The organism is Schaalia hyovaginalis (genome assembly GCF_014208035.1).
Taxonomy (GTDB): Bacteria; Actinomycetota; Actinomycetes; order Actinomycetales; family Actinomycetaceae; genus Pauljensenia; species Pauljensenia hyovaginalis.
The window spans coordinates 2,574,574-2,626,023 of sequence record NZ_JACHMK010000001.1 but is presented as its reverse complement, the minus strand read 5'-3'; the positions used below and the strand labels follow the sequence as shown (position 1 = coordinate 2,626,023).

Genomic DNA, 51,450 nt, shown 5'->3' with positions numbered 1-51,450 from the left:
CAACCAAACCTGAGAAGACCGAGATCACTGCTATCAAAAGCAAGACCCCGAGGAGTACCGCCCCCGGAATCGTCGCATAAAAGCCCGTCCGCTCAATAAGCGCCGTAATGAGCCCGGTGGTGAAGGCGAGCCCTGTCAGGGGGAAGAGCCCGGCAATCACCCCCCGACCAAAAGCACCCCCGACCGCAATGGCGGCGCGCCCGACCACCGTGTCCGTAAACATCGCCATCGCCCACATGAACCAGGCGAGCGCAGCAAGAGCGAACCCCGACCAGAAGACGTCAGCTGGCATCATCTCGTCCCAACAATCGATTCCACACACGGTCATCAGCGAAGCTGCCTAGCCATTCGCCGAATTCTCGACCTGCTTCCCCTCCTGCTTCTCCGCCTGCAACGAACCCGGCGCCGATCCCGGTCGGGCCACCCGCAACCCCCGCGATACCACCACCAATCGCTCCGGCCGATTCACCGGCCGACTCGAACCCACCTTCGAGGAGGCCGTGTGTCACAGTGCGAGCAACCCGCTCACCCATAGTCAGACCCGGGTCGATCGAATCATCACGCGCCTGCTCATACCCGTTCTCCACAACAGACCCCACCGTGAGAATCCCCCCGACAACACCAGCACCCCTAAGAACACTCCGACCCGGACACGAGTCAAACTCAAATACGCCTCATCCACAACACGCCCCGCACTCCCGAAGAGACTCAGTCCACACCCCAAGAAACTCAACACTCACCCCAACCCCCTCACCCTCACCCCCCGATCCTACGTTCAGGCAAAGTCACGACCCCACCCCCACCCACACACCAGAAGCAGACACAGCCCAATCCTCGCCGCCATGGCCTTCTCCTCGGTGTTCGTCGTCCTCAACTCGCTGAGGCTCCGCTCCGCGCGCTGAGGGCGGCACCTCGACATCGCTCAATGCCTCAAGTATTCACCATGCGAATAGACGAAGTCTGTACAGGCTCGTTACTTCATCGCGTCTTCGTTTATATGACACCCACAAGTCGCCCGCGTATCCGGGAGTGTCCGGTTATCGGTGTAAGTGGCGCTTTCTACTGGTGGGTGCTGTCCGCGGGTATGCGGTCGGCGAAGGTGGTGGCGAACGCGTTCGATGCGGGCTTCCAGCGCATGCCCCAGCGGGTCTGCCCGGTGCCCTTTGGGTCTCGATCTCACGGTCGGATAGAGCGTCTTCAACGCGGCCTGCTCGTTCGGGAAATGCCCCCTGGCCCTCACCGCCGTGGGGAACCTGGCGTTCAACGACTCGATCGCGTTCGTCGAACACAACACCTTGCGGATCTCCAGATCCGTAGTCCAGGAACGAAACGAACTCGCTCCAGGCACCTCGCCAGAGCCGGATCATCGCCGGGCCGGACCTGCCCCACATGTCGGCGAACTCCCCGAACGCCCGCTCAGGCGCTTCCGCCGTGGGTGCTTTGTAGACGGGTTTCAGATCGGCGACGATCTCGAGCCAGATCCCCAAAATGTCCTTTGGCACACCGATCGCGGCGTAGAAGGGCTCCAATGGACGGCTCATCTGCGCGTTCATCTCGTCAACAACGCGGTCGGTGATCCGGTTGATCGTGTCCTTCAAGACCGACGTGCCGTAGACCCCGGCGAAGTGGGCGCCGATCTCACCGGTCGTCAGGCCTTTGCGGACAACGACAGAACCATAGCGTCCATGTCCGGCAAGCGGCGTTGGCGCTTCTTCACCAGCTGAGGCTCGAAGCTCCCGTTGCGGGAGTTACCGCTACCCCGGCCGAACGGGTCGTGCTTGTCATAGCCCAGGTGCTCGTTGAGTTCCTCGTCGTGAGCTGCTTTGAGACCTGCACGGTCAACGCTTTTAACAGGCCGTCAGGGCCGCACGGGACAATCCCCGCATCACGGGCTTGGCACACCATCTGCGCGATCACCTCACGCTGGGCCTTGTCCGGCTTAGCCGGCTCATCCGGGGAAAGTGCCGGGACCACAGCCACCAATCTGGCCGACTCCACGGCCAACGAGCTGCTGCTGGTGGTTATCTCGGTCGTCATGACTCCTCCTGCCCTGCCAGGCGATGAAGCCGCTTACACCGTTAATCGGATACTCCCGAATGGAAAGAAACCTAGATCGATTCTGAACGTAGGATCGGGGGATGAGTGTGAGGGTGAGGGGGTTGGGGTGAGTGTTGAGTTTCTTGGGGTGTGGACTGAGTCTCTTCGGGAGTGCGGTCGTGTTGTGGATGAGGCGTATTTGAGTTTGGCTCGTGTGCAGGTGGAGGGTGCGCCTGATTTGGGGCCGTCGACGGTTGCGGCTCGGGCGGTGCTCGATGCGGTGGAGTCCGGTGTGTGTGCGTCTGCGGAGGCGGTGCGCACGGTGTCGATGTCGATGATGGCTGCTGCGGATTCGTTCGAGGAGCTTGAAGAGCAGATTCGTGCGGGCATGGTTTCTGAGCAGGCGGTGTTCGATGCGTAGGGGTGTGTGGTGAGTGGTCTGGTGGATTGTCGGGTGCGGGTGGCCTCGGGTTCGCCGGTGGCTTTGGCGACTTCTTTGGGGTCGCAGCTTGCCAAGTTGATGGATGCTCGGGAGTGTTTGACTTCGGCGCGTTCGGCGCTGGTCGGGCAGATGAGCGGTCGGACGGTGACCGCGATTCGTGAGTGTGTGGATGCGCAGCTGCTGCTTGTCGGTTCTCATGTTCAGCGGGTGATGTTGCTGATCGCCGGGTTGGAGGCTTTGGGTGAGGACTTGGGGCTGGTGGAGACGGGCTTGTATGCGGTGTTGATGGAGGCTGAGGCGTGGGGTTTGCGGGTTGTGGGTGGGGTGGTGCATGCCCCGGGCTGGTCGGATCCTGATCGTGAGGTGAAGGTAGGGGTGTTCGCCAGGCTTTCGGGGATAGTCGGTGAGCTTCGTGCCGTCGAGGAGGTGGCGCATGCGCAGTTCGCTGAGGTGTGTAAGGATGCGCAGATGTTGCCTTCTGAGGCTGTGGAGGCTGCTAAGGAGTGGCAGCGGGAGATTGTTGCGGCGCGTAGTGCGGGGGTGACGGCTGCTTGGTCGACAGCGTTGCTTCCTGGCGTGACGTTCGTGTCGCCGGATTCGGCTGCCCGGAAGGCGCAGCTTGAGAAGATGATTAGCAACGGTGAGCCGGCGCAGAAGGTGGCGCGTGCCGTTGAGGGGTGGAGTGCGGGGCGTGTTGCGAATGAGTCGACGCTTGTGGGGCGTTGGGCGGCGCGGGTGCGGAGTTTGGTTCAGGAGGTGGATTTTTCGAACCGGGTGGCTATTGCGGGTGAGGCTTCTGCGACGGGCAAGGCGTTGCGGGCGGGCCGGACCGTCCTTAGGGGTGCTGGTGTTGTCGGGGGGGATTCTCACGGTGGGGTCTGTTGTGGAGAACGGGTATGAGCAGGCGCGTGATGATTCGATCGACCCGGGTCTGACTATGGGTGAGCGGGTTGCTCGCACTGTGACACACGGCCTCCTCGAAGGTGGGTTCGAGTCGGCCGGTGAATCGGCCGGAGCGATTGGTGGTGGTATCGCGGGGGTTGCGGGTGGCCCGACCGGGATCGGCGCCGGGTTCGTTGCAGGCGGAGAAGCAGGAGGGGAGTTGGGCAAGACAGCGGGTGAGCGTGCCGCGGGCTGGTTTGATTCCTTCATCATTCATCCTGTTCTCGGTTCCAAAGGGGCGGATTCGTGACGACGAAGATGCTGCTCGAATTGGTGGCCTTTACTGGGTTCATCTGGTTTTTGTGGGCGATGGCGATGTTTACGGACACGGTGGTCGGGCGCGCCGCCATTGCGGTCGGGGGTGCTTTTGGTCGGGGGGTGATTGCCGGGCTCTTCCCCCTGACAGGGCTCGCCTTCACTTCCTCGATCTTGGTTGAGCTCATCGGGCCGACGGGCTTTTATGCGACGATTCCGGGGGCGGTACTCCTCGGGGTCTTGCTTTTGATAGCAGTGATCTCGGTCTTCTCAGGTTTGGTTGTTTGGATTTTTGATGTGGACTTGCCGGAGTGGGCGTATCCGGAGTATCACGCGAGGCGGCGCAGGCAGCGTCGTGTAGAAGACGATGAGGTGAAGCGTTCTGATATGTATCATGTCGCTTCTCACCCGGATCCTGAAGCCTCGGTAAGGGTTAGTGCGGAGCTGGTGAGCCCGAACGCGCTGCGTGTTCGTCGTCCCTGGTCGTGGTACAACTCGGCTTTGCGTTCGGTTCTGATTACGGTGAACGGTGTTCGGGTGGGGCGGATCTGGAATGGTCAGACCCGGCTCTTCCCACTGCCCAAAGGCGATGTCGCCGTGTACGCCGTGCTGGATTGGGCGACATCGGACCTGGTCTACTCGGTCCTGCCCGAAGGTCATTGCCTGGATGTGACGCTCACTTTCGCCAGCCCGGACAAGATGTTCACCAACCCCAACACGTACCTGCGTCTCCACCCCACCAACCCCGATGATGGAGGAGTTGCACAGGCTGGGCCAGGGGAACCGTGAATTGCGGTGCATCAATAAGCCCCTCAGGCTACCTCGGCTTTTCTCGCAGCGGAACTTGCCGCCCTACAACGAGGCGATCCGTTGTTGCGTCGACGGGCACCTCGATCATTTCAGGGGTGAAGTAATCTGTCGCATCCGGGGGGCGATATGGCTGGCGTTGTCACTTCGCGCGCCTATTGACCCGACCAGGGACGCTCGGCCTGTACCACGGGTCTGCAAGACGCGGTCCTTACTGGCAAGATCAGACGGAATTCATGCGGACAACGACAGCGTGTACGGGGTACGCAAGATACACCAAAAGATGCGCCGCGAACATCATCTCCGTGCGGACCTTGGGCGGGTTGTGCTGCGCCGCGTTCATCACTGACTGTTCACTCGCCGGATCGGCGACGGGGCAGTCTCTTCGTCCCCTAACGCCCAGGGACTACCGTTACTCACCCTAGAACACGTAACCGATCTGCACAGGTGCCAGCCGCGTCCCTCGCGGCCTAAAAACCAGAAGGAAAACTGTCAACCAAACCCTCAGCAGTCCCGTTGCACCCTAACCACAGAACCAAACCCAAGATGCTTCATTCCCAGTCGGGTAGGGGCGGGAGAAGGTCTGCGGGGTTGGTGGGGTGGAGACGCAGGTACGTGTTGGGGTTGGTGAACATCTTGTCCGGGCTGGCGAAAGTGAGCGTCACATCCAGGCAATGACCTTCGGGCAGGACCGAGTAGACCAGGTCCGATGTCGCCCAATCCAGCACGGCGTACACGGCGACATCGCCTTTGGGCAGTGGGAAGAGCCGGGTCTGACCATTCCAGATCCGCCCCACCCGAACACCGTTCACCGTAATCAGAACCGAACGCAAAGCCGAGTTGTACCACGACCAGGGACGACGAACACGCAGCGCGTTCGGGCTCACCAGCTCCGCACTAACCCTTACCGAGGCTTCAGGATCCGGGTGAGAAGCGACATGATACATATCAGAACGCTTCACCTCATCGTCTTCTACACGACGCTGCCTGCGCCGCCTCGCGTGATACTCCGGATACGCCCACTCCGGCAAGTCCACATCAAAAATCCAAACAACCAAACCTGAGAAGACCGAGATCACTGCTATCAAAAGCAAGACCCCGAGGAGTACCGCCCCCGGAATCGTCGCATAAAAGCCCGTCGGCCCGATGAGCTCAACCAAGATCGAGGAAGTGAAGGCGAGCCCTGTCAGGGGGAAGAGCCCGGCAATCACCCCCCGACCAAAAGCACCCCCGACCGCAATGGCGGCGCGCCCGACCACCGTGTCCGTAAACATCGCCATCGCCCACAAAAACCAGATGAACCCAGTAAAGGCCACCAATTCGAGCAGCATCTTCGTCGTCACGAATCCGCCCCTTTGGAACCGAGAACAGGATGAATGATGAAGGAATCAAACCAGCCCGCGGCACGCTCACCCGCTGTCTTGCCCAACTCCCCTCCTGCTTCTCCGCCTGCAACGAACCCGGCGCCGATCCCGGTCGGGCCACCCGCAACCCCCGCGATACCACCACCAATCGCTCCGGCCGATTCACCGGCCGACTCGAACCCACCTTCGAGGAGGCCGTGTGTCACAGTGCGAGCAACCCGCTCACCCATAGTCAGACCCGGGTCGATCGAATCATCACGCGCCTGCTCATACCCGTTCTCCACAACAGACCCCACCGTGAGAATCCCCCCCGACAACACCAGCACCCCTAAGGACGGTCCGGCCCGCCCGCAACGCCTTGCCCGTCGCAGAAGCCTCACCCGCAATAGCCACCCGGTTCGAAAAATCCACCTCCTGAACCAAACTCCGCACCCGCGCCGCCCAACGCCCCACAAGCGTCGACTCATTCGCAACACGCCCCGCACTCCACCCCTCAACGGCACGCGCCACCTTCTGCGCCGGCTCACCGTTGCTAATCATCTTCTCAAGCTGCGCCTTCCGGGCAGCCGAATCCGGCGACACGAACGTCACGCCAGGAAGCAACGCTGTCGACCAAGCAGCCGTCACCCCCGCACTACGCGCCGCAACAATCTCCCGCTGCCACTCCTTAGCAGCCTCCACAGCCTCAGAAGGCAACATCTGCGCATCCTTACACACCTCAGCGAACTGCGCATGCGCCACCTCCTCGACGGCACGAAGCTCACCGACTATCCCCGAAAGCCTGGCGAACACCCCTACCTTCACCTCACGATCAGGATCCGACCAGCCCGGGGCATGCACCACCCCACCCACAACCCGCAAACCCCACGCCTCAGCCTCCATCAACACCGCATACAAGCCCGTCTCCACCAGCCCCAAGTCCTCACCCAAAGCCTCCAACCCGGCGATCAGCAACATCACCCGCTGAACATGAGAACCGACAAGCAGCAGCTGCGCATCCACACACTCACGAATCGCGGTCACCGTCCGACCGCTCATCTGCCCGACCAGCGCCGAACGCGCCGAAGTCAAACACTCCCGAGCATCCATCAACTTGGCAAGCTGCGACCCCAAAGAAGTCGCCAAAGCCACCGGCGAACCCGAGGCCACCCGCACCCGACAATCCACCAGACCACTCACCACACACCCCTACGCATCGAACACCGCCTGCTCAGAAACCATGCCCGCACGAATCTGCTCTTCAAGCTCCTCGAACGAATCCGCAGCAGCCATCATCGACATCGACACCGTGCGCACCGCCTCCGCAGACGCACACACACCGGACTCCACCGCATCGAGCACCGCCCGAGCCGCAACCGTCGACGGCCCCAAATCAGGCGCACCCTCCACCTGCACACGAGCCAAACTCAAATACGCCTCATCCACAACACGACCGCACTCCCGAAGAGACTCAGTCCACACCCCAAGAAACTCAACACTCACCCCAACCCCCTCACCCTCACACTCATCCCCCGATCCTACGTTCAGAATCGATCTAGGTTTCTTTCCATTCGGGAGTATCCGATTAACGGTGTAAGCGGCTTCATCGCCTGGCAGGGCAGGAGGAGTCATGACGACCGAGATAACCACCAGCAGCAGCTCGTTGGCCGTGGAGTCGGCCAGATTGGTGGCTGTGGTCCCGGCACTTTCCCCGGATGAGCCGGCTAAGCCGGACAAGGCCCAGCGTGAGGTGATCGCGCAGATGGTGTGCCAAGCCCGTGATGCGGGGATTGTCCCGTGCGGCCCTGACGGCCTGTTAAAAGCGTTGACCGTGCAGGTCTCAAAGCAGCTCACGACGAGGAACTCAACGAGCACCTGGGCTATGACAAGCACGACCCGTTCGGCCGGGGTAGCGGTAACTCCCGCAACGGGAGCTTCGAGCCTCAGCTGGTGAAGAAGCGCCAACGCCGCTTGCCGGACATGGACGCTATGGTTCTGTCGTTGTCCGCAAAGGCCTGACGACCGGTGAGATCGGCGCCCACTTCGCCGGGGTCTACGGCACGTCGGTCTTGAAGGACACGATCAACCGGATCACCGACCGCGTTGTTGACGAGATGAACGCGCAGATGAGCCGTCCATTGGAGCCCTTCTACGCCGCGATCGGTGTGCCAAAGGACATTTTGGGGATCTGGCTCGAGATCGTCGCCGATCTGAAACCCGTCTACAAAGCACCCACGGCGGAAGCGCCTGAGCGGGCGTTCGGGGAGTTCGCCGACATGTGGGGCAGGTCCGGCCCGGCGATGATCCGGCTCTGGCGAGGTGCCTGGAGCGAGTTCGTTTCGTTCCTGGACTACGGATCTGGAGATCCGCAAGGTGTTGTGTTCGACGAACGCGATCGAGTCGTTGAACGCCAGGTTCCCCACGGCGGTGAGGGCCAGGGGGCATTTCCCGAACGAGCAGGCCGCGTTGAAGACGCTCTATCCGACCGTGAGATCGAGACCCAAAGGGCACCGGGCAGACCCGCTGGGGCATGCGCTGGAAGCCCGCATCGAACGCGTTCGCCACCACCTTCGCCGACCGCATACCCGCGGACAGCACCCACCAGTAGAAAGCGCCACTTACACCGATAACCGGACACTCCCGGATACGCGGGCGACTTGTGGGTGTCATATAAACGAAGACGCGATGAAGTAACGAGCCTGTACAGACTTCGTCTATTCGCATGGTGAATACTTGAGGCATTGAGCGATGTCGAGGTGCCGCCCTCAGCGCGCGGAGCGGAGCCTCAGCGAGTTGAGGACGACGAACACCGAGGAGAAGGCCATGGCGGCGGCCGCGAGCATCGGGTTGAGCAGTCCTGCGATCGCCAGCGGGATCATCGCGACGTTGTAGGCGAATGCCCAGAACAGATTGCCCTTGATGATCGCGAGCGTCCGCCTCGAGATGCGGATGGCGGTCGCGGCGCTGACGAGGTCGGAGTTCACCAGGGTGATGTCGGCGACCTCGATGGCGGCGTCGGTTCCCGAGCCCATCGCGATGCCCAGGCCGCGGACCCCCGCCTGTGCGAGGGCGGCCGCGTCGTTGACGCCGTCGCCGACCATCGCGACGACCCGTCCTTCGTCTTGAAGGGAGGCGACGACGGAGCGCTTGTCCTCGGGCAGGACCTCGGCGATGACGCGCGTGATGCCCACTTCGTCTGCGACTCGTCGCGCAGCGGCCGCGTTGTCCCCGGTGAGGAGGATCGGCTCGATTCGGAGCCGTGCGAGGGAGGCGATCGCCTCGGCGCTCGTCGCCTTGACCGTGTCGCGCACGGTGAGCGCGCCGAGGACGCGCGCGCTGCCCAGTCGCGCCGGCAGGTTGCGCCCGCCCTCGTCGCCTGAGGCCCCCGAGGGCGGGGCCGCGGTTTCCACGGCTCCGGGGAGGGTGCGGCTGAGCACGCGCCCGGTGTATCCGGCGGCGTTAACGACCTCTTCGAGTTCGGAGTCGGTGTGCTCGGCGCTGAGGGTGATGGTCGCGGACTCTGTGGCGAGGTTGACCGAGGCGGTGACGCCCTCGAGCTTGGAGAGCTTGCGCTCGACGCGTCGGACGCAGGAGGCGCAGGTCATGCCCTGGACGTCCATCGTGAGGGTGGCGAGCGGCGCGGGGCCGCCCGGGGTCGTCAAGGCCTCTCGGAGCCCGCTCGCCGGGCGGGTGGGGGCGGGTTCGTCCGACCAGTCGGGCACGAGGGCGGCGACGACCGCGGTGGAGCCCTCGCTTTCCGCCCGGCCGATCTCGGTGCGCAGTTCAGCGGGGATCTCGACGCCCTTGGACTCCAACCAGGAGGGTCTGCCGACGAGGGCGAGTCCGGCGCCCGCCGAAGGGTGATCGACGAGGGCGGAGACGCCCAGTCCCGCATGGTTCGTGAAGGCGGAGGCGGGGAGGGGTGCGATGCCCCGATCGGCCGCGCCCTGGACGATGGCGCGCGCCACGGGGTGCTCGGAAGCGGATTCGACTCCGGCGGCGAGCGCGAGGAGGAGCGCCTCGGGGGAGCGGGCCCCGGGATGCTCCGGCGCGGGGCCTCCGGGGGCGGCGGGGTGATGCTCTCGAGGGCCTTCGGGCAGTGCCCCGGTCGGGGTCGGGGTCGGGGTCGGGGTCGGGGCGATGGCGTGGAGGGACATGCGGCCGGTGGTGACCGTCCCCGTCTTGTCCAGCAGCATCGTGTCGATCGAGCGGGTCTGCTCGAGGATCTCGGCGGACTTGATGACGATGCCGAGCCGGGCGGCGCGGCCCGAGCCGACGAGCAGGGCCGTCGGGGTTGCGAGGCCGAGGGCGCAGGGGCAGGCGACGACGAGGACGGCCACGCCCGCCGTGAAGGCCGCTTGGAGCGAGGAGCCGGCGATGAGCCAGCCCGCGAAGGTGAGGATCGCGATCGCGATGACCGTCGGCACGAACACCGAGGAGATCCGATCGGCGAGGCGCTGGACGGGGGCCTTGCCGGCCTGGGCCTCGGTGACCATTCGGGAGATCCGGGCGAGCGCGGTGTCGGCGCCGACCCGGGTCGCGCGCACCTCGAGGGCGCCCCACGTGTTGACGGTGGCGCCGGTCGCCTCGTCGCCGGGGCCGACGTCGACCGGCAGGGACTCGCCGGTGAGGAGGGAGGCGTCGAGGGCCGAGTGGCCGGACTCGATGACGCCGTCGGTCGCGACCTTGTCCCCGGGGCGCACGAGGAAGAGGTCGCCGACGGCGAGGGAGGAGGCGGGGACGGGCGTCTCGGCGCGCTGCCCGGTCGCCTCGTCGATGCGCAGGAGGGTCGCCTCCTTCGCGCCGAGCTCGAGGAGGGAGCGCAGCGCATCGCCCGCCCGGTAGCGGGTGCGCGCCTCCATCCAGCGGCCGAGGAGGAGGAAGAGGACGATCGTGGTCGCGCCCTCGAAGTAGATCTCCGCGTGATGGCCGGCGGCTCGGGGGAGCAGGGTCATGGACATCCGCATGCCGAGTTCTCCCGCTCCTCCGAAGAGGAGCGCCCACCAGCTCCACAGGCTCGAGGCGGTGACGCCGAGGGAGACGAGGGTGTCCATCGTCGTCGAGCCGTGGCGGCCCGCGGCGAAGGCGGCCCGGTGGAAGGGCCAGGCGCCCCAGGTGACGACGGGGATCGAGGCCGCCGCGACCGCCCACTGCCAGCCGGTGAATTGAAGCGCCGGGAACATCGAGAGGACGAGGGCGGTCAGCCCGAAGGGGAGGGAGATGAGGAAGCGGCGCTTGAGAAGGGTCGCGTGGGCGCGAGCGCCCTCGCCGACCTGCGCCGGTGCGGGGGCGTCGTCGGGGGCGGCGTCCGGAACGGGGGAGGGGGGCACGTTGAGGCTTTCTGCGTCCGCGGTCCGGGGCGTTCGCGAAGAGGTCGGGTGGGCCCGGGTGCGGGGGTTCGGTCGAGTCATCGGCGCCGCTGGGCGGGGCCGAGGGGACGGCCAGGATGCGTCCCCGGTTCGGTGCCGGGGACGGGGCGGGCTCTCGCCCGCGGAGGGTCAGAAGTCGCGCGTGATGCCGACGAGCTCGAATCCCGCTTCGGCGACGGCTTCGCGCAGGGCGTCGTCGTCGACTCCGGTGTCGGTGAAGACGGTGACCTTGGAGGTGCCGCCCGATTCGAGGATGACGTCGACGTGCTTGACGCCGTCGACGGCTTCGAGCTCTTCGGTGACGGAGGCGACGCAGTGGCCGCAGGTCATGCCGTTGACGGCGAGTTCAACGGTCCGGTCGATTTCCATGGTCATGGCGGTTCTCCTTCGTGGGGTGGCGGTGGTGGGGTCGGGGGAGGAGGGGGTCAGGACTTGATGAGGCGGGCGATCGCCTTGGTCGCCTCTTCGATCTTCTCGCGGCCCGCCTCGTCGGATTCCTTGGCGGCTTTGACGACGCAGTGGTTCATGTGGTCTTCGAGGAGGCCGATGGCGACGGAGTCGAGGGCGGATTGGACGGCGGACATCTGGGTGAGGATGTCGATGCAGTAGTCGCCTTCGGAGACCATCCGCTGCAGGCCCCGGACCTGGCCTTCGATCCGGCGCAGGCGGGCGAGATACCGGTCCGTGGTGTTCTCGTATCCGCGGGTCATCTCGTGCGCCTTTCGTCGGTCGATGCTCCGACAATACCCCTAGGGGGTATGGTGGTCAAGAGTTCCGCCTTGCCCGGGCGTCGACGCGGACTACGCTTGGTGAACAAGTGCAGGGCGGCTCCTCGCGCTCATCGCGAGTCATTCCTCCCGCCCGACCGGAACTCGACGACAGGGGGTGACGATGCCACGGCGCCACCCGCGCATGTACGCGCCCCGGAGAGTCCCCCAGTCCTACCCGCCCGTGTACCTGCGCGCCAAACTCCTCCCCCTCCTGCCCGTCCTGGCCTCATCCGTCGCCCTCGGCTTCGCATCGACCATCACGGCCCTGCCGCAGGAATGGCGCGAGGGCGCGAAGGACCGGGCCGCGAAACTCGGCGACGAGGCCTCGGAGCGCTCGCAGAGGATCTTCTTCGACCAGCCGGGCCTCGACACCCTCACGGTCCGCGGCCTCGCCCGGGCGGCCGGAGCGGCCTCGACCGCGATCCGCGGACTCATGAAGGCCAGGATCGCCCTCGCCGCCGGCCGCTCGAACAAGGGCGCCCTCAGAGCGCGCGAAATGCTCCCCCTCATCCCCGCGCGCCCCTACGACGCGCTCATGACCTCGATCCTCACCGCAGCGACGGCCGTCGGCGCGATGCGCGGAGGCGCCGTCCACGCCCACCTCCTCCGCGACTCCGCGCAGGAACCGCCCGAACGCCCGGGCAGGAAGGGGCGGCCCAAGGCGCAGCTCCGGCGCACGGATCCGCCCAGAACCCTCAGCGACATGTGCGCCGACATCGACGACATGTACTGGGCGATGACCGCGGGCACCACGCTCAAGATCACCCGAGTCGGAGAAGGGGGAGCCAGGCGCTGGCTCGTGTCGCTCCCCGGGACCGCGCACACCGACTTCGCAACCGATGAGAACCCCGCGGACATGGAGTCGAACACCCGCGAGATGATCGGCCTGGAATCGGCGATGCGCCTCGGCGTCGTCACAGCAGTGCACGACGCGATGATCCGTGACGGCGTCGCCGAAGACGAGCTCTGCACCCAGCCGGTCCTCATCTGCGGGCACTCCCAGGGCGGGATCGTCGCAGTCGCCCTCGCGGCCATGGATCCGGAACAGGCGGGGCTCGACGTCCAGGCGATCCTCGCCACCGGGACTCCGGGACGGCGCAGGAGGATCCGCCCGGAGGTCGCCATGGTGTCGGTCGCCCACGACCAGGACGTCATCCCCTCGATGGACGGCGCCCCCGACCGCTTCCCCGATCACCGCGTCGGAGTCCGGCGAACCCTCGTGCGCCCGAAGAAATCGCCCCTCTACTACGCCCACTCCTCGGCGACCTACACCGAAACGGTCCGCCACTTGGAGAGGAAGGTCCGCGTCATGCCCTGGGGAAGGCTGGCGTCCGCCGTCGCCGCCCTCGACGACTACCTCCCCCAGGCCGGCGAATCCACGCGCGTCATGTTCTACGAGATCTGGCAAGAAGTCCTCGAACCGCGGCGAAGGGACGCCGTCGACATCTTCGTCGCCCTCGACCGCGCGCAGGACTTCACCCCGGTCGAATACGCATCCGCGTGGGCGCCCGCGCCCTTCATCGACGTGGCGACTCCCCTTCGGAAGGGGATCGCCGGGATCAGAGCCGCACTGAGAGGGCGCGAAGACGCGCCCGGAATCCGAGGCGGCTCGCCCGCCCCGCGCACTGAGGAGGGACGATGAACAAGATTCCCGGGCAGGGGCCCGAGACGATGCCCTGGGGGGAGGTCGGCCGCTGGATGCGGCAGTCGACCCCGGTGAACAAGGGGATCGCCGGAAGGGCCGCGCGCCGCATGCCCCAGATCGCCAACCCCCTGCTCATCGGTGCGATCGGAGTCGGTGCGATCGGCGCCGGGATCGCCATGCGCGCGATGAGGCCGCAGCGCCGCCAAGGGCGCTCCGAGCGCTTCCGCGACCTGCTCCTCGAATCCCTCGAGGCTTCGGGCCTGTCCGACATCGAGGGCTGCGCCGTCGAGGTCGGAGAGGGATTCGGCAAACCCTCCCTGGTCTCCTTCGACGTCGTCGCGGCACCGCCCTCGTCCTTCGATGACGCGGTGAGGATCCTGGAGACGGCCACGCGCGCCGCCTGGGACAACCCCGAGCTCGCCCCGATCGTGATCCGCGGTCGGGTCCTGCGGGCGGATGCGAGCGCGGGGAGCGACGAGGGCGGCGCGGGGAAGAACGCTCCGGACCTCCCCTCGCGACGACTCTTCGCCGACATGACCGCCCTCGGCTTCGCCGATGAGATCGCGCGCCCCGACGAGCTGTACGCGAGCTTCGGCGCTCCGGCATCCGACCCGACCTGGCGGCCGTGACGGCGCAGCGCGGCTGAGCCGAGCAGATCCGCCGCTCATCCGCCGCCCGAAACTGCGCTCGAAGGTCGAAACGGCGCCTCGGCCCCGAAAGGAGAGGGCTCAGGCGGGCGCGCTCCGGGTGAAAGGAGTCGTCCCCGTGACCGCGACGAGCCCGGCCCGCTCGAGGATCCGCTTCGACATGGGCGTCGAATCCGAATGGAGGTACTTCTTCCCCATCCGCAGGGCGGCCCTCGCCCTCGCCGCCGTCAACGCGCGGTAAATGCCGCGTCCGCGGAACTCCGGATCGGTGACGCCGCCCCACAGGCCCGCGCACTCCGTGCCGAGCACCGGCTCGACGCGGCCGCAGGACACGATCCGATCCCCGACCCGCGCGACCCACACCTGAGGGTCGGGGATCCCCGCCGAGCGCGCGTGCGCGATGTCGTCGAGGACCTGCTGCGCCCGATCCGCATCGGGGGCGTTGCCGAAGAGGCGGTCGGCCGTCTCAAGGGCGTCGCGGATCTGAGCCGGGCCCTCCAGCATCGCAAGCTCCACGCCTTCGGCGTCGGGCGCTTTGGCGAGGGCCTCGGCTGATCCGATCATCACGGTCTCAGGCTCCTCGGCGGAGAACCCCGCCTCCGTGAGCGCATCCACCAAACCGGGGGTCTCGTCATGCGAGCGGGTCTTCCACTCGATCGACTTCACCCCCGCGTTCTCGAAGGCGGCGAGAACCGAGGGCAGCAGGCGCAGGAGCGAGACCGCCTGCTTCGCGTCAGGGCGGCCGTAGGTGACGAAGCCCCTCCTTCCGGGGAAGACCGCGCAGTGGAGCGGACCGATCCTCCACACGACCTGAGCGCCGATCGTTTCGGCGCGCGTCCGCAATTGGTCGTCGTAGACCTTGAGCAGGGCACTGGCGAACATGCGCAGAGTCTACGTCCATCGACCCCATTTGACATGGGGAAATCAACGTTATTCGATCGGTGCGAAGCGAAGAATCGGGATGGATCCGAGCGACGAGGGGAATGTGCAGTGAGTCACTTGAAGGATGGGGAGTCGGGCGCCTGGTGGCGCAATGCCGTCGCCTACCAGGTCTACGTCCGCTCCTTCAAGGACTCGGACGGCGACGGCCTCGGCGACCTCGCGGGAGTGACGCAGGCCCTGCCCGACCTCGCCGATCTCGGCGTCGATGCCGTATGGCTCAACCCCGTCTACCCCTCCCCTCAGCACGACCACGGCTACGACATCGCCGACTACCGGGACATCAACCCCGAGTACGGCACCCTCGAGGGTTTCGACGCCCTCGTCGAAACCGCCCACGGGCTGGGCATCAAGGTCCTCATGGACATCGTCCCGAACCATTCCTCCAATGAGCACGAGTGGTTCCGGGCGGCGCTCGCCGCCCCCGCGGGCTCCCCCGAGCGCGCCCGCTACATCTTCGCCGAGGGCGAGGGGGCGGGCGGTGAGGAGCCTCCGAACGACTGGCCCTCGATCTTCGGCGGCTCCGCCTGGGACCGCGTCGATGACGGGACGGACGATCCCCAATGGTTCCTCCACCTCTTCGACTCGACCCAGCCCGATTACAACTGGCGCAATGAGGAGGTCCGCGAGGAATTCCTTTCCGTCCTGAAGTTCTGGTTCGACCGGGGAGTCGACGGATTCCGCATCGACGTTGCACACGGCCTGGTCAAGGCCTCTGAGATCCCCCGAGGCGCGGGCGCCGACGAGTCGGTCCTGTGGACCCAGCCCGAGCTCTTCGAGGTCTACGCCTCCTGGAGGCGGCTCGCCGAGAGCTACGACCCGCCGAAGTACTTCGTCGGCGAGGCCTGGGTGAAGGACCCCGAGCTCCTCGCCCGCTTCACCGCCCCGGGTGAGCTCCAGCAGTCCTTCGCCTTCGACCTGCTGGTCCAGCCCTGGTTCGCCCACCGCCTGCGCACCTCGATCGAGCGCTCCTTCGAGGTCGCCGGCGCCGAGGAGGGCCCGGCCTGGGCCCTGGCGAATCACGACGTCTTCCGGCTCGTCACACGGCTCGGTCAAGTGCCGATCGACAAGGATCCCGACCCCTTCGACATGCTCGCCGATGCGCGTCGCACGACCGAGGTCGACCTCGCCCTCGGGACCCGTCGGGCGCGTGCCGCCGCCGCGCTCATGTTCGCACTGCCGGGCACCGTCTACGTCTACCAGGGCGAGGAGCTCGGCCTCGATGAAGTGCTCGACCTGCCCGACGAGGCGCGCCAGGACCCGATGTGGCTGCGCACGAATGGCGCGGAACTTGGCCGTGACGGCTGCCGCGTGCCGCTGCCGTGGAGCGGTGGGGGGCGAGACGATGGGGTTCGGCCCCGAGGGCGGGGCTCGCGCATGGCTCCCCCAGCCCGAGCGCTTCCGAGCGCTGGCCCGCGAGGTCGAGGCGAGGGATCCGGACTCGATGCTCTCCCTCTACCGTGAGCTCGCGCGCCTGCGCAAGCGGCTCCTCGACGATGCGCACCGGGTCGAGTGGATCGAGACGGGGGATCGGAACCTGCTCGCCTTCCGCGCGGGTGCGCTCGTCTGTGCGACGAACACGGGTGACGAGGACGCCCTCGTCGCGCTGCCCGCAGGAGCGCGTCCCCTCCTGTCCACCGCCTCCTCCCCCTCCGTCGAGGTCATCACTTCTTCGCGTCGAGGGGATCTTGTTGACAATGCGGTTCCGGCGAATTCGACCTCGTGGTGGGAACTCGTGCCGCGGTCCTGAGCAGACGCCGACACTCTGCCCGAGCATCCGAGAAGGCGGAAGGAGGAGCGCATCTCCTCGATGCACAAAGGTGATGACCTCGACGCGAAGAAGTGATGACCTCGGCGAAGAAAGGTGATGACTTCGGTGAATCGGGGGCGAGACTCTACCCTGGTCCGGTGAGCTCGCGCCCGATCCTCCTTCCCGCGCTGGCCCTCACTGTCATCACCGCGGTGTGGGGCTCGACCTTCTTCATGGTGAAGGACATCGTCGTATTCACGACTCCGCTCGACTTCCTCGGCGTGCGCTTCGCGATCGCGGCGCTCGCGGTTATCGTGCTGCGAGGGCGCAGGCTCCTCACCTGTTCACCCACGACATGGCGCAGGGGCCTGAGCGCGGGGGCGGTCTACGCCGCCGCGCAGATCGCCCAGACCTACGGTCTGAAAACGGCCGACGCCTCCGTCTCCGGCTTCATCACGGGGATGTACGTCGTCCTCACCCCCGTGATCCTCTTCCTCGTGTTCCGCGTCTCGACCCCGGCGCGGGTCTGGGTCGCGACCATCCTCGCGACCGCCGGACTGGCCGTCCTCAGCCTGCAGGGCCTCGCCCTCGGAACCGGAGAAGCCCTGTCGTTCCTGGGAGCCGTCCTCTACGCGATCCACATCATCGTGCTCGGCCGATGGGCCGGACAGGAGAAGGGGCTCGACCTCGCGGCCATCCAGATGATCGCGATCGGAGCGATCTGCGGCGCCGCGGCACTCCCCGGAGGGATCGGCTTGCCGAGGGGCGTCATCCCCTGGGCCGAAGTGTTCTACATGGCCCTTATATCCGGCCTTCTCGCCCTCATCGTCCAGACCTGGGCGCAGGCGCGCATCCCCGCAGCCCGGGCCGCGGTCATCATGACGACCGAACCCGTCTTCGCGGCCCTCTTCGCGATCCTCTTCGGCGGTGAATCCCTGAGCGGCCGCCTCCTCCTGGGCGGAGGACTGGTCCTCGCCGCGATGCTCCTCGCCGAACTCGGACCGACGGCCTCCCCGCGCCCCGCGCGGGACGGGCGACGAGGGCGCGACGCCGCCGGCGAACGGTAACGAACGGTAACAATCGAAGCGGAGGCGGATCCGGGCCTCGATTCGAAAAGCCCCTTCGGAATAAAATGCTCTCCCCGTCATCGCAGTCGAACAACACATGAGGAGACACCGTGGTCCCTGAATACTGCGTCGAGAATCTCGCCCGAACGGGCGGTCCCGTCGCCCTCGTCATCGGCATCGCCCTTGCCGCAGCTGTCGTCGGCTCCCTGCTCGTCACCCGCAGGAGGCACGGCGGCATCGTCGCGCTCGCCGTACTGGCGCTCGTCCCCATGCTCGCCCTCGTCCCCGGCAGGGCCGAGGCCTCCGCCTCGAAGACCTGCCCCGATGGCTACCACTACGTGGCGGCGAAGGACCGCGCCCCTGGAGCCGGACAAACGGTCGTCCCCGCGCCCGGGCCCTTAGAGGATCCGGAGAACCCCGCCCCCGAACCGCCCCCGGCGCCCGAGCACCGCTCCGACTACGACGAATCGTGGATGACGCCGCGCACGCGCTTCGTCCTCGCAGCGGACGGGAGCAGCGGAATCGGCGCCAGCGGTGAGGACCTGCCCAACTGGGACATCGCGCGCAACACGATCCGCGCCTACATGAACGCCGGTCGTGACGGCATCGCGAACAAGACCGAATCGCCCTACATCACCGACGTCACCTCCATCGCCGCCGCCAAGGCGGAGGAGATCGCGGCCGACTGCTCCGCCGCCAAGGCCGCGGGCAAGAAGCCCGCAGCGGTCTTCGACGCGGACGACACGACCCTGTGGACCTACGACATGGAGGACGGCGCGATGCACTTCGCATTCACGCCCGCCAAGCAGCAGGAGTGGTTCGATCACAACCAGATGCCCGCCACCCCGGGCATGGTCGCCCTCGTGAAGAAGGTCCACGCAGCCGGATGCGAGATCATCGGCCTCACCGGGCGCAACGACGCGCAGAAGGACTACACGATCCAGAACCTCACCGATGCCGGCTACGTCGACGACGGGGGAGCGCCCCTCTTCGCCGCCGACAGGTACTTCACGAAGTTCCTCAAGACGGCGCCGATGCCCGACTACCTGAAGGCCCAGGGGCGCTGCGACGCCGCCGCGAACAAGTGCACGACCGTCCAGTTCAAGGCCGGAACGCGTCAGCACATCATCGAAGACCTCGGCTACACGATCGTCGGGAACTTCGGCGATCAGTGGTCCGATCTGCAGGGGGGCTACGCCGACAAGTGGATCAAGCTGCCGAACGCCACCTACTACCTTCCCAGCCCGAACTTCCCCGAGACGGAAGCGGCGGATGCCGCGGCCGGAATGGCCCCGGCGCAGAGCGCCTACGACCTCGTGCCCGACGGTTCGAGCGGGAAGGCCGAGGGCGTCAAGGACTACATGGTCCCGAACATGGACGTCGTGAAGGCGACCATCCGCGCCTACTACAACGCGAGCCCGGACGCCGCGCTGGGGCAGTACGTCGCGAACAAGACCGAATCCTCCTACATCAGCGACGTCACCGCGGTGACCGCCGCCGCGAAGGAAGAGGTCGTCGCGAACTGCAAGGCCGCGGTCGCCCGCGGTGACAAGCCCGCGATCACCCTCGATGCGGACGACACGACCCTGTGGACCTATGACATGGAGGAGTGGCTCGAGTTCAACTTTTCGCCCGAGAAGCAGATCGAGTACCTGAAGACGAACTACCACGCGCTGCCCGCGACCCCCGGCATGGTGGACCTCGTCACCGCCGCGAAGGCCGCCGGATGCGAGCCGATCGGCCTGACCGGGCGCAGCGACGACCTCAAGGAGGTCACTCAGCGCAACTTGACCGAAGTCGGATACCCCTCGATCCCCTCGGAGCTGTACTTCACGAAGAAGTCATCGATGGCCTCCGAACTGCCCTCGTGGGTGTCGTGCGCGAAGGACAAGTGCACGACGGTCGAGTTCAAGTCCTCGGTGCGCAAGCACATCGAGAACGACCTCGGCTACCGGATCGTCGGGAACTTCGGGGACCAGTACTCCGACCTCATCGGCGGTTACGCCGATGTCGCCTACAAGCTGCCGAATCCGACGTACTACCTGCCGTAACCCGTCGTAACAGGCGCCGTTGACGTGAAGAGCTCCCCGCGACCATCCGGTCGCGGGGAGCAGTCGTCTTGATGCTCGCGTGAGGTTGATGCTCGCGTGAGGTTGATGCTCGCGTGAGGTTGATGCTCGCGTGAGGTTGATGCCTGCGTGAGGGGGATCAGTCCGCGTTCGTCCCGGCCCGCTGCGCCCAGCGGGCGATCTCGGGCGAGAGGCCGATGTAGCTCGCGGGCTCCAGGTCGAGGAGGCGCTCCTCGACCTCGGCGGGAAGGCCGAGCCCCGCGATGAACCCGTGCATCTCCTCGGCCCCGACTTCGTGGCCGCGGGTGAGCTCCTTGAGGCGCTCGTAGGGGTTGGCCATGCCGGTCGCGCCCGCGATCGCCGCCGCCCGCATCGCCTGCTGGACCGCCTCGCCGAGCACCGCCCAGTTCGCGTTCAGGTCCTCGGCCATGCGGGCCGCGTTGATGTCCACGCCGTCGAGGCCGCGCACGAGGTTGTCGTAGGCGAGGATCGAGTGGCCGAGCGCCACACCGATGTTGCGCTGCGTCGTCGAGTCGGTGAGGTCGCGCTGCATCCGGGAGGTCACGAGGGTGGCGGCCAGGGAGTCGAGGAGGGCGGCGGAGACTTCGAGGTTCGCCTCGGCGTTCTCGAAGCGGATCGGGTTCACCTTGTGCGGCATCGTCGAGGAGCCCGTCGATCCTTGGGCGGCGAGGTTCTGGTGGAAGTAGCCCATCGAGATGTAGGTCCAGCAGTCGGTCGCGAGGTTGTGGGCGATGCGCCCGGCGCGCGCGACATCCGAATAGAGTTCGGCCTGCCAGTCGTGGGATTCGATCTGGGTCGTGATGGGGTTCCACGTGAGTCCGAGGCCCTCGACGAAGGCCTTCGCGATGCGCGGCCAATCGGCGCCGGGGACGGAGACGACGTGGGCGGCCCAGGTGCCGGTCGCCCCGTTGATCTTCCCGAGGTACTCGGTTGCTTCGACGCGGGCGATCTGACGGGCGAAACGGCGGGCGAAAACGGCCATCTCCTTGCCGATCGTCACCGGGGTCGCGGGCTGGCCGTGCGTGTGCGCGAGCATGGGGACGTCCGCGCCGGCCTCGGCGAGACGGAGGAGGCGGTCTTCGAGGGCGCGGGCGGCGGGCAGCCACCCCTGCTCGATCGCCGCTTTGATCGTGAGCGCGTAGGCGAGGTTGTTGATGTCCTCGGAGGTGCAGAAGATGTGGACGACCTCGCGCAGCCCCGGCAGGGAGGATTCCTCGCCGAGGGCGGGGGCGGCGTTGGCGAGGTGTTCGCCGATGAGGTACTCGACGGCCTTGACGTCGTGGCGGGTCACGGCCTCGAACTCGGCGAGACGGGCGATGTGGGCCTCGGAGAAGTCGCGGGGGAGGGCGCGCAGGTATTCGCGCTCGGCGTCGGTGAGCATGGGGGCGCCCGGCAGGACGCGGTGGTCGAGGAGGTGGATGAGCCATTCGATCTCCACGTGGACGCGGGCCCTGTTGAGGCCCGCCTCGGAGAGGTGATTGGCGAGCGGTGCGACGGCCGAGCGGTAGCGGCCGTCGAGGGGGGACAGGGGTTCGCCGTGCGCGGCGAGGTCGGCGTAGCCGTGATTCGGGGAGAAGAGGGAGGACCAATCAGCGCTCATGGCCCCATCATTCCAGAATCCGCCCCCATTTCGGTCCGCCTTCCGCCCGATGCGCTCGGAGTGCTCGGGGAGGCTCGCCGAGGGCGGGGCGCGGAGCGCTTCAGGTGAAACGACGAACGATCCGCATGCAGTCGCCGACGTAGGCCCCGCCGAAGAGGAATGCGTGCACGAAGAGGATGTGCAGGCGGTGGAGGTCCACCCGCTCGGCCCGGCCCGCTTCGAGCGGTGAGGCCTCGTCGTAGGCGGCGAGGATGCGCTCCAGGTGGGGGCAGCCGAAGAGCCCGAGAGCGGCGAGGTCCTCTTCGGCGTGACCGCCTTGAGCCGCCGGATCGATGAGGACGGCACCGCCCTCGGTCCACATGACGTTCCCCGACCAGAGGTCGCCGTGCGTGCGCGCGGCTCGCCCGCTCCTGCTGACGAGTGCCGGTTGGGAATGATCGAGCTCTCCCGATGCGAGGCGTTCGCAGAGTCTGTCGATCGCGATGCGGTCCGCGCTGGTGAAGGGCGCGCCCTTCACGTAGGGGAGGAGGCGGTGCTCGGCGTAGAAGGCGCCCCAGGAGCCGGTGGCCTCCTCATCGAGGAGGGGGAGCGGCGCTTCGCCCATCCATCCGGCGCCCGTGTAGCCGGGCGGCGGCGCCCCGAGGTGCGAGGCCCCCGCGGCGTGCGTGCGCGCCAGGGCGCGCCCGAAGTCCTCGGCGGCGGTCCGGGTCGGGGGTGCGGACACCAGGTGCTCTTCACGCAGGCGGGTCGGTGAGCTTTCGAGCACGCGCACGACTTTCGCGCCCTGCGGGCCCGCTTCGGCCAGCCAGGCGAGCCCCGAGGCTTCGAAGGCGATGCGCCCGGGCCGTTGATCCGTCTTCGTCCACTGCCGCATCGTCCCTCTCCCTCTTTTCAGTGATGGCGCCCGGCCCATCGGGCCTCCCCGGCCTGCCCCGACTTCTCCGGATTTCTCCGGCGTCCCCGGAGCTCCGCGTCCACAGGAGCGCGGGCAGCGGCGGAATCCACATTCTCTCATCGCCCGTGCGCCTCCTGAAGGGGCGCGCCCCTACGGTCGCTGATATGAAGGATCACTCGGACGAACGGGGGGACGATGAGCCTCGCGATCCTCAATGCGCAAGAAGCGCTGCGCCTCATGAGCCTCGTCGACGATGAACTCGCCTCCGTGGCGGCGTCGCTCGCCGCGATCCGCCTCGACTCATGGGAGGGAAGCGCGGGCGAGGGGGCGAGAACCGCTGTTTCGGCGGTATGCGCCCAAGTGAGCACGGCACAAGCTTCCGTGCGCCTCGCCTGCGCGGCCCTCGCGGGGGAAGTCAGCTTCCTCGAGACCGTGGAGGCACAAACGTGCTGGCGGGCCGCGGCGGCGACCATGGATCCCTTCCTCACCGCGCTCGGGTCGGGGAGCGGGACGGGCGTCGCGGGAGGCGGGGGGCTTGAAAGTGGATGGTGATCTTGAACGGGTCCTCGTCACGACGGGCCGCGTGCGGGTCGACACGGAGGAACTGCGCCGCGCTGCGATGCGCCTCCGGGAGATCGTGGCGGAGCTGGAGCATCTGGCCGCGGGCTGTTCACGAGCGGAGGAGCTCGCCTCGAGCAGCGTCTCCCTGGTTCCGCAGGCGTCGAGGGCGGCGGTGGACGCATGCGGATGCGCGCGCACCGACGTGCTGCGCTTGCTGCGCATGGCGGAGGGCGGTGCTGAACGCCTCGCATTCGCCTCGGCGATCCTGGACATCGCAGAAGGCGAGGCTCTCCGGCTCTTCGCGAGCGATGGATCACTCAATGTCCCGGATTTGAGCGGCGGGGCGTGGGGCGCACGCCTCGATCCCCTCGTGGCGCTCCTCCCCGGTGCGCGTCTCCTTGAAGACCGGGTGCTGATCGCCGATCTTGGGCTCGCCGTCTGGGCCTTCGCCACCGGCAAGGGCGATGGGATGGTCGGGCCGCGATTCGAGTGGGACGCCCTGCTCCTCGGGGGGAGGATCGCGGGGCCGGGGTGGTTCGGGCGCGGTGGAGGGGGGACCCGGCGGGCCGCTCGAGTGGCCGGCGCGTGGGCCCTCGTCGCGGGGGCGCTCGTCCATGGGCGGAGCCGTGGCATCGAAGTCATCGGACCGATCTCAGGGCCGAGTGCGAGTCGTGGCGCCGGCGGATCCCCGGAAGGCGGATTCGGGGGAGGGGCGGAGTCGCCGGTGTTGGGCGCCGGCGGCGGGTTCTCAACGGGGGCGCCGGAGGCGTCCGATGCTCGTGTGAAGGCGAGGGGATACTGGACGGGAGTTGGAGCCGTTCCCCTCGTGGCGCGCTTCGTCGTCTCTCGCATGCTTCCCCGCGAGGTCGTTCTCGTGGGCGCGAACGTGTCGGATGGGGCGTCGCCTGCTCCTGCGGCGCCGACCGGGCACGCCACTCCTCGCACTCCCTCGGAGCTGCTCGGCGAGCTTTCGGACCTCCCTTCGGGCGGTGAGCGGGGCGGCTTGAAGATCCTCAAGCATGAGACGCCCCTCCCCGATGGCCGGATGCGGACCTCGTGGAGCGTCGTCATCCGCGGTACGCAGAGGTGGGGTGCGGGCGGATCGAATCCGCAGGACATGCTCACCAATCTCCAAGAGGTGGCCGACGTCGAGTCCGATCAGTCCCGCGCTGTCCTGCGGGCGATGGAGATGGCCGGTATCGGCCGGGGTGAGCCCGTCGAATTCGTGGGGCATTCCCAAGGCGGGATCGTGGCGGCGCGCCTCGCCTCCGACCCTGCGGTGGGTGCGCGCTATTCGGTCGTTTCGGCGTTGACGGCGGGATCGCCGATCGCCGCTTCCTCGCCTCCGGCGGGCGTGGGTGTTCTGGCTTTGGAGAACACCCGGGACATCGTTCCCGCCCTCGACGGCGCGGGCAATGCCGAGGGCGTGGTGACGGTCCATTTCGACGGGCGAGGGCGTTCCGGCGGGAGTCCGGGTGTGCCCGCGGCCCATGACCTTGCGACCTACAGGTCGCTCATGGCCGATATCGAAGAGGGGTCGGGGGCGAGTGGGGAGGACCCGTCGTTCGCCCCCGTGCGCTCGTGGGAGGCGGCGAGGGCGGAAGGGCTCGGCTTGAATGATCGGACGAGGACGACCGAATTCCGCTATGAGACGCGACGGATCCTGGACTGAAGCCGTTCAGTCGTTCTTCCCGGCGCCGACGAGCGAGGCGATGATCGAGGACACGATCGCCGTGATGAGCGCGCCCGCCAGGCAGGAGAGGAAGCCGCCGGTCGACAGGGCGAAGCCCAGCCTGGTCGACAGCCACCCCGTCAGCATGAACATGAGGGCGTTGGTGACCAGGGCGAAGAGCCCGAAGCTCAGGAGGTAGAGTGGGAAGGCGAGAGTCTTGACGACCGGTTTCACGATCGAGTTCACGAGCGTGAAGACGAGGGCGATCACGGCGAGGGTGAGCAGGTTGGCGCCGGTCGTCGAGCCGGTGGCGAAGGCGATATCGGGCACGATCAGGGTGGCCGCCCAGATGCCGGCCATGGTCGCGATGAGGCGGAGCAGGAATTCCATGCCCCCAGTCTTCCCCAGCATCGCGGAGCGCGCACGCGATGGCGCCCGGATGATGCGGGGGCGGAGGGGGCCGCAGTGCGAATACCTCGTCCTTCTTCGCCGAGAGTGCGGTAGGACTGAGTCATGAGCGAGCTCAAAGTTCCGATCCGACCCGCGGTCCGGGCCCTGCCCCGATACGCGCCCGGCAAGAGCGCCGAAGGCGCGGTCAAGCTCTCCTCGAACGAGATGCCGCTACCGCCCTCGGCGACGGTGACGGAGGCGATGCGGCGCGCCCTGGAGGCGGTGAATCGCTACCCGGATCTCACCGCGGTCGCGCTCCGCGGGGCCATCGCCGTGCGGCACGGCGTCGATCCCGATCAGGTGTGCATCGGGACCGGTTCCTCGGCGCTCCTCGTGGCGGCTCTCGGCGCGGTGTGCGAGCCGGGCGATCGCGTCGTCTACCCGTGGCGTTCCTTCGAGTCCTATCCGATCGCGATCCCGGCGAGCCACGGGGTCGGAGTTCCGGTGCCCCTCGACTCCGAGGGGCGCCACGATGTCCCCGGGCTCATCGAGGCAGCCGCCCAGGGCGCCCGGGTGCTGATCCTCTGCTCGCCGAACAATCCGACCGGGCCGGCATTGGGCTTCGATGCGATCGAGCGCGTCGTCGGCGCCGTCGACCCCTCGACTCTCGTGCTCGTCGACGAGGCGTACATCGACTTCGCGACGGATCCAGCGGTGGCCACGGCGATCCCCCTGATCGCCGAGCATGCGAACGTCCTCGTCATGAGGACCTTCTCGAAGGCCCACGGGCTTGCGGGGGCGCGCATCGGTTATGCGATCGGGCACCCGGGGCTCATCGGGGCGATCCAGGCCGTCTCGGTCCCCTTCGGAGTCTCGACCGCGGCTCAGGCGGGGGCTTTGGCCTCCTTGGAGGATGAGGCGGGGGTGCGCGCCGCCGTGGCCGAGGTCGTCGCCGAGCGCGAGAGGGTCGTCTCCGCGCTTCGGGCCTTCGGGTGGGAGGTGAGCGATACGCAGGCGAACTTCTTCTTCCTGCCGGGCGCGGGCGGGCCCTTCGTCGCGGCTTGTGCGGATGAGGGGCTTCTCGTCCGCCCCTTCCCCGAGGGCGTGCGGGTGAGCATCGGAGACCGGGAGGCGAATGACCGGCTGCTCGGGGTCGCCCGGGATTTCATCGCCTGAAGGCGAGATGAGGCCTTGCGGGGTGCCGAGGAACCATCCTCGGCACCCCGCAAGGCGCTCGCGTTCCGATGACGGGGCAGTCGGCGATGCTTCTCCCTCGTCATCAGTGCATTTACTGGGCGGCGATGAACACCTTGTCGGCGAGGAGATCGGGAGACACGGCGAATACTCCCTGTTCAGGTGAATCGGCGGGGATTTCAATTGCGAAGTTTCCCGTCGCCGAAGCGCCGTTGTAGAGCGTGGAGAGGGTGTCGAACTGATCGGGAGGGATGATGAGTTTCGACGAAGTGGTTGAATCGTAGGTCTTGCCGTCTTTCGAGACGTAGTCGATCGAGAGCCACGGATGGGCGCCCTGGGCATCGTCTCCCCGGTAGGTTGCGGTGACGTTGATCAGCGCATAGATCATGCCGGGATCAGGGGCGTCGTTGAGAGCGTTCGCCCCTACCACGGTCTCCGTTCCGTCGAGAGTGATGGAGTTGATGACGACGGTCCACTTGCTCGTCTCCAGTGAGGAGCCGATGGGAAGGGGATTCTCGCGGGTCTTGCCCGCATCCTCGCTGCTGGGAGCCTCGATGCCGTCCGAGGGTTCGGATTCTTGTGTCCCCGCGCTCTGGGGGGAGGAGGTCGTTGTCTCCTCGTGGAAGGCGTCGTTGAGCGCGTTGCCGAGTACGGTGATGAAGGCGATGATGCCAATGACGGTTCCGATGACCGAGATGATGACGGCGCCGACCGCGAGGCCGAGGCTCTTTCCCTTCATGAACAGGGCGACGATACCGAGGATGAAGGAGATGGGTAGGAGGATCCAGCCGACGATCATCGCTCCGGGAATGCAGGCGAAGACCGTTCCGACCAGGGAGATGATGAGGGCGATGAGGCCGAGCGTGTTACGCGGCTTCTTCGCCGCTGCCTGCGGGTTCAGCGGGGGGGGGCGCAGGAGCGGAGGGTGTATCCATGACAAACCTCTCAAGTATTGAATGGGATGAGCGTCGGGTACGTGCGGAGCGGGCCAGTGTTCCGGCATCTCCGACGCTACTCGGATCATAGCGGACGCGATGGGCCCGTAGGGAGGGATGTCGTGAGGGGCTCTCAGAATAGTATTCATTGAGTGAGACGAAATGTCCGAGGTGTGGACCCGGGGTGTAGCACAGTGGCATGAGTACGAAGAGCGTCCGCGAATCAGCGGCCACCGAACACGGCCCGTCCTCGACCGATGAAGATCGTTCCGCGCGAATCGCGGTCACGATCTTCCCCCTCATGATCATCGCCTCCTTCATCGCGGCGATGGCCGCACCCGCGGTGTTCCACCCCCTCGCCGCGGGAACGAACTACGCCCTCGGCATCATCATGTTCGGCATGGGCCTCACCCTGAAGGTCTCCGACTTCGAACTCGTCGTGAAACGACCCCTTCCGGTGCTCATCGGCGTCGTCGCGCAATTCGTCATCATGCCCCTGCTCGCCGTGCTCCTCACGTGGATCTTCCAGCTGCCCGCAGCGATCGCGGTCGGCGTGATCCTCGTCGGCTGCGCGCCCGGAGGCACCTCCTCGAACGTCATCTCCTACCTCGCGAAGGGAGACGTCGCGCTCTCCGTCACGATGACCTCGATCTCGACGCTGCTCGCCCCGCTCATGACTCCGCTCCTCACCGGGTGGCTCGCCGGCGCCTACATGCCCGTCGATGCGAAGGCCATGGCGATCTCGATCGTGAAGATGGTCCTCGTACCCGTCATCGGCGGCCTCCTCATCCGCCGATTCGCCGGCAAGGTCGTCGAACCGCTGCTCCCCGCCCTGCCGTGGGTCTCGGTTCTGGGCATCTGCTACGTCGTTCTCGTGGTCGTTTCGGTCTCACAAGCCAAGATCCTTCAGGCGGGCCTCCTCATCCTCCTCGTCGTCGTGTGCCACAACGTCCTCGGATACCTGCTCGGCTTCTTCGCCTCCAGGCTCACCGGCGGATCGGAGAGCGCGAACCGCACGATCTCCATCGAAGTCGGCATGCAGAACTCCGGTCTCGCAGCGACGCTGGCCGCCACCCATTTCGCAGCGACTCCCGAGAGCGCGCTGCCCGGGGCCGTCTTCTCCGTCTGGCACAACCTTTCAGGGGCTCTGCTCGCCATGTACTACCGGCGCAGGAGCCTGTGAATCATCGGCGGCGAGGGCGGTGCCCTCGGTTTGATGGGGTGCGCGGGCGGTGTCCGTGGTCTGTGTGAAGGCGCAGTGCCCCGGCTTCGGGAATCCGTGGGCGGTGTCCCGGCGCTGACGGGTCCGGGCCTGTGCGCAAGCGGAACGATCACCCGGGAATCAAGGGTTAAGGGTCAAAAAGTGTGTCCGGAATCGCGGATTTTCACGGATTGACCTGTAGGTTTCCGGAAAGTATATGCTCCGGAAGCATATATCTAGCCCCCGACGGGAAATCCTCGGTGTGGCAGCCGTGATGTGCTATGCGCGGCGTGGTGTGGTGTCGCAATGTCGAAGAACCAACCACGCTGCCACTGCGGCGGTGAAATGAAACGCAACGGCACCACCAGCAAAGGCACCACCAGATGGCGCTGCAAACAATGCGGCGCCTCCAGCGTCAAACGTCGAAACGACATCACCAACGCGGCAGTGTTCACCCAGTTCATCGAGCATTGCACCACCGCAATATCACTCGACGACCTAGCCAAACGAAACGGTGTTAGCCGCGCCACCATGAAGCGGCGCTTCAAGTGGTGCTGGCTCGTTGATGTGCCTGACCCCACCGCCGGCCACCACAAGCGGATCTACGACCAGGTATTTCTCGATGGCACCTACACCGCCGGTGGCTGCCTGATCGTCGCGGCGACCATCGACCACGTGATCGCCTGGCACTGGTGCAAACACGAAACCACCCGCGACTACCAACTGCTGCTTGAACGCATCGAAGCCCCACTCATCGCCGTCATCGACGGCGGCCAAGGCGCATACAGCGCAATCAAAAAGTGCTGGCCGACTACGAAAATTCAACGCTGCCTCGTCCACGCCCAACGCGTGGTCCGCCGCTACACCACCACCAACCCACGCACCGATGCCGGGCGCACCATCTACCGACTTGCGCTGAAACTGACCCGGATCACCACACTGGATGAAGCCGCCGCGTGGGGTGTGCAACTGCACGAGTTTTCAACGATCTACCGGGAATGGATGAACGAGAAAACCATGATCAAAGACCCCAAAACAGGTGCATGGACCCGCGTGTGGACCCACCACAACGTGCGCAAGGCCTACAACAGCCTCAACCATCTTTGGCGGTCCGAGATGCTGTTTGTCTACCTCAACCCGCCAGCAGGAGTCCTTGCGCCCGAGCGGATCAAATCCACCACCAACAGCTTAGAAGGCGGCATCAACGCCCAGCTCAAACTGCTCGCCAGAACCCACCGCGGCAGATCAGGCGAACGACAACGCCGCATGCTGGATTGGTGGCTCTACTTAAAAACGGAACTGCCTGACGATCCAGTACGAATCGCCAGGCAGTCCGACTGGGGCCAGGGCCAACTCGCCAAAGTATCCACCCTGACCCAAACCGAGAACCAAGCCGACCACGAAACAGGACGCCCAGCCCTCTACGACAACGCTATCGACACCGACTACACCCACTCAATCGGCATTCAAAAAGGCCAAATCTAACCCCCGCGACACGCCGAGCCAGACACACATTTTGACCCTTAACCCCACATTGACCCTTAACCCACGCTATCGACACCGACTACACCCACTCAATCGGCATTCAAAAAGGCCAAATCTAACCCCCGCGACACGCCGAGCCAGACACACATTTTGACCCTTAACCCGACATCAACACCCCGAACATGAAAGAAGTCCCAGGACATTGCCGGAACAATGTCCTGGGACATCACACGAGTCGGGGTGGCGGGATTTGAACCCACGACCTCTTCGTCCCGAACGAAGCGCGCTACCAAGCTGCGCCACACCCCGTGCGACCCCTGAAGTATAGCCGCTGATCGTCCGGGCTCCCAAATCGGTCGCGGCGCTCGGGATGGCGGATCCGTCACAATCGCGCGGGCGCCGAAGGCTCCCGAAGCCGGATCAACGAACGCTCAGGAGCGTCGCCTCGGGACGGGTTGCGATCCGGATCGGAGCGTAGGGCGATGTTCCCAACCCCGCCGAGACGTTGAGCAGCGCGCGGCCCCTCCGCGTCGCCCACGGGTGCAAGCCCTTCGCATAGCGGCGATTGAGGTCCGAATTCGTGATGATCGCCCCGAAACCGGGAAGGCCGATCTGCCCGCCGTGAGTGTGGCCCGCGAAGATGAGATCGGCATCCGCATTCGTCAGAGCGTCGAGGACGCGCCGGTAGGGGGCGTGAGTGACGCCGATGCGCACAGTGGAGGGCTCGCCCCACTGCGGCACCGGTTCCGTGATGCGATCACGTTGAATATGCGCGTCATCGGTGCCGAGGAACGCAACCCGGCGGACCTCGCCGGCCGAGGTCGTGACATCGAGATGAGCGGATCTGTTCGAGAGGTCGAGCCACCCGGCATCCCGGAAGCCCCTCACCATCTGAGTCCAGGGGAGATCGGGAACGGTGCGCTGAGGAGGTTTGGACGCGCCGAGAAGATAACGCCCCCAGGATTTGCGCCGCGCCGAATAGTAGTCGTTCGAACCCAGGACGAACACGCCGGGGAGGCAGAGGAGGGGCTCGTAGGCGCGTTCGACGAGCTCGAGGCCCTCGCTGAGGCCGAAGTTGTCCCCGGTCGAGACCACGAGATCGATGTGCTCCTCCGCAGCGAGGCGGTGGAGGAAATCGACGATGAACTCCTGGCCCGGGTACAGATGCAGATCCGAGATGTGCAGGATATTGAGGGGGGCCGCGCCCTCGTGACCCGGAAGCGTCACTTCATGACGGCGAAGGACCGGCATGCGGCGCTCGATCGACCCCCATGCGAGACCGGCGAGTCCGGCGCCGACGAGTGCGCCGCCAACGATGCCCAGAGCCCTCCCGGTCGCAACGAGCCGCCGCGGGACCAGTGAAGGCCGATCCGCGAGGAGTTCAATGCCGTGGGTGCGAGGCGAATCGTTCATCGTCGGGCCTCAGTTCGTCGAGTCGTTCTCAGATGCGCTGTTCTGCTCGGAACTCCCCTGGTCCTGATCCTTATTCTTGTCCCGGTTCTGCGAGGAGCTCGTCGCCGCTCGCGGGGAGCCGATGTCGCCGACCGGCAGGGGCTCGACCGGAGTGCCCGCGAGCGCGGCGGACATGTAGGGCGCCCAGATCTTGGTGCCGCCGAAGGTGAGGCCGTAGATGACGTCGTAGAACTGGCCGTTGATGACGGTGTTCTGCACCGGCGTCGTGGAGGATTCGGCGTGCCCCACCCAGGTCGAGGTCGACAGGGACGGCGTGAAGCCGGTGAACCAGGTGTTCGCATTGTCATCGGTGGTACCGGACTTGGCGCCGTAGGGCTGGCCGTTCGCGAGGTGCACACCCTGGTAGTACTGGCTGGTCGACAGGCCGAGAGTCGTCGCGACCTTGTTCGCGACGCTCGAGTCGAGCGCGGGCGTGCAGTTCGGACCGTACTCGCGCAGGGTGTTCTCATCGCGATCGGTGACCGAGGTGAGGGCCATGGGCTCGCACTTGAGGCCCCCGTTGGCGAAGGCGGCGAAGGCGAGCGCCATGTCGAGCGGCGAGGCGGACGAGGTCCCGAGGACGTTCGCGGGAAGCGGGGTGACGGGTTCTCCGTTGGTGTCGGTCACGCCGAGGTCGGCGGCCGTTTGGAAGATCTGGCAGAAGTCGACTTTGGAGGCCATGGAGATGAAGGCCTGGTTGCCCGAGAGGCCGACCGCCCGCAGCGCGGTCATCGGCCCGTCCTTGCCGGGAAGGTCATTGACCGTCCAGGGTTCGGTGGTGATGCGCTGACCCGCGCACTTGAAGGCGTTGGGCCCGTAGGAGCGGTTGTTCGAGCCGACGGTCTCGTAGGCGCTGTGGCCCTCCTTGAACCACTGCGTGAGCGTGAAGACCTTGAAGGTCGAGCCCGCCTGGAACCGACCGTTCGCCGCGAAGGAGCTCATCGTCTGCCCTTCTTCGACGCCGTACACCGTGTTCTGCGCGAGGGCGACGATCGCGCCGGTCTGGGGGACGACGGAGGCGAGGGCGTCGTTGACGCCCGAGGGGTCGCCGACGGGGATCGCCGCAGTGAGGGTGTCGAAGGCCGCCTGCTGCTTGGCCGGATCGAGCGTGGTGCGGATCGTCAGGCCGCCGGTCTTGAGGAGGTGGAGGCGTTCGGCCTCGTTCTCCCCGTAGGTCTCGTCGGCGAGGTATTGCGCCAGCGCGAAATCGCAGAAGTAGCCGGCCGAGCTCTTCACGCCGGTGCAGCCTTCGGAGTTGGCGGCCGGGTGGAGCATGTCGGCGACCGGGGTCGCGACGCCGGCGTCGTGCTCCTCCTGCGTGATGAGCTCCTGCTGGAGCATGACGCCGAGGACGACGTCGCGGCGCTCCTGCGCGGCCTCGGGGTAGGTCAGCGGGTCGTACTCGACGGGCGACTGCACGAGTCCGGCGAGGAGGGCGGCTTCGAGGACGGACAGCTCGGAGGCGGACTTGGAGAAGTAGCGCTGCGAAGCGGCCTCGACTCCGTAGGTGACGGGGCCGAAGGGGGCGATGTTCAAGTAGCCCGTGAGGATCTGGTCCTTGTCCATCTTCCGCTCGAGGGCGAGGGCGTACTTGATTTCGCGGAGCTTACGAGCGGTCGTCTGCTCGGTCGCGGCCGTCACCTGCTCCGCGTCGCCCTCGAGGTAGCCCTTCTCCTGGAGGGCGTTGCGGACGTACTGCTGGGTGATCGTGGAGGCGCCCTGCATGCCGGTGTCGGCGAGGTTGCTCACGAGGGCGCGGGCGATGCCGGTGGCGTCGACGCCGTTGTGCTCGTAGAAGCGCTTGTCCTCGATCGCGACGATCGCCTTCTTCATCGGTTCCGCGATGGCCTCGGACGGGACGACGATGCGCTGCTTGTCGTAGAAGCGCGCGATGACGGCGCCCGAGGCGTCGAGCATCTGGGATTCCTCGGCCGGTTCGACGACCTCGATCTGCGAGGGGAGGTCGTTGAAGACCGAGGGGGCCGCCTTCGTCACGATCGCCGCGGAGCCCGTGAGGGGCACGAGCATTCCCGCTCCGAGAACGCCGAGAAGCGCCGAAGCGGAGACGAATGCGATGAGGAGCCCTACGAGCTGCGCGGGGCTGACGAAGCGCGAGTGCGAGTGCGACATGGGACCAGAATACGTGGAACCGCTCATTCGTCGCCGTTGACCGGATGAGATCCGGGAGTTCTGATCCGTCCGGGGCGGATTGTACTTCCTCGCGACCTGTGTGTATGGTCACATCAAGAGCTCATAGGCGAGCGATTTGGAGTGCATCCCATGGCGACAGTCGACGATGATCAGAGCTGGGTGGCGAAGGCCCTGTGCGCCTCGTATGAACCCGATGCCCTATTCGTTCAAGGCGCGACGCAACGGCAGGTCCGTCTTCGCTGCCTGCAGTGCGAAGTGAGGCTCGAGTGCCTCGCGGATGCCCTGGAGTCGGAAGCGAACTTCGGCGTGTGGGGCGGTCTGACCGAGAGGGAGCGGCGCGCGATGCTGCGTCATTTCGATGGGGTGAGCGACTGGCGGGAGTGGCTCCTCCATTCCGATGACCCGCTCGCCGAGGAGATCCGCGCCCCGAGGGTGCCGAGGGTCCTCGCGCATGTGCGCGGGTGAAAGAGATCGACGCGCCCTAGGATGAGTGCCATGACCAAATGGGAGTATTCAACCGTTCCTCTGCTCACGCATGCGACCAAGGCGATCCTCGACCAGTGGGGGAGCGACGGCTGGGAGCTCGTCCAAGTGGTTCCCGGCCCGACCGGTCCCGATTCGCTCGTCGCCTACCTGAAGAGGCCGATCGAGGACTGAGGGGATCGCGGCGTCGGGGACGAGGGCGCATCCGCATCTCGGATCGTCCGGGGGATCCGGCGCCCCGGAACCGACTTCAGGCGGATCCTGAAACGGCTCGGGGGCCGGGAACCACTGGTTCCCGGCCCCCGAGCCGTGCGAGGGTCAGCGCGCCCGGCGTGCGAGGCGGTCGACGTCGAGAAGGGTCACGGCCCTGCCCTCGAGTCGGATCCAGCCGCGGGACACGAAGTCGGCGAGCGACTTGTTCACCGTTTCGCGCGAGGCGCCGACGAGCTGAGCGAGTTCCTCCTGCGTGAGGTCGTGCGGGACGTGCACGCCCTTGTCGGAGGCCGTTCCGAATCGATCGGCGAGGTCCAGCAGGGCCTTGGCGACGCGTCCGGGCACGTCCGAGAAGACGAGGTCGGACAGGGATTCGTTCGTGCGGCGCAGGCGCTGGGCGAGGGCCTTGAGCATGTGCTTGGCGAGCGCCGGGTTCGTATCGAGGATCTCCATGAGGTCCTCGTGCTCGAGGTGGAGCAGCGACGCGGGCGACACGGCGGTCGCGGTCGTCGAACGGGGCCCCGGATCGAACAGGGTGAGCTCGCCGATGATCTCACCGGGACCGAGGACGGCGAGGAGCGATTCGCGACCGTCGTTCGAGGTGTGGCCGAGCTTCACCTTGCCTTCGGTGACGATGTAGAGGCGATCGCCGAGGTCGCCCTCGTCGAAGAGGGTTTCTCCGCGGCGGAGCGTCGTGTGCCCCATCTTCTGCTGGAGGGAGACCTGCTGCGCCTCGTCGAGGCCCCCGAAGAGCGGGACCTGGCTGATGAAGTTTCCGTCGCCGATCATGTGGGCGTGAACTCCGTTCTGCTCATGGCCCCGGTCGATCCGTCAGGCCTGCGTCGGCACCCGAGCTTGCAGCGCGGTTGCGCCGCTCGTGGTGAATCACTGCACATTATGCCCCCTCGGGCGCCTTCTCGGGGACCGGGTCGCGCCGATTCGATCGATTTCGGCGCGATCCCGTGCGCTCAGCGCAGGCCCGCGGCCTTCTCCGCCTTGCGACGGGCGCGGGCGCTGAAGTGGGCCGAGGCCGGATTGACCTTCGCGACCTCTGCGCGCAGTGCTTCTTCCGCGCGGCCCTGGCGACGGACGGAGTGAGTGAGGATGCCGATCCCCATGAGGACGATCCCGATGAGGAGGAGGCGACCCGAATAGGCGCTGGCCTGGAAGTGGTGCGCGAGGTTGGCGCCGAAGGCGTTCCAGGAATCAAGGGCGCGCAGGACCGGCAGAGCGGTCGAGGCCGCGAGCGAGGGGACGGCGATCCAGGGGATCCCCGCGAGGGTCACGAGGATTCCGCTGACCCATGCGCCGAGCGAGGACTTGCGGCTCGCGAGGAGGAGCAGGAAGAGGATGATGAGCCCGCCGAGGAGCTCGCCCAGGCCGAGGGCGGAGAATCGCCCGCTCTCGAGGATGGAGCCGTCCGCGAGCGTGAAGCGCGCACCCGCATCCGCGATGAGGTACCAGGCGACCGGGATGAGGAGGACGTGGGCGAGCAGGGAGGCCCAGTGCGTGCCGGCGCGGGAGGGCATCCCGGCGACGAGGGTCGCGCCCTCGAAGATCGAATCATCGAGAGAGCGCGGCGTGCCGTCGACGACCGTGGCGCCCGCGAACAGGGCCGTGTCCGCCGATTCGCTGTCGGCCCTGGGGACCCACGTCGCCTCCGGCTCGGGCTCGGGCTCGGGGGCCGGCGGCGTGATGAGGGATCGTCGCTGCACGGTCGTCGAATCGAGTGCCGGTGCGGGGTCCGCGGCGGGCGGGTCGAGCGGCGCCTCCTCGACCGCCTTTTCCGCGTCGCCCCGGTGGGCGAGGACGTCCTGGGGGGTCGGCGTCGGGTCCTGCGGGACCACCACGGGGATCTCGCCGGTCATCGGGGGGATCGTCGTGGCCTGGGGGCCGCGAGTCACGGGCTCGATCTGCCCGGTGTCGACGGGCGAGGGCTCGCCGACGATGTCGTCGGCATCAGTCGTCTCCCCGGGAAGATCGACTTCTTCACCCGTGAGGACGCGGCCGCGGTCGCGAACAGCCGCCCACATGGATTCGGAGACCTCGGTGTTCGACGCACCCGGGGCGGGGGCCGCGTCGTCCGGGGCGGGGGCCGCGTCGTCGAGGGGGCCGCTCATGGACGGTTCGAGGACGACGGAGTCGTCTTCGCGGTTGACTGTGGGATCCTGATCGGACATGGCGCTCCTCCTATCGCGGGCACACTCGTGGGCCCACGATAACGGCGCCGGACGGGGTTTCCGCGCTCATCCGACGGGAAGGCGCGAATCAGCCGCGTTCGCTGCGTCACCGTCGTCCCGAGCCTCGCGCATCCTCGCCCAGTAGACGCCGAGCGTCGAAGCCCCGAGGAGCAGGCCGAGGGCGGCGACGACGGGTGCGGCCAGGGACACGGAGGTGAGCGCGGAGGGGCCGGGCGTGACGACGGCGCCCGTGATGGACGTCCACAGGGGCCACAGCATGTAGGAGGGCATCGCCATGAGGAACCAGGCCGCGGCCTGCGGGCCCGTCAGCGAGAAGGGGCTCATCAGGGCGACGGATCCGAGGAGGAGGGCGGCGATGGCCCCCATGATGAAAGCGTCGGGCTGGCTCGCGCTCAATGCGGAGAGCCCCTGCGCGGGGACGTTCGACGTGTCCTCGGGGGCCGCTGCGGTGATGAGGATGATCGCGCCGAGCGCCGCGGGGAGGCAGGCGATCGCGCCCCAGGCATGACGATGGTGGACCAGCGCGTGCGCGCCCTTGCGCGGGTCGCGGGGACGCGGGTGGCGCGCGCGGTGGAGGGCGATCGCCGCGCATGAGGTGATCACGGTGACGGCGAAGGGGTAGAGGCTCCATCCGATGGCGGCTCGCATGTCGCCCGCGTCGATGAAGGTCGCTTGCAGGAGCGGGATGCGCAGGTGCCCGTTGTACTGCGCGACTCCGATGAAGACGGACGCTGCAGCGGTGACGAACATCCCGGCGGAGGACTCCTCGCAGTTCGCCGAGACGAGGGCGATGAGGATGGCCGCAAGCCCCAGGGAGATCATGCCTTCGACGGATGACAGCGGCAGGCCGATCGCCGTCTGCGCCTGGATGTCCGCCATCGAGGACCCGAGGAGCGCGAGTCCGGCGGGCGCGAAGACCAGGGCGAAGAGCGCGCTCTTCGCCCTGGGGGTGTCGAGGAGGGCCGTCGGCATGAATCCAGTATGCCGTCTGCTCGGCCGCGGTGGGCGCCGCCCTTCTCGCCGTAGGCTGTCGGGGTGACGATCGACGCGCTCATCGACCCGGATCCCCGCCTCCTCGCCGACGCGATGCGCATTCCCGATGCGCTTCGGGCCTGCGAAGAGGCGCATGCGGCCCTAGCCCGTCTGCGTTTCCACGAGGGACTGCGCAGGGGCTGGGAGGAGGCGCGTGCGGAGGCCGCAGTCCGCGAGGCCGCGGCCGTCGCCCTCATGGAGGGCGCGAGGACGACGGTCGATGAGGTCCGCCTCGCCGGCCCGATGGGCGGGTGGACTCCCGGTGCGGACCCGGCGATGGACTGGGCGATCGGCGCGTGGCGCGCCCAGGTCGGCCTCGCGGCTCGCTTCCCCGCCTTGAACTCGAGGACTCCCGCCCTCGTGCGCCCCCGGGCCCTTCCCGCGCTTCTCGCCGCCCTGCACAGGGATTCGTGCTCCGGTCTGGTCGAATCGGGCCGGGCGGGCGTGGCTGACGTGGCGATGCCGAAGTCGGCGGACGCGCTGAGGACGGCGCTGGCGTACGCGGATGCGCTCGCGCCCGCGATCGCACGCGCCGCAGCGGTGTCGGCGCACTTCCGCTTCCGGGGGGTCTTCGCCCCGGGCTCCGCCGCGGTCGGTCAGGGGCTCGCCAGGTGGATCCTCGTCGATCAGGGCGTGGATCCGAGCGGCGTCGCAGTCGTCTCCGCCCTCGACGCCACCGATCGGGCGGGAGCCTCGGAGGCGCTTGCGGGCTGGGCGCTGGCGGACAGGAAGGGCGTCGCGCGCTGGATCGTCCGTTTCGCGCGGTCCGTGGAGTACGGGGCGAGAATCGGCGCGGACATCGCCCTGCGCGTCCAGGCCGGCCGTCTCGGCTGAATCTGAATCGCCGAGGGCGGGGCTCCTAGCGCTTACGGGTGACGGCGAAGGCGACGCCCGCCGCGATGAGCCCGACCGAGAAGGCGGCGATGCCGAGGGTGCGGGGCGAGGGAACGGGCAGCGAGCGCGACACCCTCGCGGTGTCGGAGAAGCGCATGATCTCCCATTCGTTGTCGAGCGCGGCGCGTTTGAGGCCGCGGTCGGGGTTGACGGCGACCGGATGGCCGACCGAGGACAGGAGCGGGATGTCGGACACGGAGTCGGAGTAGGCCCAGGAGGCGGAGAGATCCCATCCGCGCTCAGCGGCGAGGGCCGCGCAGGCCGAGGCCTTCCCCTCGGCCTGGTTGTAGTGGAGGATCCGCCCCGTGTAGTCGCCGTGCTCGTCGGTCTGGCCGATGCTGGCGAGGACTTCATCGGCTCCGAGGCGCCTCGCGATCGGGCGGACCATCTCGATGACGGAGGCGGAGGCGACGACGATGGGGCGTCCGGCGGCCCTGTGGCGCTCGATCTCGGCGAGGGCCCCGAGGTAGCACACGGGGTCGATGACCGTGTCGAGCGAGTCCTCGACGACGGATTCGAGGATCGGGGCGTTGATGCCCTTGGCGAGGTTCCCGATGGACTCGGCCATCGCGTTCATGCGCTCTTCGTCGGCCCCTTTGATCAGGTAGGGCAGGTGAACGAGGACTGAGAGGATCGCGGCTCTGCGGGTGACGAGGTCGGCGTCGATGAAGGGGCGGTGGAGGGCGATCGTGGAGGAGGTTGCGAGGATCGTCTTGTCGAGGTCGAAGAACGCGGCGCCCGTCGGCTGTTCGCTTCTGCTCATCATGCTGCCTCCCCAGTCGTCGCCGATGCGTGTCCACAGGCGGATCAGTGCCCAATAGTTTTCCACAGTCGCGCAGCTCGCGCCGGGTGCTTCACCGGGCAGGGGTGTCCACTTGAGGACATGGGAGTTCGGAAGAAGGGGCGTGCGGAGTGCGGCGGCGCCCGCGTCGCCTGCGACGGGCTGGAGGGCGAGGACGCGGAGCGCGTGGAGGGCCTCATCGAAGTGCTGGGCGCAAGGGCCTGGGACGGGTGCGGCGTTCCCGATCTCGTCATCGCCGGTCCTGCGCCCTCGGGGATCGAGGGGGCGATGCGCGTCGAAGTGGGAGCCGGGTCCGGGCTCCGCCTCCCCGGGGATGAGGAGCTCCTCGCCCAGGTCATTCTCGCGAGCCCCGCGAAGGCCGATGGGACCGTCCCGGCCGGCGTCATCGGGGTGGCTCACTGGGACGGGGGCCGCTGCTCGGCCGAAGTCGCCCAACTGCTCGCCCGGACGATGCGGGGAGTGCTCGTCGACATGTCCGGGAGCGGGCCTCTTCCCGCGCTCCTGCGCGACCCCGATGCCCCCGGGATCCGTTGGGCGGACCTGTCGGCCACGGAGAACGCCTTCCCCGCCGACCTGCCCGATCACCTGGTCGACGCCGGGGACTACCGGATCTTGACGGCGGATGGGCGCGGCGGCGCCCGCTTGGGCGACCCGCGTCAGCGTCCCCTTCTCGATGCGGTCGTGCGCTCGGGCAGAGCCGCGGTCGTCGACTGCGGCCTCTGGGGCGAGGGCGCGGATGGGCGCCTGGGGGCGGTGGAGGGCCTCGTCCTCGTCGGCCCCGCCGACTTCGAGGGGGCTGCGCGCGCCGCCTTCGCGCTCGCGCTCTCACCCCCGTCCGCGCCCTTCGTCCTCGTCGCCCGAGGGCGCGGGCGCTCCCGACTCCGCTCGATCACGCGGGCTCCGGTCCTCGGCTGGACGCGCGCATCGCGCGGCGGGGGAAGGGCGATCCTCCGTGCGCTGAGGCGGCCGGGCGGAGAGCTCGCGGGGAGGGGGAGGCGCAGTGGATGACGACGGCCTCGGCCGGGTGATCCGGGCCGTTTCGGAGGGGCGGGGGCGGGCCTCGGCGGTGCGCGAGGGCGCCCGCGAGGGGGCGGGCGTCGGCGAACTGCGCGCCCTCCTGGACGGGGTCCGCTCCTGGGAAGCGGGAACGGGGCCGCGCATCGCTCGTCTTCTGGAGGATTCGAGGGTCACGGACGTCCTCATCAATTCGACGGATGCGTGGATCGATCGCGGCTTCGGCCTGGAGAGGGCCGCGGTGGATCTCGGTGACGAGAAGGACGTCCGCGCGCTCGCGATCCGGATGGCGGCGGCCTGCGGGAAGCGCCTCGACGATGCGAGTCCCATCGTGGACGGCTCGCTGCCCGGCGGGGTGCGCCTTCACGCCGTCCTGCCCGGGCCCTCGGCGTCGGGCACTCTCATCTCGCTGCGGACGACGAGGGCGGCCGGGCTCTCGATCGCGGAGCTGGAGGCGTCCGCTTCGCTCGCCCCTCCTTTCGGCGCCTTCCTGCGCGCATGCGTCGAACGGCGCGCGAACGTCCTGGTGTCGGGTGCGACCGGTTCGGGCAAGACGACGCTCCTGTCGGCGCTTCTCGGCCTCGTCCCCGCGGAGGAGAGGATCATCTGCATCGAGGAGGTGCCCGAGTTGAATCCTCGGCACCCTCACGTCGTGTCCTTGACCGAGCGTCGCCCGAACATCCAAGGAGCCGGTGGGATCCCCCTGTCCGAGCTCGTCAGGGCGGCGATGCGCATGCGCCCCGATCGTCTCGTCCTGGGGGAGTGCCGCGGGCCGGAGGTCCGCGATGTGCTGCTGGCGCTCAACACGGGTCACGACGGGGGCTGGGCGACGATCCATGCGAACGGCTCGAGGGAGGTGCCCGCGCGGCTCGTGGCCCTCGGGGCGCTCGCGGGGATGAGCGAGGCGGCGGTGACCGCCCAGGCTGTCGCGGCCTTCGACGCCGTGGTCCACATGAGTCGAGTGAAGCTGGAAGCCGGGGCTCTGCGCCGCGTGTGCGAGATCGCCGTCCTTTCGCGCGAGGGCGGTGAATTGCGCGCGGAGATCGCCGTGGACTCCCGGGCTCCGGGGATCGTGGAGTTCGGGCCCGCGTGGGAGCGCTTCGCCGAGGTGATCGGCGCCGATCGCGCTCAGCGGGGGCTTGAGGGGGTGCGGGCGCCGAAGTGAGCGGGGTGATGGTCGCGGTGGCCGTCATCTGCCTGGCGGCGCTTTTCGCGGGTGAGCATCTCGTGCGGCGACGGATCCTTCGCCGCTGGGGTTCGGCTGGCGGGCGGATGCGGGTGAGCCCTGCGGAGCGCCGAAGGGGCCGGAAGGCCCGGGATCCCGATGGGATGAGCGCGGCCGATCTGTCCATCCTCGTCACCGAGGTCTCCGCCCGCCTGAAGGCCGGGGCACCGGTGGAGGAGGCATGGCGTTCCGCCTGGTCGCGGGTGTGCGCGGCGGAGTTCGCGGGGCTCGCCGAGGACGGCGCCCCGATCGGCCTGGCCGGGCTCGCGCAGGCGTCCGGGCGGCGCGGCGCTCGCGGGGGGAGGGGCGTGGGCGCCGCTGTGCGCGCACGCTCCCCGCGGGCGCGGGCCGTGCGCCGGGCGGCCGAGGACCTCGGGACCGCATGCCGCTTGAGCGCGATGATCGGGGCGCCCTTGGCGTCGATCCTCGATGCCGTGGCCGAAGGCCTGGAGGAGGCCGAGGCTCAGGAGGAGGCGAGGAGGATCGCCACGCAGGGGGCGAGGACCTCCGCGAGGGTCTTGCGGGCATTGCCCCTGCTGGGGGTCGCGCTGGCGCAGGTGATGGGCGCTCACCCCCTGGAGCGATTCGCCGACGGGGGCCTCGGCACGCTGATGGCGGTGGCGGGAGCCTCTTTCCTCATCGCCTCTCGGATCGTGTCCGAGAGCCTCATCGCGAGGGCGGCCTCCCCGCCGGGGGCGCTTGACGAGGCGATGGGGTGCGATCTTGCCCGGGCGGCCCTGGAATCGGGGGCCTCCATCCCCGATGTCCTCATCGCATTGGGCGGGGCGACGGGGGATGAGGGCTTGGCGGCGGCGGGACGGGCGCTGCGCCTCGGCGCGTCCTGGACGATCGCCTGGGATTCGAGGGGATGGGAACTGCTCGCCTCCGGCCTCGAGTCCGCGTGGGAGGAGGGGACCGCGCCCGATGCCCTGCTCAGGCGCCTCGCGGCGCAGCGCCGCGCGCGAAGGGCAGCCGACGCGCGCGCTCGTGCGGAGGCGCTCGGAGTGCAGCTCGCGATCCCGCTCGGAGCGCTCCTCCTACCCGCCTTCCTCGTTCTGGGAGCGGGTCCCGTCCTCGTTCATCTCGTCGAGTCGGGCTTCGCGGGAGTCGTGTGAGTCCGCGATGGGGGCCGACAGGCGAACGAGGAGGGTGGGCAGGACGCGTTCGAGGAGGGCGGTCAGCCCGTCCTCGCCTTTCGTGAGTGCGGCGCGCATGGAGCGCTCGCCCGCGGCGATGATGAGGGCGGTGACGTCCTCGGGTGCGGGGATCGTCTCCCGGCCGATCGCTTTGAGGCCGGAGATGAGGAGGCCGCACAGGGAGGCGGTGAAGGCTTCGTATCCCGTGCGTAGGGCGCTGGTCTTCTCCGGGGCGCGGGCCGTGTAGGTCGCGAGCTCGCTCTGAAGCATGTAGAAGTCGCGACTGATGGGCATGGCCGTGAGGAGGCTCTCGGCGAGGGGTGCGATCGCGTTTTCGACCTCGGTGTCCGATAGGGGATGGTCGTCGCCGCGTGCGGTGAGGACCTCGTCGACGGTTGTGTGGACGTAGGTGAGGATCTGGGTCCACTGCTCCTGGGCGAGGCGTTCGACGAAGTGGTCCATGTCGGCGAAGTTGGAGTAGAAGGCGCCTCGGGTGAAGCCCGCGTCCGTGCAGATGTCGCCGACGCTGGTGGCCCCCAGGCCCTTGTCGATGATGAGGCGCTTGCCCGATTCGAGGAGCAGCGACTGGGTCGCCGCCCGACGCTCGGACGGGGCGGTGGCGATGATGCGCTTGAGGGCGGCCCTTCGTCCGGACAGCCGCGTCGTGGTGATGCGAGTGCGCTTGTCGTCGCTTGTCATGCCCCTACCGTATCCCGCTCGTCGCCTGTCTGTTCCCCCACAGGATACAGGTCTGTATTGCATGAAATGAATACAGGTATGTATCTTGAGTTCGCATATTTCGAGAGGCAACACCATGAAGAAACTCACCGGATCGCGAATGGCCAATCTGGTCGTCATCGTCGCGGTCCTCATCGTCCCCCTGCTTTACGCGGGGCTCCTCACACTCGCCTACCAGAACCCAACCAATCTCCTCGAGCGGATCAACGCCGCAGTCGTCAACGAGGACACGGCGTACACGGCGACCCTCGTCTCCGGAAAGGCCGAGACCTTCGCCCTCGGCGATGAACTCGCAGACGCGCTCGTGCACCCCGACGCCGACACGGACACCGGCTTCACCTGGCACGACATGAGCGCCGAGGACGCGCAGGAGAAGATGCGGACCGAGGAGATCCGCGCCATCCTCTACATCCCCGAGGGATTCTCCGAGAGGGCCTCCGCAGTCGGGAGCGCCGACCCCTCGGCGGCCACCACGCAGACCCTCGAACTCGTCACCGATGACGGCGTCAACTACCTCACCGGCACGATGGCCCGGACCGTCGCGGAGACGCTCGCGAACCGCCTCGAAGCACAAGGATCGGAGAAGATCCTCTCCACCCTCCTCCTCTCCGTCTCCGAGATCCGCGACGGCATGACGACCGCCGCCGACGGCGCCCAGAGGCTCTCCGACGGCTCCGCGACCCTCGCCGACGGAACGACGAGCGCGGCCGAGGGCGCAGGCGCGCTCGCCGAGGGCGCCCAGACCCTCACCGTCGGACTCGACAAGCTCGCCGACGGATCCGTCTCCCTCGTCTCCGGGCTGGCCGCCTTCGACACCGGTGCGGCGAGCGCGGCGAACGGCGGCGGCGCCCTCGCCTCGGGCCTCTCGGACCTCGCGACGGGCACCTCGACCGCCGCCGACGGAGCATCGCAGGTCTCCGACGGCGCCTCCCGGCTCGCCGCCGGAACGCAGACCCTCGCGGACTCGAGCGCACCCCTCGCCGCAGGCGTCTCACAGCTCAACGACGGCACCGCCAGCCTCAAGGACGGCATCGCCTCCTACACGAGCGGCGTCGACCGGGTGAGCGCAGGCGCCCTCCTCCTCCAGTCGAAGGCCTCGGATCCGAAGACGGGCCTCGCCGCCGGCATCGCGGCCCTCTCGGCTGGCATCGGGCAATCCAACGACACCGCGGGGGCCAGTGCCTCGACGACGACCCTGTACGGTGGCGTCAACTCGCTCGCCGCCGGGGCGAACGCCCTTGCGAAGGGGATGACGACCCTGCAATCGGGCTCGAGCGTGAGCCTCACGGACGGCGCCGCCCAGGTCGCCGCCGGCGTCGAGCAGATCAGGGCCGTCGCCTCGGGCCTCGACGCCTCGAAGATCCAGACGGCAGCGAGCGGCGCGCAGACCCTCTCCACCGGAGTCTCGGGCTACACGGCAGCAGTCGACCAGCTCGCCGCGGCCTGCACCGCGTCGGGCGATACGAGCCAGACCTGCCAGACGCTCACAGCACTGGCCGCCCAATCCGCCCCCCTCCGCACAGGCTCGCAGGCCCTCGCGAGCGGCCTCGGCGACGCCGCGACGAACATGTCGGGCCTCGTCCAGGCCTCGGCCTCGCTCGACGCCCTCGCCGCAGGCGCCGCGCAGGTCTCGACCGGCGTCGACTCGGCCGCGCAGGGCGCGACCCGGGTCGCGGCCGGGGCCGCCGCCCTCCAGCAGTCGATGCCCGCCCTTCGATCCGGTGCCGACCTGCTCTCCGCAGGGGTCGGTCCGGCGGATTCGACGGACGCCTCGACCGTCATGGGCGCGATCAACGCCCTTTCGAACGGCCTGTCGGCGATCACCGCGCCGACGGTGTCGAATGGGACGACGGTCTACGCGAACTCCGAGAAGCTCCGCGCCGGTTCCGCGCAGGTCGCCGCAGGCGCGGCCACGATGAATTCCAAGGTCCCGGCCCTCACCGCGGGCATCACCCGGCTCTCGCAGGGCGCGACCTCCCTGTCGGAGGGCGCGAACGCCCTCGACTCGGGCATGGCCCGCCTCGTCTCCGGTTCCACGGCCGCCGCCCAGGCCGCGCAACGCCTCTCCGACGGGCTCGGAAGCCTCGCATCCGGTGCGGCCTCAGCCGACTCCGGCGCGCAGACCCTCGCCTCCGGCCTCGCGAGCGCTGACTCCGGTTCGCGCACCCTCGCCGAGGGCGCGACGACCCTGTCCGAGGGCATGCGCGCACTGGACGACGGCGCAGGCGCGCTCGCCGAGGGTGCGACGAGCCTCGCCGAGGGCCTCCAATCGGGCGCCGATCGGATCCCCTCCTACACGGACTCCGAGCGCGACGCCATCGCGACCACCGGATCGCAGGTCGCGAGCGTCGAAGCCGTGCGCGACCATGCGGTCGCCAACAACGGCGCGGGCTTCACCCCGATGTTCATGAGCCTCGCCCTCTGGGTCGGCGCGATCGCGCTCTTCCTCATCCTCCCCGCTCTCGACAAGCGCGATCACGGCGAGAAGTGGTGGGCGTCGGCCGTGCGCCCCGCGACGACCGCGACGCTCCTCGCCGTCGCCCAGGCGGTCATCATGATGGTCGTCGTCGACGCCTCGGCGGGGATCGAGGCGAAGAACCTTCCGGGCCTGTGCCTGATGGCGGTGGCCGCGTCGATCACCTTCATGCTCATCAACCAGGCCTGCGTCGCATCCCTGGCCTTCAGGGGGCGCTTCATCTCGATCATCCTGCTGAGCCTCCAGATCACCTCGATGGGCGCGACCTTCCCGGTCGAGACCGCTCCCGCCTTCTTCCAGTGGATCCATCCCTTCCTGCCGATGAGCTACACGCAGCTCGCATTCCGCGACCTCATCGCCGGATCGGGTGCGCAGGGCGCGATCGGCAACGCGCTCGCGGTCCTCGGGATCTGGGCGGCTCTCGCGGTCGTCGTCATCCTCATCGGTGCGAGGATCCGCCGGGGTCCCAAGCCCCTGCCCGCGGACAACGCGCTCGCGCCGACTGCGGCCTGATCGCCCGGGGGAGGGCAGGCGAACCCCTCCCCCTGAACGCTGCGGCGGCCGGACCCGCGGGTCCGGCCGCCGTTTCTCGTCTTGCCCGTGCGCAGCGGGCTCTCCTTCCCCGTCGCCCCGTTCTCCGGCGGCGCTCGGGCAGGGCCTTCCGTCGCCCCGCGCTGCGCCTTTCGCCCCCGCGTATCCACAAGCCGTCGCGCCCTGCGGATCGGCATCCACATGATGACGCGGGGGCGTTCGACCTCGGGTCCTCCCAAGGCGACTCTTGGAGTCCCGGACGGTCCGGGATGAAGGAGGAATCATCATGAGACAGCACATCCGCACCGCGGTTCGCGCCCTGATCGCCCCGGCGCAGGAGGGCTTCGAAGAGGAGGGATCGACGACAGTCGAGTACGCGATCGGCGCGATCGCCGCTGCGGGATTCGCGGGGCTCCTCGTCGTCGTCTTGAAATCGGGCGCGGTCAAGGGACTGCTGCAAGGAATCATCACGACGGCTCTCACGTTCTGAACCGGCGATGACTCCCATGGGCGCCCCAGTGCTTCGCGGGACAGCGGATCGAGCGGCGGGGCGAGGCGAACGGGGATCGACAACGGTCGAGTTGGCGATCGGTTTCGGAGTCGTCGTCCTCATCCTCGCCCTCATCCTCGCGCTATCGTCCATCGGCATCACCCGTCAGCAGCTCTGCCGGGCCGCGGGCGAGGCGGCTCGCGCAGCGGTCGAGGGCGCGTCCGATCCCGATCTCGTCGGCTCCGAGGCGCTCGGGGCTCTCTTGGGGCGCGGAGCCCGCGTTTACGCGCTCCGGGAGGGGGCCTGGGTGACTGCGAGGGCCTCCCTGCCCGCGCACGGCCTCATCGGCTGGGCGATCCCCGAAGCCTCCTGCGAGGTCAGGGCCCGTCTGTCGGTGATGACCCCGTGAACGCCACCGGCTCGGCGTCGCCGCGGTGGGCTCGCCTGTTGCGGGCGCTCGCGGGCCCGGGGAGCGGTCTGCCGACGGACTGCGCATCGGGCCCCGACCGGAGTCGGGGGAGGGATTCAGGGATCTGCGGCTCCAGGGTCGCGCGTCGGCGCAGCGGCGGCGATGCGGATCGGAATCGGATCGAGCGCTCCCGTCCGGCGAGGAGCCGGAATGGTCCCGACGGCGAATCCGGCTCCGGAACGATCCTCGTCGCAGGGCTCGCCGCCCTGGCTCTCACCTGCGCATTGATCCTCGCCGCTTCGTCCGTGGCTCTGGGTGAGCGCGCCCGAGTCGATGCGGTCGCCGCGCTCAGCGCGCTCGCGGGCGCCGACATCTCGGCGACCGCGCTGTGGGAAGACGTCGGGGATCGGCCCTGCGCGACAGCCGACGCGGTGGCGCGCGAGAACGGGACGGTCATGGAATCCTGCGAGGTGCTGGGAGCCGACACCCGGGTGATCGTGTCCGTTCGCAGGTCGATCCTCGGGTTCAACGCCCCGATCCGAGCGCGGGCGCGCGCCGGTCCGCTGACAGAGCTGACGGAAGGGGGCGTCGATCCCGTACCGGAGGAGTAAATCCCAGGGAACTTTCAGGTGGATTCTATGGTTCCTCAAGGACGGCTTCGTATCGTCAGGACATCAAGTGAAGAGGAGCTCGGAACTGTGGACGATCCGAGCACCGGAGAGGGAGCATATCGAAGACTCGCACTGTGTTGATGGGATGCTGTGAAGGGCTGGCCCGCTGGGCCAGCCCTTCATGGTGCCTGCGGCATGGTGCGACGAGGGCCTCGGTGCCGTTCTCCCCCTCGGGCCGCCCTTCATGCTGTCTGCGCAGGGTGTTCTGGTGCCGTGCCCCCGCACGGCGTCCCTGGTCGCGATGCCTCTCTGGTCGTGCTGTCTCCCGGACCGCGGTGCCGCTGGTCGAGTGCGGTCGCAGTGCCCCTGGTCGCGGTGGGGATGCGCGAAGACCTCCCGCGGGCGGCATGGCGACAAGTCGGACACGTCATGTAAGGCCTGTGACGACAAGTCGGTCATTGCGGCAGCGTCGGACCCGCGAACATCCATATGACCTGCGGATTCGGCGGGAAGTCCCTGTGTGATGTCCGAGTTGTTGCCGGGCTGGGCCGGGTGAGTGTGGGGTTGTGTCCGAGTTGTTGCCGGGCTGGGCCGGGTGAGTGTGGGGTTGTGTCCGAGTTGTTGCCGGGCTGGGCCGGGTGAGTGTGGGGTTGTGTCCGAGTTGTTGCCGGGCCGGAGCGGGTGCGCTTGGAGAAGCGTCCGAGTCGTCACCAGAACCCTGCGCCTGAAGGGGCGATCAACCGGGGCAGCGCTCGGCGAGGAAGCCGAGGAGGACGATCGCTCCCGCCTTGGACAGGGGTTCGTTGCCGTTCCCGCACTTCGGCGACTGCACGCAGCGCGGGCAGCCGGTCTCGCAGTCGCACTCCGTCACGTTGGAGAGCGTCGACTCGATCCACTCCTTCGCCCGGTCGAAACCGCAGCGCGCGTGCCCGGCCCCTCCTCGGAAGGCGTCGTGGACGAAGACGGTCGGGAGCCCCGTATCGTCATGGATCGCGGTGGACAGGCCGCCGAGATCCCACCGGTCGCAAGTCGCCAGCAGCGGCAGCATCCCGATCGCCGCGTGCTCGGCGGCGTGCAGGGCGCCGGGGAGCTCCCCCGCTTCAAGACCCAGCGCCGCCAGAGCCCCCGGTGCCAGCTCGTACCACACGGCCTTCGTCGGCAGGGTCCGCATCGGCAGGCGCAGCTCGATGTTGCGGATGAACTCCAGGCGGGGAAGGCGGAGCAGGTCGTAATCCGTGACGCGGGTCGCGACCTCGACGGAACCGTAGCGCCACACGACCAGGCCGTCCCGGCTCGTCCACGTCTCCTCGACCCCGCGGACCGCGACGGAGACGTGCTGCTTGGCGCGAGTGCGCAGCGGTGTGCGGACCTCCTCCACCAGGGCGACGCGCTGGCGCTCCCGTATCGACGAGGGCGGGGCGATGTAGACGGGAAGGGCGCCCGCACCGGGCGCCGGCGCTGAAGCCGATGCGCCCCCCGGCGGACGAGAAGCCCCGCCCTCGCCGATCGTCCCCGCCGCGATCTGCCCCTCGTCGATCGTCCCCGCGTCGCCAGCGCCTTCGGGGACGGCACCGCCCGCCCGCCCCGCGGACTCGATCGGCTGCTCCAAGGAGGACAGCGACAGGACGTGGAAAGTGCGGCCCTGATGGACGTAGACCGCGTCCGGGAAGACGTGCGCATCGGCGGAGGGCTCGTCGATCGTGCCGATGACCTGGCCGGATCGGACCTCGACGATCTGGACGTCCCCTCCCGACCCGCGCAGATCCGTCAGATCGGAGGGGCGCTCACTGCGAGTCGCATCCCAGAACCAGCCGGCGGGACGCCGACGCAGATACCCCCGGGCGACGAGCGAATCGGCCAGCCCGGGGAAGTCCTCGCCAAAGAGGGCGAGGTCCTCGCCGTCGTCGCGCACCTCGGACAGCGGCAGTTCAGCGGCGGCCGCCGCGAGATGCGGGGCGAGCACCCAGGGGTTGCGCGGGTCGATGACGGCCGATTCGACGGGGGCGAAGATCTCGTCAGGGTGGTGGACGAGATAGGCGTCGAGGGGGTTGTCCGAGGCGATGAGCACGGACACGCCGGGCGAACCCGCCCTGCCGGCGCGCCCCGCCTGCTGCCACAAGGAGGCGCGGGTGCCCGGCCACCCGGCGGTGATCGTGGCGTCCAGTCCCGATACGTCGAGTCCGAGCTCGAGGGCGGAGGTCGTGGCGACGGCCCGGAGATCGCCCGTGCGCAGTCCCTGTTCGAGGGCGCGCCGCTCTTCGGGCAGGTAGCCTCCGCGATAGGCGGCGATTCCGCAGGTCAGCGGGGAGGCGTGGGCTGAGAGCCTGTCCCGAACCTGCTGGGCGACGGCTTCGGCTCCGGCGCGCGAGCGCACGAAGGTGAGGAGCCGGGCGCCCCGCTCCATGAAGGCGGCGGTGAGGTTCGCGGCTTCGCTCTGCCCGGACAGTCGGCGGAGCGGGGCCTCGAGGACGATCTCCTCGCCCGCGACGGCGCGCAGGAAGGCGGAGATGTCGACCTCGGCCTCATCGGGGACGAGCCTTCCCTGCCACAGGACGAGATGATGGGCTCCGGCGGGCGAACCGTCCTCGTCGATGGCGATCGCGGGGCGGCCCGTCATCGCCTCTCCCACCGCTTCGGGCCGGCGGACCGTCGCCGAGAGCATGATGACGACCGGGTCGGCGCCGAGGGAATGCGCCAGTCGCAGGAGCCTGCGGACGACGAGGGCGATGTGACTGCCGACGATGCCGCGCCAATGGTGCAGCTCATCGATGACGAGGTACTTGAGGGAGGCGAGGAAGCGGGTCCAGCGCTCGTGCCCCGGGAGCATCACGTAGTGCAGGTAGTCCGGGTTCGTGAGGATGATGTCGGCGTTCGCGCGCGCCCAGTCCTTCGCCTCGCGCGGGGTGTCGCCGTCCGCGGTCGTCGCGCGCACGAGGCGCAGGGGCGATCCCTCGGGGCCGAGGGCGAGCAGCCTTGACAGGCCGGCCAACTGGTCGGCCGCCAGTGCTTTCGTCGGCGACAGGTAGAGGCAGGTCGGGCGCCTGCGGATCGCGGAGATCCGGCCCGATTCCTCCGAGGCGACCAGGTCGGACAGGATCGGGGTCCATGCGGGCGCGGATTTGCCCGATCCCGTGCCTGTGGCGAGGACGACATCGCGTCCGGAGCGGATGGCGTCGAGGGCTTCGGCCTGGTGGCTCCATGGGGCGGGTGCGCCCTTGGCGCGCCAGGCCTCGACGAGGTCCGGTGCGACCCAGTCGGGCCAGGCCGCGAGGCGTTCGGCGCGGCCGGGGATGACGCGCACGTCGACGAGGCGGTCGTCGCCCGCGGACATGGAGCGCAGGAGGTCGACGAGGTCCTGGGCCGAGGGCCGGGCGAGGGCGGCCCGGGGGGAGTGCGCGTTCGCCGGCTCTTCAGCGCCGGCGCTCCCGGGGGTCATTTCGCGCGCGGATCGACCCAGCCGAGAGTCTGCGCCGCGGCCTCCTGCATGTAGGCCATCGCGTCGAGTCCCGTGGAGATGCCCGCTCTGATGTTCTGCGTGAGCTGGTCGTTCGATACG

45 protein-coding genes, 1 tRNA gene and 2 pseudogenes (1 of these 48 only partly in view) are annotated in these 51,450 nt (G+C 68.1%); 25 read left to right on the top strand and 23 right to left on the bottom strand.

Going from position 1 to position 51,450, the window contains the following annotated elements; genetic code table 11:
- Both HD592_RS11700 and HD592_RS12305 read right to left on the bottom strand, forming a co-directional pair.
- Positions 1–295 (bottom strand): hypothetical protein (locus HD592_RS11700; protein WP_221437889.1); only part of this gene is annotated, 295 nt, incomplete at its 3' end.
- A 764-nt stretch (positions 296–1,059) separates the two neighbouring features.
- Positions 1,060–1,983: pseudogene (locus tag HD592_RS12305) on the bottom strand (transposase).
- A 181-nt stretch (positions 1,984–2,164) separates the two neighbouring features.
- Between HD592_RS12305 and HD592_RS12300 the strand changes: the two are divergent.
- From HD592_RS12300 to HD592_RS11680, 3 genes are all read left to right on the top strand, one after another.
- Complete coding sequence (locus tag HD592_RS12300; RefSeq protein WP_184451182.1) at positions 2,165–2,458, top strand: hypothetical protein; 294 nt, start codon at positions 2,165–2,167, stop codon at positions 2,456–2,458.
- 9 nt (positions 2,459–2,467) lie between these two features.
- The gene (locus tag HD592_RS11685) at positions 2,468–3,379 is read left to right on the top strand and encodes a hypothetical protein (protein ID WP_184451183.1); all 912 of its coding nucleotides are present in this window, start codon (positions 2,468–2,470) and stop codon (positions 3,377–3,379) included.
- A 288-nt stretch (positions 3,380–3,667) separates the two neighbouring features.
- Positions 3,668–4,465: a hypothetical protein gene (locus tag HD592_RS11680; protein WP_184451185.1), complete on the top strand. Its 798-nt coding sequence runs from the start codon at positions 3,668–3,670 to the stop codon at positions 4,463–4,465.
- A 569-nt stretch (positions 4,466–5,034) separates the two neighbouring features.
- Here the strand turns inward: HD592_RS11680 and HD592_RS11675 are convergent.
- The 3 genes from HD592_RS11675 to HD592_RS12295 form a co-directional block, all read right to left on the bottom strand.
- Entirely contained in the window at positions 5,035–5,826 is a 792-nt protein-coding gene (locus HD592_RS11675; protein WP_184451184.1) for a hypothetical protein, read from the bottom strand.
- A 288-nt stretch (positions 5,827–6,114) separates the two neighbouring features.
- Positions 6,115–7,026, bottom strand: a complete 912-nt coding sequence (locus tag HD592_RS11670; protein ID WP_184451183.1) for a hypothetical protein — start codon at positions 7,024–7,026, stop codon at positions 6,115–6,117.
- Between the two features lie 9 nt (positions 7,027–7,035).
- The gene (locus HD592_RS12295; RefSeq protein WP_184451182.1) at positions 7,036–7,329 is read right to left on the bottom strand and encodes a hypothetical protein; all 294 of its coding nucleotides are present in this window, start codon (positions 7,327–7,329) and stop codon (positions 7,036–7,038) included.
- A gap of 181 nt (positions 7,330–7,510) precedes the next feature.
- On the opposite strand from HD592_RS12295, the pseudogene HD592_RS12290 reads away from it, so the two are divergent.
- Positions 7,511–8,434 (top strand): annotated as a pseudogene (locus HD592_RS12290) (transposase).
- A gap of 157 nt (positions 8,435–8,591) precedes the next feature.
- Here the strand turns inward: HD592_RS12290 and HD592_RS11655 are convergent.
- The 3 genes from HD592_RS11655 to HD592_RS11645 form a co-directional block, all read right to left on the bottom strand.
- Complete coding sequence (locus HD592_RS11655; RefSeq protein ID WP_184451181.1) at positions 8,592–11,237, bottom strand: HAD-IC family P-type ATPase; 2,646 nt, start codon at positions 11,235–11,237, stop codon at positions 8,592–8,594.
- A gap of 87 nt (positions 11,238–11,324) precedes the next feature.
- Positions 11,325–11,570 carry a heavy-metal-associated domain-containing protein gene (locus tag HD592_RS11650; RefSeq protein ID WP_184451180.1) on the bottom strand — a complete coding sequence of 82 codons (246 nt, stop codon included), beginning with the start codon at positions 11,568–11,570 and terminating at the stop codon, positions 11,325–11,327.
- 50 nt (positions 11,571–11,620) lie between these two features.
- Positions 11,621–11,905: a metal-sensitive transcriptional regulator gene (locus HD592_RS11645; protein ID WP_184451179.1), complete on the bottom strand. Its 285-nt coding sequence runs from the start codon at positions 11,903–11,905 to the stop codon at positions 11,621–11,623.
- Positions 11,906–12,086: 181 nt separating this feature from the next.
- Here HD592_RS11645 and HD592_RS11640 point away from each other — a divergent pair, with 181 nt between their 5' ends.
- Positions 12,087–13,607 (top strand): alpha/beta hydrolase family protein, encoded by a 1,521-nt coding sequence (locus HD592_RS11640; RefSeq protein WP_184451178.1) that lies wholly within the window; start codon positions 12,087–12,089, stop codon positions 13,605–13,607.
- Positions 13,604–14,239: a pyridine nucleotide-disulfide oxidoreductase gene (locus tag HD592_RS11635; protein ID WP_246429948.1), complete on the top strand. Its 636-nt coding sequence runs from the start codon at positions 13,604–13,606 to the stop codon at positions 14,237–14,239. Before HD592_RS11640 ends, HD592_RS11635 begins: the two co-directional genes overlap by 4 nt.
- Before the next feature lie 99 nt (positions 14,240–14,338).
- Here HD592_RS11635 and HD592_RS11630 read toward each other — a convergent pair whose 3' ends face one another.
- Positions 14,339–15,139: a GNAT family N-acetyltransferase gene (locus HD592_RS11630; protein ID WP_184451177.1), complete on the bottom strand. Its 801-nt coding sequence runs from the start codon at positions 15,137–15,139 to the stop codon at positions 14,339–14,341.
- Between the two features lie 108 nt (positions 15,140–15,247).
- On the opposite strand from HD592_RS11630, the gene HD592_RS11625 reads away from it, so the two are divergent.
- The 4 genes from HD592_RS11625 to HD592_RS11615 all read left to right on the top strand — a co-directional run bounded on the left by HD592_RS11625 (position 15,248) and on the right by HD592_RS11615 (position 20,064).
- Positions 15,248–16,660 carry an alpha-amylase family glycosyl hydrolase gene (locus HD592_RS11625; RefSeq protein ID WP_343058689.1) on the top strand — a complete coding sequence of 471 codons (1,413 nt, stop codon included), beginning with the start codon at positions 15,248–15,250 and terminating at the stop codon, positions 16,658–16,660.
- Positions 16,641–16,946 (top strand): hypothetical protein, encoded by a 306-nt coding sequence (locus tag HD592_RS12285; RefSeq protein ID WP_246429947.1) that lies wholly within the window; start codon positions 16,641–16,643, stop codon positions 16,944–16,946. The genes HD592_RS11625 and HD592_RS12285 overlap by 20 nt, the downstream gene beginning before the upstream one ends.
- Positions 16,947–17,104: 158 nt before the next feature.
- The gene (locus HD592_RS11620) at positions 17,105–18,013 is read left to right on the top strand and encodes a DMT family transporter (protein ID WP_343058688.1); all 909 of its coding nucleotides are present in this window, start codon (positions 17,105–17,107) and stop codon (positions 18,011–18,013) included.
- A gap of 110 nt (positions 18,014–18,123) precedes the next feature.
- Positions 18,124–20,064, top strand: coding sequence for an HAD family acid phosphatase (locus tag HD592_RS11615; RefSeq protein ID WP_184451175.1), 1,941 nt, complete (start codon positions 18,124–18,126; stop codon positions 20,062–20,064).
- Positions 20,065–20,221: 157 nt separating this feature from the next.
- Here HD592_RS11615 and purB read toward each other — a convergent pair whose 3' ends face one another.
- Together purB and HD592_RS11605 are read right to left on the bottom strand one after the other, a co-directional pair.
- A complete protein-coding gene (purB, locus tag HD592_RS11610; RefSeq protein WP_184451174.1) occupies positions 20,222–21,703 on the bottom strand; it encodes an adenylosuccinate lyase in 1,482 nt (493 codons plus the stop codon).
- Positions 21,704–21,803: 100 nt separating this feature from the next.
- Positions 21,804–22,577, bottom strand: a complete 774-nt coding sequence (locus HD592_RS11605) for a fructosamine kinase family protein (protein WP_184451173.1) — start codon at positions 22,575–22,577, stop codon at positions 21,804–21,806.
- A gap of 216 nt (positions 22,578–22,793) precedes the next feature.
- Here HD592_RS11605 and HD592_RS11600 point away from each other — a divergent pair, with 216 nt between their 5' ends.
- Both HD592_RS11600 and HD592_RS11595 read left to right on the top strand, forming a co-directional pair.
- Positions 22,794–23,150 carry a hypothetical protein gene (locus HD592_RS11600; RefSeq protein ID WP_184451172.1) on the top strand — a complete coding sequence of 119 codons (357 nt, stop codon included), beginning with the start codon at positions 22,794–22,796 and terminating at the stop codon, positions 23,148–23,150.
- A complete protein-coding gene (locus HD592_RS11595) occupies positions 23,134–24,831 on the top strand; it encodes a hypothetical protein (protein ID WP_221437776.1) in 1,698 nt (565 codons plus the stop codon). The genes HD592_RS11600 and HD592_RS11595 overlap by 17 nt, the downstream gene beginning before the upstream one ends.
- A 6-nt stretch (positions 24,832–24,837) precedes the next feature.
- Here the strand turns inward: HD592_RS11595 and HD592_RS11590 are convergent, their stop codons facing one another.
- A complete protein-coding gene (locus HD592_RS11590) occupies positions 24,838–25,221 on the bottom strand; it encodes a phage holin family protein (protein ID WP_184451170.1) in 384 nt (127 codons plus the stop codon).
- A gap of 123 nt (positions 25,222–25,344) precedes the next feature.
- Here HD592_RS11590 and HD592_RS11585 point away from each other — a divergent pair, with 123 nt between their 5' ends.
- Positions 25,345–26,397, top strand: a complete 1,053-nt coding sequence (locus HD592_RS11585) for a histidinol-phosphate transaminase (protein WP_184454276.1) — start codon at positions 25,345–25,347, stop codon at positions 26,395–26,397.
- A 112-nt stretch (positions 26,398–26,509) separates the two neighbouring features.
- Here HD592_RS11585 and HD592_RS11580 read toward each other — a convergent pair whose 3' ends face one another.
- Positions 26,510–27,355 (bottom strand): DUF4352 domain-containing protein, encoded by an 846-nt coding sequence (locus tag HD592_RS11580; protein ID WP_246430027.1) that lies wholly within the window; start codon positions 27,353–27,355, stop codon positions 26,510–26,512.
- 194 nt (positions 27,356–27,549) lie between these two features.
- Here HD592_RS11580 and HD592_RS11575 point away from each other — a divergent pair, with 194 nt between their 5' ends.
- Together HD592_RS11575 and HD592_RS11570 are read left to right on the top strand one after the other, a co-directional pair.
- Entirely contained in the window at positions 27,550–28,533 is a 984-nt protein-coding gene (locus tag HD592_RS11575) for a bile acid:sodium symporter family protein (RefSeq protein ID WP_184454274.1), read from the top strand.
- 324 nt (positions 28,534–28,857) lie between these two features.
- Positions 28,858–30,036, top strand: a complete 1,179-nt coding sequence (locus HD592_RS11570) for an IS256-like element IS1249 family transposase (RefSeq protein ID WP_005323424.1) — start codon at positions 28,858–28,860, stop codon at positions 30,034–30,036.
- Positions 30,037–30,271: 235 nt separating this feature from the next.
- On the opposite strand, the gene HD592_RS11565 is transcribed toward HD592_RS11570, so the two are convergent.
- From HD592_RS11565 to HD592_RS11555, 3 genes are all read right to left on the bottom strand, one after another.
- A tRNA-Pro gene (locus HD592_RS11565) sits at positions 30,272–30,345 on the bottom strand.
- Between the two features lie 111 nt (positions 30,346–30,456).
- Complete coding sequence (locus HD592_RS11560; RefSeq protein WP_184454272.1) at positions 30,457–31,449, bottom strand: metallophosphoesterase; 993 nt, start codon at positions 31,447–31,449, stop codon at positions 30,457–30,459.
- Between the two features lie 9 nt (positions 31,450–31,458).
- Positions 31,459–33,618, bottom strand: a complete 2,160-nt coding sequence (locus tag HD592_RS11555; protein ID WP_184454270.1) for a transglycosylase domain-containing protein — start codon at positions 33,616–33,618, stop codon at positions 31,459–31,461.
- A 150-nt stretch (positions 33,619–33,768) separates the two neighbouring features.
- Between HD592_RS11555 and HD592_RS11550 the strand changes: the two genes are divergently transcribed.
- Both HD592_RS11550 and sp36 read left to right on the top strand, forming a co-directional pair.
- Positions 33,769–34,104 carry a WhiB family transcriptional regulator gene (locus HD592_RS11550; RefSeq protein ID WP_184454268.1) on the top strand — a complete coding sequence of 112 codons (336 nt, stop codon included), beginning with the start codon at positions 33,769–33,771 and terminating at the stop codon, positions 34,102–34,104.
- A gap of 30 nt (positions 34,105–34,134) precedes the next feature.
- A complete protein-coding gene (sp36, locus tag HD592_RS11545) occupies positions 34,135–34,296 on the top strand; it encodes a Sp36 family protein (RefSeq protein WP_184454266.1) in 162 nt (53 codons plus the stop codon).
- Positions 34,297–34,440: 144 nt separating this feature from the next.
- Here the strand turns inward: sp36 and HD592_RS11540 are convergent, their stop codons facing one another.
- The 3 genes from HD592_RS11540 to HD592_RS11530 form a co-directional block, all read right to left on the bottom strand.
- Entirely contained in the window at positions 34,441–35,124 is a 684-nt protein-coding gene (locus HD592_RS11540) for a Crp/Fnr family transcriptional regulator (protein ID WP_154475791.1), read from the bottom strand.
- A 179-nt stretch (positions 35,125–35,303) separates the two neighbouring features.
- Positions 35,304–36,515, bottom strand: coding sequence for a hypothetical protein (locus tag HD592_RS11535; protein ID WP_184454265.1), 1,212 nt, complete (start codon positions 36,513–36,515; stop codon positions 35,304–35,306).
- A 66-nt stretch (positions 36,516–36,581) separates the two neighbouring features.
- Positions 36,582–37,508, bottom strand: coding sequence for a hypothetical protein (locus tag HD592_RS11530; protein WP_184454263.1), 927 nt, complete (start codon positions 37,506–37,508; stop codon positions 36,582–36,584).
- A gap of 63 nt (positions 37,509–37,571) precedes the next feature.
- Here HD592_RS11530 and HD592_RS11525 point away from each other — a divergent pair, with 63 nt between their 5' ends.
- Positions 37,572–38,402, top strand: a complete 831-nt coding sequence (locus HD592_RS11525) for a hypothetical protein (RefSeq protein WP_184454262.1) — start codon at positions 37,572–37,574, stop codon at positions 38,400–38,402.
- Between the two features lie 25 nt (positions 38,403–38,427).
- Here the strand turns inward: HD592_RS11525 and HD592_RS11520 are convergent, their stop codons facing one another.
- Positions 38,428–39,228, bottom strand: a complete 801-nt coding sequence (locus tag HD592_RS11520; RefSeq protein ID WP_246430026.1) for an HAD family hydrolase — start codon at positions 39,226–39,228, stop codon at positions 38,428–38,430.
- A gap of 117 nt (positions 39,229–39,345) precedes the next feature.
- Here HD592_RS11520 and HD592_RS11515 point away from each other — a divergent pair, with 117 nt between their 5' ends.
- The 3 genes from HD592_RS11515 to HD592_RS12530 are packed head-to-tail and all read left to right on the top strand — an operon-like array spanning position 39,346 to position 42,618.
- On the top strand, positions 39,346–40,272 hold the full coding sequence (locus HD592_RS11515; protein ID WP_184454260.1) for a hypothetical protein: 927 nt from the start codon (positions 39,346–39,348) through the stop codon (positions 40,270–40,272).
- Positions 40,265–41,443 (top strand): TadA family conjugal transfer-associated ATPase, encoded by a 1,179-nt coding sequence (locus HD592_RS11510; protein ID WP_320658109.1) that lies wholly within the window; start codon positions 40,265–40,267, stop codon positions 41,441–41,443. The genes HD592_RS11515 and HD592_RS11510 overlap by 8 nt, the downstream gene beginning before the upstream one ends.
- Positions 41,440–42,618 carry a type II secretion system F family protein gene (locus tag HD592_RS12530; RefSeq protein WP_221437888.1) on the top strand — a complete coding sequence of 393 codons (1,179 nt, stop codon included), beginning with the start codon at positions 41,440–41,442 and terminating at the stop codon, positions 42,616–42,618. Before HD592_RS11510 ends, HD592_RS12530 begins: the two co-directional genes overlap by 4 nt.
- On the opposite strand, the gene HD592_RS11500 is transcribed toward HD592_RS12530, so the two are convergent.
- Complete coding sequence (locus tag HD592_RS11500; protein ID WP_184454257.1) at positions 42,541–43,338, bottom strand: TetR/AcrR family transcriptional regulator; 798 nt, start codon at positions 43,336–43,338, stop codon at positions 42,541–42,543. The two genes, HD592_RS12530 and HD592_RS11500, sit on opposite strands and share 78 nt — an antisense overlap.
- Before the next feature lie 115 nt (positions 43,339–43,453).
- Between HD592_RS11500 and HD592_RS11495 the strand changes: the two genes are divergently transcribed.
- The 4 genes from HD592_RS11495 (at position 43,454) to HD592_RS12525 (ending at position 47,894) form a co-directional block, all read left to right on the top strand.
- On the top strand, positions 43,454–46,366 hold the full coding sequence (locus tag HD592_RS11495) for a YhgE/Pip domain-containing protein (RefSeq protein ID WP_184454255.1): 2,913 nt from the start codon (positions 43,454–43,456) through the stop codon (positions 46,364–46,366).
- Positions 46,367–46,670: 304 nt separating this feature from the next.
- Positions 46,671–46,874, top strand: a complete 204-nt coding sequence (locus HD592_RS11490) for a DUF4244 domain-containing protein (protein ID WP_184454253.1) — start codon at positions 46,671–46,673, stop codon at positions 46,872–46,874.
- Positions 46,875–46,881: 7 nt separating this feature from the next.
- The gene (locus HD592_RS11485; RefSeq protein ID WP_320658107.1) at positions 46,882–47,283 is read left to right on the top strand and encodes a TadE/TadG family type IV pilus assembly protein; all 402 of its coding nucleotides are present in this window, start codon (positions 46,882–46,884) and stop codon (positions 47,281–47,283) included.
- Positions 47,280–47,894 (top strand): Rv3654c family TadE-like protein, encoded by a 615-nt coding sequence (locus HD592_RS12525; RefSeq protein WP_320658106.1) that lies wholly within the window; start codon positions 47,280–47,282, stop codon positions 47,892–47,894. Before HD592_RS11485 ends, HD592_RS12525 begins: the two co-directional genes overlap by 4 nt.
- A 736-nt stretch (positions 47,895–48,630) precedes the next feature.
- On the opposite strand, the gene HD592_RS11475 is transcribed toward HD592_RS12525, so the two are convergent.
- Positions 48,631–51,225 carry a DEAD/DEAH box helicase gene (locus HD592_RS11475; RefSeq protein WP_184454693.1) on the bottom strand — a complete coding sequence of 865 codons (2,595 nt, stop codon included), beginning with the start codon at positions 51,223–51,225 and terminating at the stop codon, positions 48,631–48,633.
- A gap of 101 nt (positions 51,226–51,326) precedes the next feature.
- A protein-coding gene (locus tag HD592_RS11470) for a YbjN domain-containing protein (protein WP_154475806.1) crosses the window boundary here: on the bottom strand, positions 51,327–51,450 show its end. The gene runs 359 nt beyond the window's last position; the window shows 124 of its 483 coding nt (coding positions 360–483); its start codon lies beyond the right edge, outside the window; its stop codon occupies positions 51,327–51,329.

Excerpts from the sequence above, each read along its gene's own strand:
- HD592_RS11655 (WP_184451181.1), bottom strand. The coding sequence starts at position 11,237 with ATGACTCGACCGAACCCCCGCACCCGGGCCCACCCGACCTCTTCGCGA.
- HD592_RS11650 (WP_184451180.1), bottom strand. The coding sequence starts at position 11,570 with ATGACCATGGAAATCGACCGGACCGTTGAACTCGCCGTCAACGGCATG.
- HD592_RS11645 (WP_184451179.1), bottom strand. The coding sequence starts at position 11,905 with ATGACCCGCGGATACGAGAACACCACGGACCGGTATCTCGCCCGCCTG.
- HD592_RS11640 (WP_184451178.1), top strand. The coding sequence starts at position 12,087 with ATGCCACGGCGCCACCCGCGCATGTACGCGCCCCGGAGAGTCCCCCAG.
- HD592_RS11635 (WP_246429948.1), top strand. The coding sequence starts at position 13,604 with ATGAACAAGATTCCCGGGCAGGGGCCCGAGACGATGCCCTGGGGGGAG.
- HD592_RS11630 (WP_184451177.1), bottom strand. The coding sequence starts at position 15,139 with ATGTTCGCCAGTGCCCTGCTCAAGGTCTACGACGACCAATTGCGGACG.
- HD592_RS12285 (WP_246429947.1), top strand. The coding sequence starts at position 16,641 with ATGCTCTCCCTCTACCGTGAGCTCGCGCGCCTGCGCAAGCGGCTCCTC.
- purB (WP_184451174.1), bottom strand. The coding sequence starts at position 21,703 with ATGAGCGCTGATTGGTCCTCCCTCTTCTCCCCGAATCACGGCTACGCC.
- HD592_RS11605 (WP_184451173.1), bottom strand. The coding sequence starts at position 22,577 with ATGCGGCAGTGGACGAAGACGGATCAACGGCCCGGGCGCATCGCCTTC.
- HD592_RS11600 (WP_184451172.1), top strand. The coding sequence starts at position 22,794 with ATGAGCCTCGCGATCCTCAATGCGCAAGAAGCGCTGCGCCTCATGAGC.
- HD592_RS11590 (WP_184451170.1), bottom strand. The coding sequence starts at position 25,221 with ATGGAATTCCTGCTCCGCCTCATCGCGACCATGGCCGGCATCTGGGCG.
- HD592_RS11585 (WP_184454276.1), top strand. The coding sequence starts at position 25,345 with ATGAGCGAGCTCAAAGTTCCGATCCGACCCGCGGTCCGGGCCCTGCCC.
- HD592_RS11575 (WP_184454274.1), top strand. The coding sequence starts at position 27,550 with ATGAGTACGAAGAGCGTCCGCGAATCAGCGGCCACCGAACACGGCCCG.
- HD592_RS11570 (WP_005323424.1), top strand. The coding sequence starts at position 28,858 with ATGTCGAAGAACCAACCACGCTGCCACTGCGGCGGTGAAATGAAACGC.
- HD592_RS11560 (WP_184454272.1), bottom strand. The coding sequence starts at position 31,449 with ATGAACGATTCGCCTCGCACCCACGGCATTGAACTCCTCGCGGATCGG.
- HD592_RS11555 (WP_184454270.1), bottom strand. The coding sequence starts at position 33,618 with ATGTCGCACTCGCACTCGCGCTTCGTCAGCCCCGCGCAGCTCGTAGGG.
- HD592_RS11550 (WP_184454268.1), top strand. The coding sequence starts at position 33,769 with ATGGCGACAGTCGACGATGATCAGAGCTGGGTGGCGAAGGCCCTGTGC.
- sp36 (WP_184454266.1), top strand. The coding sequence starts at position 34,135 with ATGACCAAATGGGAGTATTCAACCGTTCCTCTGCTCACGCATGCGACC.
- HD592_RS11540 (WP_154475791.1), bottom strand. The coding sequence starts at position 35,124 with ATGATCGGCGACGGAAACTTCATCAGCCAGGTCCCGCTCTTCGGGGGC.
- HD592_RS11535 (WP_184454265.1), bottom strand. The coding sequence starts at position 36,515 with ATGTCCGATCAGGATCCCACAGTCAACCGCGAAGACGACTCCGTCGTC.
- HD592_RS11530 (WP_184454263.1), bottom strand. The coding sequence starts at position 37,508 with ATGCCGACGGCCCTCCTCGACACCCCCAGGGCGAAGAGCGCGCTCTTC.
- HD592_RS11520 (WP_246430026.1), bottom strand. The coding sequence starts at position 39,228 with ATGATGAGCAGAAGCGAACAGCCGACGGGCGCCGCGTTCTTCGACCTC.
- HD592_RS11515 (WP_184454260.1), top strand. The coding sequence starts at position 39,346 with ATGGGAGTTCGGAAGAAGGGGCGTGCGGAGTGCGGCGGCGCCCGCGTC.
- HD592_RS11500 (WP_184454257.1), bottom strand. The coding sequence starts at position 43,338 with ATGACAAGCGACGACAAGCGCACTCGCATCACCACGACGCGGCTGTCC.
- HD592_RS11495 (WP_184454255.1), top strand. The coding sequence starts at position 43,454 with ATGAAGAAACTCACCGGATCGCGAATGGCCAATCTGGTCGTCATCGTC.
- HD592_RS11490 (WP_184454253.1), top strand. The coding sequence starts at position 46,671 with ATGAGACAGCACATCCGCACCGCGGTTCGCGCCCTGATCGCCCCGGCG.
- HD592_RS11485 (WP_320658107.1), top strand. The coding sequence starts at position 46,882 with ATGACTCCCATGGGCGCCCCAGTGCTTCGCGGGACAGCGGATCGAGCG.
- HD592_RS11475 (WP_184454693.1), bottom strand. The coding sequence starts at position 51,225 with ATGTCCGCGGGCGACGACCGCCTCGTCGACGTGCGCGTCATCCCCGGC.